The sequence below is a fragment of the Actinopolymorpha sp. B11F2 genome (assembly GCF_040195635.1).
In the GTDB taxonomy this organism is placed as follows: Bacteria; Actinomycetota; Actinomycetes; order Propionibacteriales; family Actinopolymorphaceae; genus Thermasporomyces.
Genome location: NZ_JBEFTX010000001.1, coordinates 57,017 through 114,012, shown reverse-complemented (window position 1 = coordinate 114,012; position 56,996 = coordinate 57,017). Strand labels below are relative to the sequence as shown.

General features: G+C 69.5%; 56 protein-coding genes (2 of these 56 running past the window's edge). 47 read left to right on the top strand and 9 right to left on the bottom strand.

Translation table 11 applies throughout. The features are described 5' to 3' along the window. From ABN034_RS00555 to ABN034_RS00540, 4 genes are all read left to right on the top strand, one after another. Window positions 1–454 carry the 3' portion of a GNAT family N-acetyltransferase gene (locus ABN034_RS00555; RefSeq protein ID WP_349688991.1) on the top strand. Its footprint begins 89 nt before the window's first position, so the window shows 454 of its 543 coding nt (coding positions 90–543); the start codon falls outside the window, past its left edge; it ends in the stop codon at window positions 452–454. Next, window positions 451–1,392 (top strand): carbohydrate kinase family protein, encoded by a 942-nt coding sequence (locus tag ABN034_RS00550; RefSeq protein WP_349688990.1) that lies wholly within the window; start codon window positions 451–453, stop codon window positions 1,390–1,392. Before ABN034_RS00555 ends, ABN034_RS00550 begins: the two co-directional genes overlap by 4 nt. A 138-nt stretch (window positions 1,393–1,530) precedes the next feature. After that, a complete protein-coding gene (gene sthA / locus ABN034_RS00545) occupies window positions 1,531–2,937 on the top strand; it encodes a Si-specific NAD(P)(+) transhydrogenase (RefSeq protein WP_349688989.1) in 1,407 nt (468 codons plus the stop codon). Between the two features lie 63 nt (window positions 2,938–3,000). After that, window positions 3,001–3,546, top strand: coding sequence for an HIT family protein (locus ABN034_RS00540; RefSeq protein ID WP_349688988.1), 546 nt, complete (start codon window positions 3,001–3,003; stop codon window positions 3,544–3,546). A 30-nt stretch (window positions 3,547–3,576) separates the two neighbouring features. Here the strand turns inward: ABN034_RS00540 and ABN034_RS00535 are convergent, their stop codons facing one another. Together ABN034_RS00535 and ABN034_RS00530 are read right to left on the bottom strand one after the other, a co-directional pair. Beyond that, the gene (locus ABN034_RS00535) at window positions 3,577–4,539 is read right to left on the bottom strand and encodes an acetylxylan esterase (RefSeq protein ID WP_349688987.1); all 963 of its coding nucleotides are present in this window, start codon (window positions 4,537–4,539) and stop codon (window positions 3,577–3,579) included. A gap of 297 nt (window positions 4,540–4,836) precedes the next feature. After that, on the bottom strand, window positions 4,837–7,005 hold the full coding sequence (locus ABN034_RS00530) for an elongation factor G-like protein EF-G2 (protein WP_349688986.1): 2,169 nt from the start codon (window positions 7,003–7,005) through the stop codon (window positions 4,837–4,839). A 395-nt stretch (window positions 7,006–7,400) separates the two neighbouring features. Here ABN034_RS00530 and pgsA point away from each other — a divergent pair, with 395 nt between their 5' ends. The 16 genes from pgsA to ABN034_RS00450 all read left to right on the top strand — a co-directional run bounded on the left by pgsA (window position 7,401) and on the right by ABN034_RS00450 (window position 24,348). Beyond that, a complete protein-coding gene (pgsA, locus tag ABN034_RS00525) occupies window positions 7,401–8,132 on the top strand; it encodes a phosphatidylinositol phosphate synthase (RefSeq protein WP_349688985.1) in 732 nt (243 codons plus the stop codon). Beyond that, window positions 8,129–9,103, top strand: a complete 975-nt coding sequence (locus tag ABN034_RS00520; protein ID WP_349688984.1) for a phosphatidylinositol mannoside acyltransferase — start codon at window positions 8,129–8,131, stop codon at window positions 9,101–9,103. Before pgsA ends, ABN034_RS00520 begins: the two co-directional genes overlap by 4 nt. Next, window positions 9,100–10,230: a glycosyltransferase family 4 protein gene (locus ABN034_RS00515; RefSeq protein WP_349688983.1), complete on the top strand. Its 1,131-nt coding sequence runs from the start codon at window positions 9,100–9,102 to the stop codon at window positions 10,228–10,230. The genes ABN034_RS00520 and ABN034_RS00515 overlap by 4 nt, the downstream gene beginning before the upstream one ends. After that, window positions 10,227–10,757 (top strand): hypothetical protein, encoded by a 531-nt coding sequence (locus ABN034_RS00510; protein WP_349688982.1) that lies wholly within the window; start codon window positions 10,227–10,229, stop codon window positions 10,755–10,757. The genes ABN034_RS00515 and ABN034_RS00510 overlap by 4 nt, the downstream gene beginning before the upstream one ends. Before the next feature lie 98 nt (window positions 10,758–10,855). Continuing rightward, on the top strand, window positions 10,856–11,821 hold the full coding sequence (pdxS, locus tag ABN034_RS00505) for a pyridoxal 5'-phosphate synthase lyase subunit PdxS (RefSeq protein ID WP_349688981.1): 966 nt from the start codon (window positions 10,856–10,858) through the stop codon (window positions 11,819–11,821). Between the two features lie 23 nt (window positions 11,822–11,844). After that, a complete protein-coding gene (pdxT, locus tag ABN034_RS00500; protein ID WP_349688980.1) occupies window positions 11,845–12,453 on the top strand; it encodes a pyridoxal 5'-phosphate synthase glutaminase subunit PdxT in 609 nt (202 codons plus the stop codon). Between the two features lie 16 nt (window positions 12,454–12,469). Continuing rightward, window positions 12,470–13,231 (top strand): YebC/PmpR family DNA-binding transcriptional regulator, encoded by a 762-nt coding sequence (locus tag ABN034_RS00495; RefSeq protein WP_349330646.1) that lies wholly within the window; start codon window positions 12,470–12,472, stop codon window positions 13,229–13,231. A 104-nt stretch (window positions 13,232–13,335) separates the two neighbouring features. Next, window positions 13,336–15,030: a serine/threonine-protein kinase gene (locus ABN034_RS00490; RefSeq protein ID WP_349688979.1), complete on the top strand. Its 1,695-nt coding sequence runs from the start codon at window positions 13,336–13,338 to the stop codon at window positions 15,028–15,030. Window positions 15,031–15,242: 212 nt separating this feature from the next. Further along, complete coding sequence (gene ruvC / locus ABN034_RS00485) at window positions 15,243–15,920, top strand: crossover junction endodeoxyribonuclease RuvC (RefSeq protein ID WP_502878945.1); 678 nt, start codon at window positions 15,243–15,245, stop codon at window positions 15,918–15,920. Then, the gene (ruvA, locus tag ABN034_RS00480; protein ID WP_349688977.1) at window positions 15,917–16,555 is read left to right on the top strand and encodes a Holliday junction branch migration protein RuvA; all 639 of its coding nucleotides are present in this window, start codon (window positions 15,917–15,919) and stop codon (window positions 16,553–16,555) included. Before ruvC ends, ruvA begins: the two co-directional genes overlap by 4 nt. 37 nt (window positions 16,556–16,592) lie before the next feature. Beyond that, window positions 16,593–17,699 (top strand): Holliday junction branch migration DNA helicase RuvB, encoded by a 1,107-nt coding sequence (gene ruvB / locus ABN034_RS00475; RefSeq protein WP_349688976.1) that lies wholly within the window; start codon window positions 16,593–16,595, stop codon window positions 17,697–17,699. A 105-nt stretch (window positions 17,700–17,804) separates the two neighbouring features. Beyond that, a complete protein-coding gene (yajC, locus tag ABN034_RS00470; RefSeq protein ID WP_349688975.1) occupies window positions 17,805–18,191 on the top strand; it encodes a preprotein translocase subunit YajC in 387 nt (128 codons plus the stop codon). Window positions 18,192–18,215: 24 nt separating this feature from the next. Further along, complete coding sequence (gene secD, locus ABN034_RS00465; RefSeq protein WP_349688974.1) at window positions 18,216–19,931, top strand: protein translocase subunit SecD; 1,716 nt, start codon at window positions 18,216–18,218, stop codon at window positions 19,929–19,931. Window position 19,932: 1 nt separating this feature from the next. Continuing rightward, window positions 19,933–21,114 carry a protein translocase subunit SecF gene (secF, locus tag ABN034_RS00460; RefSeq protein WP_349688973.1) on the top strand — a complete coding sequence of 394 codons (1,182 nt, stop codon included), beginning with the start codon at window positions 19,933–19,935 and terminating at the stop codon, window positions 21,112–21,114. Next, a complete protein-coding gene (locus ABN034_RS00455; protein WP_349688972.1) occupies window positions 21,111–21,653 on the top strand; it encodes an adenine phosphoribosyltransferase in 543 nt (180 codons plus the stop codon). The genes secF and ABN034_RS00455 overlap by 4 nt, the downstream gene beginning before the upstream one ends. 463 nt (window positions 21,654–22,116) lie before the next feature. Then, window positions 22,117–24,348 (top strand): RelA/SpoT family protein, encoded by a 2,232-nt coding sequence (locus ABN034_RS00450; protein ID WP_349330777.1) that lies wholly within the window; start codon window positions 22,117–22,119, stop codon window positions 24,346–24,348. Between the two features lie 111 nt (window positions 24,349–24,459). Here the strand turns inward: ABN034_RS00450 and ABN034_RS00445 are convergent, their stop codons facing one another. Both ABN034_RS00445 and ABN034_RS00440 read right to left on the bottom strand, forming a co-directional pair. Beyond that, window positions 24,460–25,698, bottom strand: coding sequence for a DUF349 domain-containing protein (locus tag ABN034_RS00445; RefSeq protein ID WP_349688971.1), 1,239 nt, complete (start codon window positions 25,696–25,698; stop codon window positions 24,460–24,462). A gap of 20 nt (window positions 25,699–25,718) precedes the next feature. Next, complete coding sequence (locus tag ABN034_RS00440; protein ID WP_349688970.1) at window positions 25,719–26,564, bottom strand: peptidylprolyl isomerase; 846 nt, start codon at window positions 26,562–26,564, stop codon at window positions 25,719–25,721. Window positions 26,565–26,880: 316 nt separating this feature from the next. On the opposite strand from ABN034_RS00440, the gene ABN034_RS00435 reads away from it, so the two are divergent. The 9 genes from ABN034_RS00435 to ABN034_RS00395 all read left to right on the top strand — a co-directional run bounded on the left by ABN034_RS00435 (window position 26,881) and on the right by ABN034_RS00395 (window position 38,549). Beyond that, window positions 26,881–27,672: an MBL fold metallo-hydrolase gene (locus ABN034_RS00435; RefSeq protein ID WP_349688969.1), complete on the top strand. Its 792-nt coding sequence runs from the start codon at window positions 26,881–26,883 to the stop codon at window positions 27,670–27,672. Beyond that, window positions 27,669–28,970, top strand: a complete 1,302-nt coding sequence (hisS, locus tag ABN034_RS00430) for a histidine--tRNA ligase (protein WP_349688968.1) — start codon at window positions 27,669–27,671, stop codon at window positions 28,968–28,970. The genes ABN034_RS00435 and hisS overlap by 4 nt, the downstream gene beginning before the upstream one ends. After that, window positions 28,967–30,739, top strand: coding sequence for an aspartate--tRNA ligase (aspS, locus tag ABN034_RS00425; protein WP_349688967.1), 1,773 nt, complete (start codon window positions 28,967–28,969; stop codon window positions 30,737–30,739). Before hisS ends, aspS begins: the two co-directional genes overlap by 4 nt. 203 nt (window positions 30,740–30,942) lie before the next feature. After that, a complete protein-coding gene (locus ABN034_RS00420) occupies window positions 30,943–31,923 on the top strand; it encodes an ABC transporter permease (protein ID WP_349330632.1) in 981 nt (326 codons plus the stop codon). 41 nt (window positions 31,924–31,964) lie between these two features. Then, complete coding sequence (locus ABN034_RS00415; RefSeq protein ID WP_349688966.1) at window positions 31,965–33,746, top strand: ABC transporter substrate-binding protein; 1,782 nt, start codon at window positions 31,965–31,967, stop codon at window positions 33,744–33,746. A gap of 91 nt (window positions 33,747–33,837) precedes the next feature. Further along, complete coding sequence (locus ABN034_RS00410) at window positions 33,838–34,830, top strand: ABC transporter permease (protein WP_349688965.1); 993 nt, start codon at window positions 33,838–33,840, stop codon at window positions 34,828–34,830. Between the two features lie 13 nt (window positions 34,831–34,843). Further along, window positions 34,844–35,911, top strand: coding sequence for an ABC transporter ATP-binding protein (locus ABN034_RS00405; protein WP_349688964.1), 1,068 nt, complete (start codon window positions 34,844–34,846; stop codon window positions 35,909–35,911). A 13-nt stretch (window positions 35,912–35,924) separates the two neighbouring features. Further along, a complete protein-coding gene (locus ABN034_RS00400) occupies window positions 35,925–37,025 on the top strand; it encodes an ABC transporter ATP-binding protein (protein ID WP_349688963.1) in 1,101 nt (366 codons plus the stop codon). A gap of 105 nt (window positions 37,026–37,130) precedes the next feature. Beyond that, entirely contained in the window at window positions 37,131–38,549 is a 1,419-nt protein-coding gene (locus ABN034_RS00395) for a replication-associated recombination protein A (RefSeq protein ID WP_349688962.1), read from the top strand. A 4-nt stretch (window positions 38,550–38,553) separates the two neighbouring features. Here the strand turns inward: ABN034_RS00395 and ABN034_RS00390 are convergent, their stop codons facing one another. Both ABN034_RS00390 and ABN034_RS00385 read right to left on the bottom strand, forming a co-directional pair. Then, a complete protein-coding gene (locus ABN034_RS00390; RefSeq protein WP_349688961.1) occupies window positions 38,554–38,961 on the bottom strand; it encodes a type II toxin-antitoxin system VapC family toxin in 408 nt (135 codons plus the stop codon). Then, window positions 38,958–39,251, bottom strand: coding sequence for a hypothetical protein (locus ABN034_RS00385; RefSeq protein ID WP_349688960.1), 294 nt, complete (start codon window positions 39,249–39,251; stop codon window positions 38,958–38,960). The genes ABN034_RS00390 and ABN034_RS00385 overlap by 4 nt, the downstream gene beginning before the upstream one ends. Before the next feature lie 105 nt (window positions 39,252–39,356). On the opposite strand from ABN034_RS00385, the gene ABN034_RS00380 reads away from it, so the two are divergent. The 14 genes from ABN034_RS00380 to aroB all read left to right on the top strand — a co-directional run bounded on the left by ABN034_RS00380 (window position 39,357) and on the right by aroB (window position 52,934). Next, complete coding sequence (locus tag ABN034_RS00380) at window positions 39,357–39,773, top strand: DUF948 domain-containing protein (RefSeq protein WP_349331536.1); 417 nt, start codon at window positions 39,357–39,359, stop codon at window positions 39,771–39,773. Continuing rightward, on the top strand, window positions 39,770–40,072 hold the full coding sequence (locus tag ABN034_RS00375; protein WP_349688959.1) for a DUF6167 family protein: 303 nt from the start codon (window positions 39,770–39,772) through the stop codon (window positions 40,070–40,072). The genes ABN034_RS00380 and ABN034_RS00375 overlap by 4 nt, the downstream gene beginning before the upstream one ends. Beyond that, complete coding sequence (alaS, locus tag ABN034_RS00370) at window positions 40,072–42,753, top strand: alanine--tRNA ligase (protein WP_349688958.1); 2,682 nt, start codon at window positions 40,072–40,074, stop codon at window positions 42,751–42,753. Before ABN034_RS00375 ends, alaS begins: the two co-directional genes overlap by 1 nt. Before the next feature lie 19 nt (window positions 42,754–42,772). Continuing rightward, entirely contained in the window at window positions 42,773–43,276 is a 504-nt protein-coding gene (gene ruvX / locus ABN034_RS00365; protein ID WP_349688957.1) for a Holliday junction resolvase RuvX, read from the top strand. Next, a complete protein-coding gene (mltG, locus tag ABN034_RS00360; RefSeq protein WP_349688956.1) occupies window positions 43,273–44,376 on the top strand; it encodes an endolytic transglycosylase MltG in 1,104 nt (367 codons plus the stop codon). The genes ruvX and mltG overlap by 4 nt, the downstream gene beginning before the upstream one ends. Continuing rightward, complete coding sequence (locus tag ABN034_RS00355) at window positions 44,360–45,232, top strand: shikimate dehydrogenase (protein WP_349688955.1); 873 nt, start codon at window positions 44,360–44,362, stop codon at window positions 45,230–45,232. The genes mltG and ABN034_RS00355 overlap by 17 nt, the downstream gene beginning before the upstream one ends. Window positions 45,233–45,269: 37 nt before the next feature. Further along, on the top strand, window positions 45,270–46,841 hold the full coding sequence (locus ABN034_RS00350; protein WP_349688954.1) for an FAD-binding oxidoreductase: 1,572 nt from the start codon (window positions 45,270–45,272) through the stop codon (window positions 46,839–46,841). A gap of 67 nt (window positions 46,842–46,908) precedes the next feature. After that, window positions 46,909–47,463 (top strand): RNA polymerase sigma factor, encoded by a 555-nt coding sequence (locus ABN034_RS00345; RefSeq protein ID WP_349688953.1) that lies wholly within the window; start codon window positions 46,909–46,911, stop codon window positions 47,461–47,463. Window positions 47,464–47,576: 113 nt separating this feature from the next. Continuing rightward, entirely contained in the window at window positions 47,577–48,065 is a 489-nt protein-coding gene (locus ABN034_RS00340) for a cation:proton antiporter regulatory subunit (protein WP_349688952.1), read from the top strand. Window positions 48,066–48,069: 4 nt separating this feature from the next. Next, the gene (locus tag ABN034_RS00335; RefSeq protein WP_349688951.1) at window positions 48,070–49,287 is read left to right on the top strand and encodes a cation:proton antiporter; all 1,218 of its coding nucleotides are present in this window, start codon (window positions 48,070–48,072) and stop codon (window positions 49,285–49,287) included. Window positions 49,288–49,323: 36 nt separating this feature from the next. After that, a complete protein-coding gene (locus ABN034_RS00330; protein WP_349688950.1) occupies window positions 49,324–50,028 on the top strand; it encodes a prepilin peptidase in 705 nt (234 codons plus the stop codon). Between the two features lie 91 nt (window positions 50,029–50,119). Next, window positions 50,120–51,301 carry a chorismate synthase gene (aroC, locus tag ABN034_RS00325; RefSeq protein ID WP_349688949.1) on the top strand — a complete coding sequence of 394 codons (1,182 nt, stop codon included), beginning with the start codon at window positions 50,120–50,122 and terminating at the stop codon, window positions 51,299–51,301. After that, a complete protein-coding gene (locus ABN034_RS00320) occupies window positions 51,301–51,801 on the top strand; it encodes a shikimate kinase (RefSeq protein ID WP_349688948.1) in 501 nt (166 codons plus the stop codon). The genes aroC and ABN034_RS00320 overlap by 1 nt, the downstream gene beginning before the upstream one ends. After that, window positions 51,798–52,934, top strand: a complete 1,137-nt coding sequence (aroB, locus tag ABN034_RS00315; protein WP_349688947.1) for a 3-dehydroquinate synthase — start codon at window positions 51,798–51,800, stop codon at window positions 52,932–52,934. Before ABN034_RS00320 ends, aroB begins: the two co-directional genes overlap by 4 nt. A gap of 109 nt (window positions 52,935–53,043) precedes the next feature. Here aroB and ABN034_RS00310 read toward each other — a convergent pair whose 3' ends face one another. Both ABN034_RS00310 and ABN034_RS00305 read right to left on the bottom strand, forming a co-directional pair. Then, window positions 53,044–53,304, bottom strand: coding sequence for a metallothionein (locus ABN034_RS00310; RefSeq protein WP_349331554.1), 261 nt, complete (start codon window positions 53,302–53,304; stop codon window positions 53,044–53,046). 141 nt (window positions 53,305–53,445) lie between these two features. Beyond that, window positions 53,446–53,934 carry a hypothetical protein gene (locus tag ABN034_RS00305; RefSeq protein ID WP_349688946.1) on the bottom strand — a complete coding sequence of 163 codons (489 nt, stop codon included), beginning with the start codon at window positions 53,932–53,934 and terminating at the stop codon, window positions 53,446–53,448. Between the two features lie 176 nt (window positions 53,935–54,110). Here ABN034_RS00305 and aroQ point away from each other — a divergent pair, with 176 nt between their 5' ends. The 4 genes from aroQ to nusB all read left to right on the top strand — a co-directional run bounded on the left by aroQ (window position 54,111) and on the right by nusB (window position 56,740). After that, a complete protein-coding gene (aroQ, locus tag ABN034_RS00300; protein ID WP_349688945.1) occupies window positions 54,111–54,551 on the top strand; it encodes a type II 3-dehydroquinate dehydratase in 441 nt (146 codons plus the stop codon). Between the two features lie 45 nt (window positions 54,552–54,596). Continuing rightward, complete coding sequence (locus tag ABN034_RS00295; protein WP_349688944.1) at window positions 54,597–55,682, top strand: M24 family metallopeptidase; 1,086 nt, start codon at window positions 54,597–54,599, stop codon at window positions 55,680–55,682. An 85-nt stretch (window positions 55,683–55,767) separates the two neighbouring features. Next, the gene (gene efp, locus ABN034_RS00290) at window positions 55,768–56,325 is read left to right on the top strand and encodes an elongation factor P (RefSeq protein WP_349331558.1); all 558 of its coding nucleotides are present in this window, start codon (window positions 55,768–55,770) and stop codon (window positions 56,323–56,325) included. Window positions 56,326–56,329: 4 nt separating this feature from the next. Further along, the gene (gene nusB, locus ABN034_RS00285; protein ID WP_349688943.1) at window positions 56,330–56,740 is read left to right on the top strand and encodes a transcription antitermination factor NusB; all 411 of its coding nucleotides are present in this window, start codon (window positions 56,330–56,332) and stop codon (window positions 56,738–56,740) included. A 127-nt stretch (window positions 56,741–56,867) separates the two neighbouring features. Here nusB and bldD read toward each other — a convergent pair whose 3' ends face one another. Beyond that, window positions 56,868–56,996, bottom strand: the final stretch of a protein-coding gene (gene bldD / locus ABN034_RS00280) for a transcriptional regulator BldD (protein WP_349331560.1). Its footprint extends 375 nt past the window's final position; only the last 129 of its 504 coding nucleotides appear in the window; the start codon falls outside the window, past its right edge; it ends in the stop codon at window positions 56,868–56,870.

Sequence of the window (56,996 nt, the reverse complement as noted above, 5' to 3'; positions counted from 1 at the left end):
CGCCTCGATTCCGGATCGCGGCGACGACTACTTCGCCCAGTTCGACGCACGACACCGCGAGCGGCTGAGTGAGCAGGCAGCCGGGCTGCTCTACTTCCACGTCCTCGTGGACAACGGCGAGGTGCTGGGTCGGGTCAACCTGGTCGACGTGGCGGAAGGCTCGGCCGAACTCGGGTACCGGATCGCCGAGAAGGCCGCCGGGCGTGGCCTGGCTACCCGCGCCGTCCATCAGGTGTGTGCCATGGCTGCCTCGGAGTACGGCCTGACCACGCTCAGGGCGAGGACCACGCTGGACAACGCCGGCTCGCGAGCCGTGCTGACCCGCACCGGGTTCGTGTCCGCGGGCGAGACCATCCTGTCCGGCCGGCCGGGGCTTCGCTACACCCGGAACCTCGACCAAGGAGCGGTGTCGTTCCGCCCTCGTGATGGCGAGCAGAAGAACGGCATGCCGTGACCACCATTGCCGTCGTGGGACACACGAACCTCGAGACGGCCGTGCACGTCGATCATCTCAAGGCGAGCGTGTCCGACAGCTTCCACGCTCATGCGCTGGCGACCACGGTGTCGGGTGTTGGTGTCAATGTCGCCGTGGCACTGCGCGGTCTCGGAAACGAGGTGCGCTTCGCGACAGTGATCGGTAGGGACACTCTCGGGTCGGCGTGTCTGGAGGAGTTCGCGACCCACGGGCTCGACCCGTCCTTCGTCGTCCGCGGAGTTCCCGCGACGGCGCAGTCGCTCAGCCGGTTCTACCGCGACGGCCTGCGCCGCAACCTCGTGGACCTCAAGGACGTCCAGGAGGCGACCTATCCGGACGACCTCGTTCCCGCGCTGTTCGACGGCGTCGACATCGCGGTGCTCACCAACATCGGCTACGCCCGACCGATGTTGGCGATGGCCCGCGAGCGCGGCATCCCGATCGCCACGGATGTCCATGCCGTCAAGGGGCTCTGGGATCCGTACAACCAGGACTGGTTGGCCGCCGCGGACGTCCTGTTCGCCTCACAGGAACGCATCGACCTCACGCCGCGCGATTTCGTCAACGCTGCCTTGACACAACACCGGGCGTCCGTGGTCGTGCTCGGCATGGGCGGCAGCGGGTCCCTGCTGGGCGTAGCGGGCCAGGACATCGTCCACGTACCGCCCGCGCACACAAGGCCCGTGGTCAACACGGTCGGCGCCGGCGACTCGTTGTTCAGCGCGTACGTCGACGGCTGGGGACGCGGCATGGAACCGCTGGCGGCCCTGCGCCGGGCGACACTCTTCGCGTCCTGGAAGATCGGTGCGTCCGGTGGCGCGGCTGGATTCCTCGACCGCGCGGGGCTGGACGCGCTGGTGGCCCAGCAGGAAGGGTCTTCCGCCGCCCATCGTCGGACCGGACGACCGGGGCCCTGAGCCGTTCGCCGCGCCGTGTATGCCGTTCTCTGGATCGACGCCAGCACACTGCGGTAGGCAGGATGGGACGGCCAGTGGCGTCGACGAGGGAGCTTGTCGACGTCTGCGCAATGCTGTAGCCCCAGTCGAAGGAGCGGCATGGACGACTACGACCTGCTCGTCATCGGTTCCGGTCCGGGTGGGCAGAAGGCCGCTATCGCCGGCGCCAAACTCGGTAAGCGCACGGCGGTCATCGAGAAGCGGCACATGGTGGGCGGGGTCTGCATCAACACCGGCACGATTCCGTCGAAGACGCTCCGCGAGGCGATCCTCTACCTCACCGGCCTCAACCAGCGGGAGATGTACGGCGCGTCGTACCGGCTCAAGAACGACATCACGGTCGGCGACCTGTCCGCGCGCACCCAGCACGTGATCGGCCGGGAGATCGACGTGATCCGGGCCCAGCTGGCCCGCAACCGCGTCGAGATGCTGCTGGGAGAGGCCCGGTTCGTCGACCGGCACACGGTCGCCGTCACGGCGGCCGACGGGAGCATGCGTACGGTCAGCGCCGGACGCATCGTCCTCGCGGTGGGCACGAGGCCGGCCCGACCGGAGTCGGTGGCGTTCGACGGGCGCACGATCGTCGACTCCGACCAGATCCTGCAGATGGACCGCATCCCGTCGTCGATGGTGGTCGTCGGTGCCGGGGTGATCGGGATCGAGTACGCATCGATGTTCGCCGCACTCGGCACCAAGGTCACCGTCGTCGAACGCCGGGAACGCATGCTGGACTTCTGCGACCTGGAGATCGTGGAAGCGCTCAAGTACCAGCTGCGCGATCTCGCGGTGACGTTCCGGTTCCGCGAGACGGTCGACAGGGTGGAGCGGCATGACTCCACCACCCTCACGGTGCTGGAGAGCGGCAAGCGGATCCCCGCCGACATGGTGATGTACTCCGCGGGCAGGCAGGGCGTCACCGATCCCCTCGACCTCGCCTGCGCCGGCCTCGAAGCCGACGATCGCGGCCGGATCAAGGTGGACGAACACTTCCGTACCCAGGTGTCGCACGTCTACGCGGTCGGTGACGTCATCGGGTTCCCGGCGCTGGCGGCGACCTCGATGGAGCAGGGCCGGCGCGCCGCCTACCATGCGTTCGACGAACCCGTGGTCGGCACTCTCGGAGAGCTGCAGCCGATCGGCATCTACGCCATCCCCGAGATCAGCTACGTCGGCAGGACCGAGGACGAACTCACCCAGGACAACGTGCCGTTCGAGGTCGGCATCTCCCGTTACCGCGAGCTTGCCCGCGGCGCGATCCTCGGTGATTCGTACGGCATGTTGAAGCTCCTCGTCCACGCCGAGGACCGCACGCTCCTCGGCGTCCACGTCTTCGGCACCGGAGCGACCGAGCTCGTCCACATCGGCCAGACCGTGATGGGCTGCGGGGGCACGATCGACTATCTCGTCGACACGGTCTTCAACTACCCGACACTCGCGGAGTCCTACAAGGTCGCCGCGCTGGACGCGATGAACAAGATGCGCGCCGTCGAACGCTTCCTCGACTGAGGCCGGCGCAGTCAGAAGCCTGCCCTGCCCGCGCGACCTCCCACCTTCCGTAGGATCGGCTGGGTGGAGGAGCCGGAACGCCAGGAGGGCGTGGGTACGCCGGACGCGTTCGAACGGCTGTGGACCCCGCACCGGATGGCCTACATCCTGGGCGAGAACAAGCCGCGCGGATCAGGAGCCGGGGACGGGTGCCCGTTCTGCGAGATCCCGGAGCACGACGACGCGGAGGGCCTCGTCGTGCGTCGAGGTGCGGTGACCTACGCCGTCCTCAACCTGTACCCGTACAACCCGGGCCACCTGATGATCTGCCCCTACCGCCACGTCGCCGACTACACCGACCTCACCCGCGAGGAGACGCTCGAGCTGGGGGAGCTGACCGGGCAGGCGATGACGGCGCTGCGTACCGCCTCCGACGCGGGAGGTTTCAACATCGGGATCAACCAGGGCCCGGTTGCCGGCGCCGGCATCGCGGCCCACCTGCACCAGCACGTGGTGCCCCGCTGGGGCGGCGACACGAACTTCATGCCGGTCGTGGGCCGGACCAAGGTCCTCCCGCAGCTCCTTCGGGACACCCGCGAGCTGGTCGCCGGTGCCTGGCCGGCCCCCTGACCGGACGTCCGTTCAGAAGCGGCCGCTGCTCTAGAGCTGGGACAGGAACGTGAAGATCGTGTCGCCGTGCCCCGGCAGCCCTTCGTGCTTGTAGTCGGGGTAGATCCGCAGTTCCTTCGTACTCGTGATCTTGTTGTACGCGGCGAACTGGGTCGACGGCGGGCACACCGTGTCGCCGAGCCCCACACCCATCAGCACCTCGGCGCGCACCCGTGAGGACAGGTGTTGGACGTCGATGTAGCCGAGGTTGGTGAAGACCTCCTTCTCCCGCTCGTGCAGCGGGTCGAAGCGCCGGAACCATTCGTAGATCTCGGCGTAGGCGTCCTTGGCCAGGTCGAGCTCCCACACTCGCTGGTAGTCGCTGAGGAACGGATAGACCGGAGCCGCCTTCGCGATCCGCGGCTCCAGTGACGCGCAGGCGAGGGTGAGGCCGCCGCCCTGGCTTCCACCCGTGGCGCCGACCCGCGCCTCGTCGACGTCCTCCATGTCCATGACCACGCGGGCGAGGAGAGCCGTGTCGAGGTAGACGTGGCGGTAGTAGAGCTTGGTCGGGTCGTCGTCGAGGCCCCGGACGATGTGGCCCCGCAGGGTCCAGCCGGTGACGCCGCCGAGGTCCTCGGAGAGCCCGCCCTGGCCCCGGCAGTCCAGTGCCGCGACGGTGAAGCCCAGACCGACCCAACTCAACAGGTCCGACCAGTCCGGAGAGCGGCCCGAGTATCCGTGGAAGTGCACGACCGCCGGGTGCAGTGGAGCGGCGTTCTTGGGTCGGAGGAGCTTGGCGTGGACGCGGGCGCCGCCGGTGCCGCGGAACCACAGGTGGAAGCACTCGGCGAACGGTGCCTGGAAGGCGGCGGGCTCGAGCTCCGCCTTGGGATCGATCGCTTCCAGCTCGGCGAGGGAGGCATCCCAGTACGCGTCGAAGTCGGCGGGACGAGGGTTGGTGCCCTGGTAGGTCGCGAGCTTCTCGCGCGGCATATCGAAGGTCAGTGGCATGCGGCGGATCCTCCCTGGTGGAGTCGTACGGTCGCAGCTGGCGGACGGACCGGCGTTCAGGAGCGTAGCCAGCGCCACGGGCCCGGGTCGCCGAGGCTTCCTCACCCGGCCACATCGCGGGGTGTACGCAGCTGCCTGCGAAGGCAGGCGTCGAAAGGACCTGGAGCCGAGAAGCCGTAGCCGGGTGCCGTTGTGGCTTCGACCCGACGACTGGGACGGGGCGGCCAGGAACGACCGCCCCGCCGCGGATCCAGGACTGTGTCCGACCGTCATGAGAGCGGCGGCCGGGCCACCGCCTCAGCCGTCGTCGCCGGCCTGAGCGTCCCTGAGTCGCTGGGCGACGTTTGCCGGCATGGGCTCGTAGTGGACGAACTTCCGGGTGAACGTCCCTGTGCCGTGGGACATCGAGCGCAGGTCGTTGGCGTACTTCGTGATCTCGACCTGGGGGACCTCGGCCTTGACCAGCGTGCGGCCCTGGCCCACCGGCTCGGTGCCGAGCACGCGCCCACGTCTGCTGGACAGGTCGCCCATCACCGTGCCCACATAGTCGTCGGAGACCAGTACCGACAGCAGGTCGACGGGTTCGAGCAGGTTCACGGTGCCGTTCTTCGCCGCCTCGCGCAGTGCCAACGAACCCGCCGTCTGGAACGCCATGTCGGAGGAGTCGACGCTGTGTGCCTTGCCGTCGTACAACGTCACGCGGATGTCGACGACCGGGTAGCCCGCCGCGACGCCGCGTTCCATCTGCGCGCGGAGCCCTTTCTCCACACTCGGGATGAACTGCCGCGGTACGGCGCCGCCGACCACCTTGTCGACGAACTCGAATCCGGACCCCTCCGGCAGCGGCTCGACCTCGACGTCGCACACGGCGTACTGGCCGTGGCCGCCGCTCTGTTTGACGTGCCGCCCCTTGCCGGTCGCCTTCCTGCCGAACGTCTCCCGCAGGGGGACCCGCAGCGGTACCTGGTCGACCTGGACGGAGTAGCGGTTGGCCAGGCGGTCGAGCGCGACGTCGGCGTGGGCTTCGCCCATGCACCACAGGACCAGCTGGTGGGTCTCGGCGTTGTGCTCGATCCGCAGCGTCGGGTCCTCCGCAGCGAGCCGGGAGAGCCCGAGGGACAGCTTGTCCTCGTCGGCCTTGGCGTGCGCGGTGACGGCGATCGGGAGCAGCGGCTCGGGCATGGTCCAGGGCTTCATCAGCAGCGGCTGGTCCTTGGACGAGAGCGTGTCGCCGGTCTCGGCCCTGGTCAGCTTCCCGATGGCGCAGATGTCTCCTGCCACGCAGCGGTTCAGGGTCCGCTGGGTCTTCCCCAGCGGGGAGGAGAGGGTGCCGACCTTCTCGTCGGCGTCGTGGTCCTCGTGCCCGCGGGCGTCGTCGACGAACGCCGAGAGGTGTCCGGACACGTGCAGCGTGTCGTCGGGCCGGATCGTTCCGGAGAAGACCCGGACCAGGCTGATCCGGCCGACGTACGGATCGGAGAAGGTCTTGACCACCTCGGCGAGCAGCGGTCCGTCGGGATCGCAGGTGAGCTTGTCGACTGCCTTGCCCTGCGGGGTGTAGACCTCGGGGAGCGGGTGTTCCATCGGCGACGGGAAGGCGCTCGTCATCACCTCGAGCAGTTCGGCGGTGCCGACACCGGTGGACGAACACACGGGAACGACCGGGAAGAACGATGCGTGGGCCACGGCCTTCTCCAGGTCGTCGACCAACAGCTTGCCGTCGATCTCCTCCCCGCCGAGGTAGCGGTCCATGAGGCTCTCGTCCTCGGACTCCTCGATGATCCCCTCGATCAGGGTGCCGCGGGCCTCCTCGGCCTCGTCGGCGTAGGTCTCACTCGGCTGGCCTTCGGCCCTGCTTCCCGAGGAGTAGTCGAAGAGCTTCTCCGACAGCAGTCCGATCAGGCCGCTGATCTCACCCTGGCCGTCGACGGGAAGGTAGAGGGGCAGGACCTTCTCCCCGAACGCGGCCTGTGCCTGGCTCAGCACGCCGGCGTAGTCGGCTCGGGGATGGTCCAGCTTGGTGAGCACGACGGCGCGAGGCATGCCGACCGCGGCACACTCGTGCCAGAGCGCCTGGGTGGCGCCGTCGATCCCCTCACTGGCGGCGATGACGAAGAGGGCGCAGTCCGCGGCGCGTAGACCGGCGCGGAGCTCTCCCACGAAATCGGCATAACCAGGTGTATCGAGCAGGTTGACCTTGATTCCCCCGTGCGTCAGAGGGGAGAGCGACAAGCCGATGGAGCGCTGCTGGCGGTGCTCGACTTCGTCGAAGTCGCTGACCGTCGCGCCGTCCTCCACGCGTCCCGCCCGGGCGATCGTGCCGGTCGTCGCGAGCAACGCCTCCACGAGCGTGGTCTTTCCGGATCCGGATGGGCCGACCAGGGCGATGTTGCGGACGACATCGGGCCGGTCGGCCGTGGGTGCCGTGACGGCCGCTCCACCGGGGGTCGGGTGCTTTTCAGCCATGGGCGTCGCCTCCTTGCGCGCGCAAGCGAAAGCCGGACGCGCCCGGACAGTCGGCCGCCGAGGGTGTTGACTTCTGACCTCGGCGGCGCTACGCCACCGAAGGCCACCTCACTGCAGGTGGTTCGAGCGGGCGGCGCCCTGACATCTGACTATCCACCATTCACCCAGGCCTGACCGCGGCACAAGTACTTCGCGCGTGTTGACGGAACTGGCCCGCCGGATGAACGTCTCGCGCCGGGCTCCCGAACGACCAGATTCGCGACCGGGTTGGCTGCCCGGCCTGTTCACCCTGGGCCCTGCGGCACGCCGGAGGGATGACCATCCGTCCGGTGCCGTCCTGGTGCTCCAGTAGCATCACGGCGACGAGCCGAGCCCCGAAGAGCGGCGATCACCTCATGTTGCGACGGTTCCACCAGTTCTGGACACGACTGCTGACGCCCGTGGCGCGCCTTTTCCTCCGAGTAGGAATCGGGCCCGACATCGTCACCCTTGTCGGCACCCTCGGCGTGTGTGTGGGCGCCCTGGGCTTCTACCCGCGGGGTGAGCTCTTCTGGGGGACGGTCGTCGTCACGGCGTTCGTGTTCTCCGACATGGTCGACGGCCTGATGGCGCGGATGTCCAACCGCTCGTCGAAGTGGGGTGCCTTCCTCGACTCCACTCTGGACCGGGTGGGCGACGCCGCGGTCTTCGGCGGGCTCGCCCTCTGGTACGCCGGCGGCGGAGAGAGCTACGTGTTCGCCTGCCTGGCGTTGTACGACCTGGTGATGGGCAGCGTGACGTCCTACGCCAAGGCCCGGGCCGAGAGTCTGGGGCTCAAGGCCGACGTCGGCATCGCCGAGCGGGCGGACCGGCTGGTCGCGGTCCTGGTGGCGACCGGGCTGTCCGGCCTGGGCGTCCCGCTGCTGCTGCCCCTGGTGCTGGGCATCCTCGCGGTGGCGAGCACGGTGACCGTGATCCAGCGGGTCGTCGCCGTACGCCGGCAGGTTCGGGAGGACGAGGCTGCCGCCGGCCCGCCCGCCGAGTCGGGTGGACCGCCAGCGGCCGAACCTCCCTCCGGACCGCCCTCTGGCCCGTCCGCGGGTCCGTCCATAGGGCCGTCCGAGCCGTCTGAGCGGGAGAGCCGGTGAGGGTGGCCGGGCGGGCAGCGGATCACACCAGGGGACGCGGCGGATTGGTCCGCCACACCGACCACGTGGTCAGCTTCGCCTACTCCGTCGGTTGGGCCGTGTTGCGCCGCCTACCCGGGCCGGCGGCCTTCGGGCTGCTGCGGCTCCTGGCCGACCTGGCCTGGCTGCGGCGTACCCGGGGCGTACGCCAGCTCCAGCGCAACCTCGCCCGCGTCCGGCCCGACGCGGGTGAGGCGGAGTTGCGGGCGCTGACCCGCGCCGGCATGCGGTCGTACTTCCGGTACTGGTGTGAGGCGTTCCGGCTGCCCGACATGCGTCCCGACGACATCCGCCAGTCGGTCGTCACGCACGGAGGCGAGGCCTTCTGGACCGCCGTCCACAGTGGCCGGGGCGTGGTGGCCGCCCTGCCGCACATGGGCAACTGGGACTTCGCCGGGGCCTGGGCGAGTACGCATGGAACGCGGATGACGACAGTCGCCGAACGGGTACGGCCCGAGCGGTTGTTCGACCGGTTCGTCGCCTACCGGGCGGCGCTCGGCATCGAGGTGCTCCCCGCGACGGGTGGTCCCGACCCCATGCAGGGGCTCACCGAACGCCTGCGGGACGGCGGCCTCGTGGTCCTGGTCGCTGACCGCGACCTGTCCACGCGAGGTGTCGAGGTGAGCTTTTTCGGGGAGCAGACCAGGATGCCCGCCGGACCTGCCGCCCTCGCCGTGCGTACCGGTGCCGTCCTCATCCCGGTGACCCTGTGGTACGACGGACCTCGGATGCACATCCACTTCCACGACGCACTGGAGAAGCCGGCCGGGTCCCGGCAGGCGATCCGTACGCTCACCCAGCAGATCGCCGACACGTTCGCGGCCGGCATCGCCGAGCATCCGGAGGACTGGCACATGCTGCAGCGGCTCTGGATCGCCGACCTCACCCGCGACCACCAAGCCGCGCTCGCGGGGGACCGGGCAGCGAGGTGAGGGTCGGGATCGTCTGCCCCTACTCCCTCGACGTCCCCGGCGGGGTCCAGAACCATGTGCGCGACCTCGCCGAGGTGCTCATCGAGATGGGACACCAGGTGTCGGTGCTCGCTCCGGCCGACGACGACACGCCTGTCCCGGCCTACGTCGTACCGGCCGGGCGGGCCGTGCCGGTGCCCTACAACGGCTCGGTGGCCCGGCTGGCGTTCGGGCCGCTCTCGGCGGCACGGGTCAGGCGCTGGATCCGCGACGGCGAGTTCGACGTTCTCCACATCCACGAGCCGGCCACGCCGTCACTGTCGCTGCTCGCCCTGTGGGCGGCGACCGGCCCGATCGTCGGGACGTTCCACACGGCGATGCCCCGGTCGCGGGTCATGAGTGCCGCCTCGTCGATCCTGCGTCCGGCACTGGAGAAGATCAGCGCGCGGATCGCGGTGAGCGAGCCGGCAAGGGCCACCCTCGTCCAGCACCTCGGCGGAGAGCCGGTGGTGATCCCGAACGGGTTGTTCGTCGAGCGGTTCGCCGCTGCCCGGCCGCGCGCGTCCTGGCGGGCAGGCGGCGACGGCACGTTGTCGTTCCTGGGCCGGCTGGACGAACCCCGTAAGGGACTTGCCGTCCTGCTCCGGGCGTTCCCGGCAATCTGGCGCGAACGACCGGGCGTGCGCTTGCTCGTCGCCGGCCGCGGTGATGTCGACGAAGCTCGGGGGACGCTCCCGCCCGAGTGCCGGGACGCGGTGACGTTCCTCGGCATGGTCGACGACCCCGAGAAGGCGGAGATGTTCGCCAGCTCCGACGTCTACGTAGCGCCGCAGACCGGCGGCGAGTCGTTCGGCATCGTCCTGGTGGAGGCCATGGCCGCGGGCGCACCCGTGCTCGCCAGCGATCTCGACGCGTTCCGCCTGGTGGTCGAGGGCGGGGACCTGGGCCGGCTCTTCGACGTGGGTGACGCCCCTGCCCTCGCGAGGGAGGCCCTTACGCTGCTGGGCGACGCGGCCGAGCGGGACCGGCTGCGGGCCGCCGCCCGGCTCGCGGTCCGCCGCTACGACTGGAGCAGTGTCGCGAAGGAGATCCTCGCCGTGTACGAAATGGTCGCGGAGGGTCCTGCCGGCGTGAGCGAGGCGCGATGAACTGGCCGTACGTCGCCGTCATCGTCGTCGCGGTCATCGGGGTCTACCTCTCCTGGACCGCTGGCCGCGTCGACCGGCTGCACACCCGACTCGACGCCGCTCGGGCGGCCCTGGACGCGCAGCTGTTCCGCCGTTCGGCCGTCGCGCTGGAGGTCGCCACCTCGGGGATGCTCGATCCGGCGACCTCGCTGCTGGTGGCCGACGCCGCGCACCGCGCCCGCGCGAGCGGGGAGGAGGACCGTGAGGCGCGGGAGTCGGACCTTTCCAAAGCGCTCGTCGCGGCGTTCCCGGAGTCCGAGGGCACCCGCGAGCTCGCCGGACAGCCCGGCGCGGGGGAGTTGCTGGCGGAGCTGGGCGCGGCGTGCCGGCGGGTGGATATGGCCCGCCGTTTTCACAACGACACCGTGGCGACCACTCGGGCGCTCCGCAGCCGCTGGCGGGTCCGATGGTTCCGGCTCGCCGGGCGGGCGGCCATGCCCGAAACCGTCGAGTTGGACACGACCGCCCCCGCTGGCCTCCCGGTCTGAGGAAGCCACTCGGCTCGAACTGGCTATGGAACATGGTGCCAGTCGGGGCTCTACGATGGGGGTGCCGTTCGTACCGCTTTCCAGCTTCGAGGTAGACCGTGACCGAATCCCAGTTCCCCCCGCCCACCCCGACGACCAGCGACGCCACAGGCCCCGGCGCACCCGCCGGCAACGGCCACGGTCCGGTCACCGGAACGGCCCGGGTCAAACGTGGCATGGCGGAGATGCTCAAGGGCGGCGTGATCATGGACGTCGTCACCCCCGAGCAGGCCAAGATCGCCGAAGACGCAGGGGCGGTGGCCGTCATGGCCCTCGAACGCGTACCGGCCGACATCCGCGCACAGGGGGGCGTGGCCCGGATGAGCGACCCCGACATGATCGACGGGATCGTGAGCGCCGTTTCCATCCCGGTCATGGCCAAGGCACGGATCGGGCATTTCGTCGAGGCCCAGTTGCTCCAGGCGATCGGCGTCGACTACATCGACGAGTCCGAGGTGCTCACCCCGGCCGACGAGACGCACCACATCGACAAGTGGGCGTTCACCGTGCCGTTCGTCTGCGGCGCCACCAACCTTGGCGAGGCGTTGCGGCGGCTGTCCGAAGGCGCGGCGATGATCCGCTCCAAGGGTGAGGCCGGCACCGGCAACGTGGTCGAGGCCACCCGGCACATGCGCCAGATCCGCGGCGAGATCCGCCGGCTCACGACCCTCGGCGAGGAGGAGCTCTTCGCCGCGGCGAAGGACCTGCGGGCACCGTACGAACTGGTCAAGGAGGTAGCTGGCCTCGGCAAGCTGCCGGTCGTCCTCTTCACCGCGGGCGGGATCGCCACGCCGGCCGACGCGGCGATGATGCGCCAGCTCGGCGCCGAGGGTGTCTTCGTCGGCTCCGGAATCTTCAAGTCCGGTGACCCGGCCAAGCGCGCCGCGGCCATCGTGCAGGCGACGACCTTCTACGACGACCCCGACGTGATCGCCAAGGTGTCCCGGGGCCTCGGCGAGGCGATGGTGGGCATCAACGTCGCGGAACTGCCCGAGAGCGCCCGCCTCGCGACCCGGGGCTGGTGACCTCCGCCCCGTAGGGTTGACGAGTGGTCAGCACACCGGTCATCGGCGTCTTCGCCCTCCAGGGCGATGTCCGCGAGCACCATCGGATCCTCTCGGCGCACGGCGCGGAGACCGTCGACGTACGCCGTCCCCAGGAGCTCCTGGCCGTGGACGGGCTCGTCATCCCGGGCGGCGAGTCGACCACGATGATCAAGCTGGCGGCGACGTTCGAGCTGCTGGAGCCGCTGCGCAAGCGGATCGCTGCGGGCATGCCGGTCTTCGGCACCTGCGCGGGCATGATCCTGCTCGCCGACCGGATCCGCGACGGCGCGCCCGGCCAGGAGACCGTCGGCGGGATCGACATGACCGTACGAAGGAACGCCTTCGGCCGGCAGGTCGACTCGTTCGAGGCGGACGTGGAGTTCGCAGATCTGGACGGTGCGTTCCATGCCGTGTTCATCCGCGCGCCCTGGGTCGAGAGCGTCGGCCCGAGCTGCCAGGTACTCGCCCGGGTCGCCTCCGGCCCCGCCCTGGGTAGGATCGTCGCGGTCCGCCAGGGTCACCTGCTCGCGACGGCCTTCCATCCGGAGCTGACCGGCGACGACCGCGTCCACCGATACTTTGTCGAGCTGACCACCGCGTCTTCGGCGTGAAGGAGGCCTACCCGCCATGTCCGGTCATTCCAAGTGGGCAACCACGAAGCACAAGAAGGCCGTGATCGACGCCAAGCGGGGCAAGCTCTTCGCGAAGCTGATCAAGAACGTCGAGGTCGCAGCGAGGGTCGGCGGCGGCGATCCGGCCGGCAACCCGACCCTCTTCGACGCCATCCAGAAGGCCAAGAAGTCCTCGGTCCCCAACGACAACATCGACCGTGCGGTCAAGCGTGGCTCGGGTCTGGAGGGCGGCGGTGCCGACTATCAGACGATCATGTACGAAGGGTACGGACCCGCCGGCGTCGCCATCCTGATCGAGTGCCTCACCGACAACCGCAACCGGGCGGCGGGCGAGGTCCGCACCGCCACCACGCGCAACGGCGGCTCGATGGCCGACGCGGGCAGTGTGTCGTACATGTTCAGCCGGCGCGGCGTCATCGTCCTCCCGCGTGAACAGGACGGCAAGGCGCTCACCGAGGACGACGTACTCCTCGCCGTGCTCGACGCCGGTGCCGAGGAGGTCAACGACCTCGGCGAGGCGTTCGAGGTGATCTCCGAGCCGTCGGACCTGGTGGCGGTCCGCACGGCCCTGCAGGACGCCGGTATCGACTACGAATCCGCCGAAGCGAGCTTTGTCCCGAGTGTGACCGTTCCGCTCGACGAGGACACCGCGCCCAAGGTGTTCCGGCTCGTCGAGGCGCTCGAGGACTGCGACGACGTGCAGAACGTCTACGCCAACTTCGACGTGTCCGACGACATCATGGAGAAGGTCGGCTAGCGACGGGTTCGCGTGGTTCGCCGGACTCGGGCATTGGCGACTCGCCATCAGCGTGGCGTGGCGTGCGCCGGACATAGCCGTCGCGGGCCGGTTACCGTGTTTGCGTGCAGCGGGACCTGACCGACGACGCGTCCACTGTCGAGTTCACGCGGCTCGACGGCTACCTGCTGCGTGAACGGATCGGCGAGGGCGGGATGGGCGTCGTCCATCGCGCCACCGACACCGACGGGCGGGTCGTCGCGATCAAGCTGCTCCGCCCGCACGTTGCCGGCGACAGCGAGTCGCGGGCGCGGTTCGCCCGCGAGGCGCAGGTGCTCGCACGCGTCCGGGGCCGCCACGTCGCCCAGGTCCTCGACGCCGACGTCGCGGCTGCCACGCCGTACCTCGTCACCGACTTCGTCGCCGGACCACCCCTGCACGAGGTGGTGGAGCGGGACGGACCGCTCGACGGAGCCGACCTCGCCGACCTCGCCGGTGACCTCGCCGACGCGCTCTGCTCGATCCACGGCGCCGATGTCGTCCACCGGGACCTCAAGCCCGGCAACGTCCTCCTCGATGACGGAATCGCGGTCGTCATCGACTTCGGCATCGCGCAGATCGCCGACGACACCCGCATGACCGTGCCTGGTCTGGTCTACGGAACCCCCGGCTATGTCGCGCCGGAGATCCTGCACGGTTCCGAGATCACGGCGGCCGCGGACATCCACTCCTGGGCCGCGACCGTGGCCTACGCCGCGACTGGACGCTCACCGTTCGGCAAGGGGCCACTGGAGGCGGTGGCCTATCGAGTCCTGCACGAAGGTCCGGACCTCGACGGCTGCCCAGACTGGCTGTTTCCGGTTCTCGAACTCTGTTTCGCCAAGGACCCTGCCGAGCGTCCCAGCGCACCGACACTCCTGCGCTGGCTCGAGACCGGCGAGCCGCCGCCGGACCGGACCGTCGCTCTGTCGCAGGCACCGGCTTCAGGCATCCCCGACACGCACCTGGGCAACGGATCGACCACACCCATGACCGGCGCCGCGTCCGAAGCCCCTCCGCTCGACGCCTACACCGACGACAGGTACGCGCCCGCGGGCGATGACCACGCCGACGGATACGACGGGTACGACGACAGGTACGACTCCGGCGCCGACTCGGCAGAGCCGTACACCGACGACGGCGAGGCCGCCGACACCGAGGAACGCACCCCCGAACCCTCCTGGCCGGTCTATCACGGGCCGGTCAGACCCCACCGGGTCGTGACCACGCTCGCGTTCGCCGTCCTCGCGACCCTGGCCGCCGTCGTGCCACTCATTGCGGCCGGGGCGTTGACCGGCTGGCTGGTGGTCAGCCGTACGGTCGACCGGTCGGCCCGCTTCCTCCGGCGGCGGCGCTCGACCAGGGGGCGTCGCGGACTCGACTCGGTGGCGGTCGGCGCCGCGCTTCCGTGGCACTTCGTGCGTTCGGTTCTGGTCACTGCGCTGACCCTGCCGATTGCCGTCACCGGTGCGGGCATCCTCGTCGGCGTCGTGGTCCTGTTCTTCTACGCGGGTGCGATCACGCCCCGCTGGGACCTGGTGGCCGGTGGCATCGGGCTCGTCGTCGCGGCGCTGGCCTGGTGGGGTGTCGAAGGTGAGGGCGTCCAGCATGGGAGCCAGCGGATCCTCTCCGCCGTACTCCGTCGCCGCTGGGTTTCCGTCGTGGCCGGGGCGGTGCTCGCGGTCTTGGCTCTGGTCCTCGCCACGGTTGCCAGTACCGAACTCATCCAGTGGTGGCCGTTGGAACAGGGGCCGCTGCCCCGGCTCGACTGGCCTGGCTGAGCCCGCCGGCGCCACCCGCCGATCCTGAGCCCGCCGGCGTCACCCGCGGATCCTGAGCCTGCCGGCGTCACCCGCGGATCCGGGGCCCGCCGGCGTCGCCCGCGGATCCGGGGCCGGCCGGCGCGTCGCCACGTCCTCGTGGCCGCGGGCCCGATAGCCTCCCGAACAGACGTTCGGCGGCAGGTGAGGCGGAGGGTCCAGGACCAGTGCGCGTGCTCGGAATCGATCCCGGCCTCACCCGCTGCGGCCTCGGACTGGTGGAGAGCGAGCACCCACGCCGGCTGGGCCTGCTGGCGGTCGATGTCGTGCGGACCCATCCCGACCTCGCCCTGGGCGGCCGGCTGCTCGAGGTCGAGCGCGTGGTCGCCAGCTGGCTCGACGAGCACACACCCGATGCCGTGGCGCTCGAACGGGTCTTCAGCCAGCACAACGTCCGCACGGTGATGGGCACTGCCCAGGTGAGTGGCGTCATCCTGACCGCGGCGGCGCGACGTGGCATCCCGGTGGCCCTCCACACGCCCAGCGAGGTGAAGGCGGCGGTCACCGGCAACGGCCGCGCCGGTAAGGAACAGGTAACCCACATGGTGACCCGGATCCTGTCCCTTCCCGCCAAGCCCCGCCCGGCCGACGCGGCCGATGCCCTGGCGCTCGCGATCTGCCACCTGTGGCGTGGCCCTGCCGCCGCCCGGATCGAGGCCGCCCGGCAGGCCGCGGCGGGGCGGAGCCAGAACCGCCGCGGCCCGGTGGGTCGTGGCCGCCCGCCGGTCGTCGCCGCGCGGGAGGCTGTCGGCGCCCGCTGGCACACTGCCGCTGCCGTGTCCACGAAGACCGTTCAGCCCACACAGTCCGCCGAAGGTGCCGGCGAGCCGCACCGGAAGGGTCCTCGATGATCGCATTCGTACGAGGCAAGGTCGCATCTGTCGGACTCGACTCCGCCGTCGTCGATGTCGGCGGCATCGGGATAGAGATCCGTGCGACACCGGGCACGCTGGCCGACCTGCGGGTGGACGCGACCGCGAGCGTCCCGACCAGTCTGGTCGTCCGGGAGGAGTCGCTCACGCTCTACGGCTTCGCCGACGACGACGAACGCATGGTCTTCGAGCTCCTGCAGACCGCCAGCGGTGTGGGGCCAAGGCTCGCGCAGGCCATGCTCGCCGTGCACCGGCCCGACGACCTGCGTCGCGCGGTCGCCCGCGAGGATCTGGTGGCGCTGACCAAGGTTCCCGGGATCGGCAAGAAGGGGGCCCAGCGCATCGTGTTGGAGCTCAAGGACCGTCTCGGCGCACCCACTGCCGGTACGGGTGTCGCGGCGAACGGAACTCCCGTGCCGACCGCCGCCGGCGGCACCGCCGCATGGCGGGTCCAGGTACGCGGTGCACTGCTCGGCCTTGGCTGGTCGACGCGGGAGGCAGAGACCGCACTCGACGCGGTGGAACCCCTGGCGCAGGAACAGGCCGAGACAGGCGCGGCGCCGGAGGTGGCGAGCCTGCTCCGCGCCGCCCTTCGTACGCTCTCCCGGGCATGACATGCCGTGGGAAAAGCCTCTGCCGGGGAGCTGATCGATGACCTCGTACGCCGACAACGGCGATCACGTGGGCGGCGAGCGTCCAGGTGGGCGCTCTCTCGTCGAAGCGGACGCCCGCGTCGACGAGACGACGGTCGAAGCCGCGCTCCGGCCGCGCACGCTCGAGGAGCTGATCGGGCAGTCCCGGGTCAAGGACCAGCTGGGGCTGGTGTTGGAAGCCGCACGCAGTCGCGGCCGGCCACCGGACCACGTGCTGCTCTCGGGCCCACCAGGGCTGGGGAAGACGACCTTGGCGATGATCATCGCGGCCGAGCTCAGCGCGCCGCTCCGGATCACCAGCGGGCCCGCGATCCAGCACGCCGGCGACCTCGCCGCCATCCTGTCCTCCCTTGCCGAGGGCGAGGTGCTGTTCCTCGACGAGATCCACCGGATGAGCCGTCCCGCCGAGGAGATGCTCTACATGGCGATGGAGGACTTCCGGGTTGACGTCGTGGTCGGCAAGGGACCTGGCGCGACCGCGATCCCGCTGGAGATCCCGCCGTTCACGCTGGTGGGTGCCACCACCCGGTCGGGTCTGCTACCCGGTCCACTGCGCGACCGGTTCGGCTTCACCGGGCACCTGGACTACTACGAAGTGGCCGAGCTGGAGGAGATCGTCACCCGGTCCGCGCAGCTGCTCGACGTCCCCGTCGCCGACGACGGCGCGCACGAGATCGCCAGCCGGTCCCGGGGCACGCCCCGGATCGCCAACCGGCTGCTCCGCCGGGTCCGTGACTACGCCCAGGTCCGTGCGGACGGTGTCGTCCGCCACGACGTCGCCCGGACCGCCCTCACGCTGTACGAAGTGGACGAGGACGGACTGGACCGGCTCGACCGGGCCGTCCTCGACGCCCTGTGCCGACGGTTCGGCGGCGGGCCGGTGGGCCTGTCGACCCTTGCGGTCGCGGTCGGTGAGGAGCGTGAGACGGTCGAGGAGGTCGCCGAGCCGTTCCTCGTCCGCAACGGCTATCTTGCCCGCACCCAACGCGGCCGGGTGGCAACTCCCGCGGCGTGGCGCCAGATCGGCCTCGCGGTGCCGGCTGACTCGGCGTTCGGACAGACGCCGAGCCTGTTCGACGACGACCCGGGCGACGACTCGACATAGAGCCGCGTTCGGTCGTCTAGACTCCGCCGATGGCCGTGGGGCCACGGCCGTGGTCACACCCACGAGAGGTGCCCTGCGTGAGGGTGCCAGGGAAGGAACGACCTCATGCTCCTCAGTTCCGCCGCCGGCGGCGCCAACGTCTGGGCACTGCTGCTTCCGGTGTTGTTGCTGGTGTTGTTCTGGGTCGTCGCGATCAGGCCACAACGCAAGCGCCAGCGCGAGACCGCCGAGATGCAGCAGAAGGTCCAGCCCGGGCAGCAGGTGATGACCGGCGCTGGGCTGCTCGCGACCGTCCACTCGGTCGAAGCCGACGCCGTGGTCCTCGAGATCGCACCCGGTGTCTACGCCCGTCACGTCCGGCAGGCGATCGTCCGGATCATGGATTCGCCCACCGACGGCGACTCCACCGCCGATGCGGAGTCGACGTCGGAGGACCCCGCCAAGGGGAGTGGAAGCTCGTCGACGCCAGAGGGGCCGATCAAGGAGTCCTGAGGTCTCGGGGGACGGGGAGCCGAGGTGGCAACCAGGAGGCCGCACCCGTGGCGAGCGGTCGGTGTCGTGACACTCGCCCTGGTCGTGGGTGTCGCGACGATGGCGCTGCTCGGGGTGTGGACGCCCCGGCTCGGACTTGACCTGCGTGGCGGCACCTCGATCACGTTGACGGCGCGGCCGACCGCGGGCCAGGGCTCGGTGACGCCGGAGAAGCTGAACGAGGCCGTCGACATCATTCGCAACCGCGTCGGTGCCATCGCCGAGGCGGAGGTCACCACCCAAGGCAGTGACCACATCATCGTCGAGGTCCCCGGCGTAGGGCAGGACGAGATCGTCGCCTTGGTGGGATCGACAGCCGAGCTGCGCTTCCGCCAGGTCCTCGCCGTCCAGGCGGCGGGCGTGGAGGCGCCGGAACCGAGGGCGTCACCCAGCCCGTCCGCCTCGCCCAGCCCGTCCGCCTCGGCCACGGTAGGTGCCACGCCGACACCCAGCCCTTCGGGGGCCAACCGCAGCCGGGCAGCGCCGCGAATCGCCCCGATCCTGAAGCCGACGCCCAGTCCGACGGTGACGCCGACCGATCCGGCTGAGCCGGATGAGCCCACGACGCCGGCACCGGCACCGCCGGGCACGAACGAGACCCAGGTGTCCACGACCGGTCCCACCTCCGAGCAGCAGTCCGCCCTCCTGGCGTTCCACTGCGAGGACTACAAACCGGCCAAGGACAACCCCGGGACTCCGCTGCTCGCCTGCGACCGGGAGGATCGGGCGAAGTTCGTCCTCGGACCGGCCCTGGTGCTTGGCACGGAGATCGCTGACGCGACGGCCCAGCTCCCGCAGTCCCAGCCCACCTGGGAGGTCGGGCTGAAGCTCAAGGGCGACGGTCCGAAGAAGTTCGCCCAGGCCAGCAGCCAGATGGTCAACCTCACCGAGCCGCTGAACCAGTTCGCGATCGTCCTCGACGGGAAAGTCGTGTCATACCCCCGGATCGTCCAGCCGATCACCGATGGCCAGGCCAGCATCACCGGTAGCTTCAGCCAGCAGGAGGCCACCGATCTCGCCAACGTCCTCAAGTACGGCGCCCTGCCACTGTCGTTCGAGACCAGCCAGGTCTCCGCGGTGTCGCCGACTCTTGGGAGCGACCAGCTCGTCGGTGGTCTGATCGCCGGGTTGATCGGGCTCGGCCTGGTGGTGTTGTACTCGTTCTTCTACTACCGCGGTCTCGGACTGGTTGTCGTCCTGTCCCTTGCCGTCGCGGGCGGGATGACCTACATCGCCGTCGTTCTGCTCGGGTCCGGCCAGGGCTTCACTCTCACCCTGGCCGGCATCGCGGGCCTGATCGTGGCGATCGGCATCACGGCGGACTCGTTCGTGGTGTTCTTCGAACGCCTCCGCGACGAGGTTCGCGACGGTAGGAGCCTGCGCACCGCGGTCGAGGCCGGATGGCTGCGCGCCCGCCGGACGATCCTGGCGGCGGACTCGGTGTCCCTGCTGGCGGCGATCGTCCTGTACACGCTGTCGATCGGCAACGTCCGGGGCTTCGCCTATGCCCTGGGCCTCACCACGTTGGTCGACCTGGTGGTGGTCTTCGCCTTCACCAAGCCGTTACTCACACTCCTGGCCCGGACCCGGTTCTTCGGAGAAGGTCATCGGTGGTCCGGGCTCGATCCGGCGCACCTCGGAGTCTCGGCGGGCAGGTACCGCGCCGGTGCCTCCAGACGCGTCGTGCCGAAGGAGGCGTGACATGTCGCGCCTAGGAACGCTCGGCCACCGCCTCTACACCGGTGAGGTCTCGATCGGCTTCATCGGGCGCCGGCGGTGGTGGTACCTCATATCGGTCGTACTCACCCTGCTCGCCATCGGCGCGGTCCTGCTCCGCGGGCTGAACTTCTCGATCGAGTTCCGGGGTGGCGTCGACTTCCAGGCGCCGGTCTCCTCCGGATCGGCAGGGGTCGCCATCGCTCCCGTGCGTGAGGCCGTCGCGGATGTGGAGGTCACCGGCGCCTCGGAACCGATCATCACCGCTGTCGGCGACAGGCAGATCCGCGTCGAGACCCCGCCGCTGACCAACGCCGACATCTCGACGGTACGCAAGGCGATCGGCGAGTCCCTCGACGTTCCGGCCGCCGACGTGGCGTACTCCAGCATCGGTCCCACATGGGGCGGGCAGATCACCGACAAGGCGCTCATCAGCCTTGCGGTCTTCCTCTGCCTCGTGATGGTGGTGATCTGGGGCTACTTCCGCGAGTGGCGGATGTCGATCTCGGGGCTCGTCGCGCTGCTGCACGACGTGGTGATCACCGTCGGCATCTACGCTCTGGTCGGTTTCGACGTGACACCAGCGACCGTGATCGGCCTCCTGACGATCCTCGGCTACTCCCTCTACGACACCGTGGTCGTGTTCGACAAGGTACGTGAGAACACCCGCGGCCTCGTCGCGTCAGCCCGGTCGACCTACAGCGAGGCGGCGAACCTCGCCGTCAACCAGACGTTGGTGCGTTCGATCAACACGTCGGTCATCGCGCTGCTCCCGGTCGCCGGCATCCTGTTCGTCGGCGCCGGGCTGCTGGGGGCAGGCACGCTGAAGGACCTTGCCCTGGCCCTCTTCATCGGCATCGCGGCCGGCACGTACTCCTCGATCTTCATCGCGACGCCTTTGCTGTGTGACCTGAAGGAGCGGGAACCCGCGATGCGCGCACTCTCGAGGCGTGCTGAGCAGCGTCGCCGGCCGGGTGGGAAGCAGCTGGGCGCGCCGGTCGTGGTCACCACGGCAGGCGACGGTGACCCGACGGGGTCTTCGCCACTCGTGGCCGCCCAACTGACCCAGCCGACGCAGGCGAGAGGTTCGGTGGCGGTCGCGGCCGGTCGAGCCCAGCCACAACGACGCAGCCGGTCGGCCCGACGATCGAAGGGACGAGGCCGATGAATGACCTCCACACCATCGGAGACCTCGTCCGCCACCACATTCGCGACATCCCCGACTATCCCCAGCCAGGCATCCTCTTCAAGGACATCACGCCACTCCTCGCCGACGCCACCGCCTTCGCCCAGGTCATCGAGGCGCTCTGCGCACCGTGGCGGAACCACCAGCCCCGGGTCGACAAGGTGGTGGGCATCGAGGCACGCGGTTTCATCCTGGCCGCGCCGGTCGCGCTGGCCCTGGACGTCGGCTTCGTCCCGGTCCGCAAACTGGGCAAACTTCCCGCTGCCACCCATACGCAGGCGTACGACCTCGAATACGGTGAAGAGACGCTCGAGGTGCACCAGGACGCATTCACGCAGGGCGAGCGGGTTCTCCTCATCGACGACGTGCTCGCGACCGGTGGCACGGTGGAGGCGGCCGGCCAGCTGATCCGCGCTGCTGGTGGCGTCGTGGTGGGCGCCTCCGTCCTCCTCGAAATCACCGCCCTCGATGCCCGCGCGCGACTCGGCGAACTCAGTGTCCATTCGCTGTTGGCGGTGTAGGAGCACCCCGTAGTTGCAGGTGCTCCCCGCGACGTGCCTGGCCCCTGGCCGCGACCAGCCGAATCCGGGGTGCGGTCTGTCCGATCTGCCCGGCCCGGAGGTGCCACCACCCAGGCCGACCGTGTGGCCGGCGGCACTTGCGAGACACGCCGGAGCGGTCATCTTGTGGACGGTGACGCTCGGATCCTGAGCCGGTGCCCGTAAACTGGTGTCTTGCCGCCCCGGAGGGAGCGCTGTGGCTGAGGAGACGATCCCGCCCGCGTCGGCGCGCGGTGATACTGACCGCCCGCCGCGACGCTCTGCAGGCGCGTCCAGCAACGGCGCCCCGGCTACCGCGACGGTCTCCCTCCCCGACTCCAGCGAGCCGGCCAGCACCACCGAGCAGGACCAGCAGCGTGGCGGCGGCGGTCGACGAGGGTCGGTCCAGGGCCTGGGCGGCCCATTTTCCGGTTCGTCCCGTCGCATGCGAGAACGACTGGCCCGACTCGGACGTTCCCCCCAGGGCAACCCGGTCCTGGAGCCGTTGTTTCGAATCGTTCGTACGACCCACCCCAAGGCCGACCTGGCGCTGATCGAGAAGGCGTTCCGCACCGCGGAGAAGTGGCACCGGGGGCAGTCCCGCAAGAGCGGTGACCCGTACATCACCCATCCGGTCGCCGTGGCGACAATCCTTGCCGAGCTCGGCATGACGCCACCCACCCTGTGTGCGGCGCTTCTGCACGACACGGTGGAGGACACGCCTTACAGTCTCGAGGATCTTCGAAAGGACTTCGGCGACGAGATCGCGATGCTCGTCGACGGTGTCACCAAGCTCGACAAGGTGAAGTACGGCGAATACGCGCAGGCCGAGACCATCCGGAAGATGGTCATCGCGATGGCAAAGGACATTCGCGTCCTCGTCATCAAGCTCGCCGACCGCCTGCACAACATGCGGACTCTGCGCTATCTCTCGCAGGCGAAGCAGGAACGGACCGCGCGGGAGACGCTGGAAATCTACGCATCCCTCGCGCACCGCCTCGGTATGAACACGCTCAAGTGGGAGATCGAGGACCTGTCGTTCGCCACCTTGCACCCGAAGCTCTACGACGAGATCGTCCGGTTGGTGGCCGAGCGGGCGCCGTCGCGCGACGAGTACCTCGCGAAGGTGATCGACCAGGTGCAGGGCGACCTTCGCGGCGCCAAGATCAAGGCCACCGTCACCGGCCGACCAAAGCACTACTACTCGATCTACCAGAAGATGATCGTGCGCGGCCGCGAGTTCGGCGACATCTACGACCTCGTGGGCATCCGGGTCCTGACCGACTCGGTGCGCGACTGCTACGCGGCACTCGGCGTCATCCACGCCCGCTGGAACCCCGTGCCCGGGCGGTTCAAGGACTACATCGCGATGCCGAAGTTCAACATGTACCAGTCGTTGCACACCTCGGTGATGGGTCCCGACGGCAAGCCGGTCGAGATGCAGATCCGCACGTTCTCCATGCACCGTCGTGCTGAGTACGGTGTCGCGGCGCACTGGAAGTACAAGGAGGACACCAGCGCCGCCCGTGAGACCGACAAGCCCGCCGGCCCCAACGACATGGCGTGGCTGCGGCAGCTGCTCGACTGGCAGCGCGAGACCGAGGACCCGGGCGAGTTCCTCGAGTCGCTGCGCTTCGAGATGAAGTCGACCCAGGTCTACGTCTTCACCCCGCGCGGCGACGTGATTGCCCTACCCGCCGGCTCCACACCGGTCGACTTCGCCTACGCCATCCACACCGAGGTCGGACACCGGTGCATCGGTGCCCGGGTCAACGGACGTCTCGTGCCGCTCGAGAGCCAGCTCGAGAACGGCGACCTGGTGGAGGTCTTCACCTCCAAGGCACAGGGCGCCGCTCCGAGCCACGACTGGCTGACGTTCGTCAAGAGTCCGCGGGCGCGCAACAAGATCCGGCACTGGTTCACCAAGGAACGTCGCGAGGAGGCGATCGACCAGGGCAAGGACCTCCTGGCCCGGATGGTCCGCAAGGAAGGCCTGCCCCTGCAGCGGATGCTGACGCACGAGGCCCTCGCCGCCGTCGCTCAGGATCTGCTGCGCCACTCCGATGTCTCGTCGCTGTACGCGGCCGTCGGTGAGGGCAACGTCACCGCCCAGGCCGTCGTACGCCGGCTCGTCCAGATCATCGGGGGAGCGGAGGAGGAAGCAGAGGACGTCTCCGAAGGCGTCACGCTCGCGATCGAGACGGCCCGGCGCGAACGCATGCCACGCGGCGACTCCGGCGTCGTGGTGCGCGGCGTGACCGACGTCTGGATCAAGCTCGCCAAGTGCTGCACTCCGGTGCCGGGCGACGCGATCGTCGGTTTCGTCACCCGCGGCGCAGGCGTGTCGGTCCACCGCAAGGACTGCGTCAACATCGACCACCTCACGGCGCAGCCTGACCGGATGCTCGACGTCGACTGGGCGCCGACCGCGCAGAGCCTGTTCCTCGTGCAGATTCAGGTCGAGGCGCTCGACCGGGCGAGGTTGCTCAGTGACATCACCCGGGTGCTCTCCGACCAGCACGTCAACATCCTGTCGGCGTCGGTGACCACCACCCGGGACCGGGTAGCGAAGAGCCGCTTCACCTTCGAGATGGGCGACCCGAAGCACATGGGCCACGTCCTGCGCGCGGTCCGCGGCGTCGACGGCGTCTTCGACGCCTACCGCGTGACGAACTAGTCAGCTAGCTGAGCGGCATCTCGCGCCCGGCTGGCAATGCGGACGACGAAGCCGATACTGGGTTCGTATCGGCGAGGAGGAGAACGCAGCCAGGCGGGCGCGAGTCGCCGCTCAGGGGGAGAACTCGTCGAGCGTCTTCTCTACTTCGGCCAGCCAGGCGCGGCGGGCGTCGAGGGCTTCCTCGGCTTGACGCTGCCCCTGGGAGTCCCCTTTGGCGCGGTGTTCTTCCACGGTGCGTTCGAGGTCGGCGATGGAGGAACGGAGCTGGCTCAGGGTGTCGTTGGCCCGGGCCCGGGTCTCGGGGTTGGTCCGCCGCCACTCCTTGACCTCGGCGGCCTGGATCGCCTCCTCGACCTTGCGCAACCGACCTTCGACCGTCCGCACGGACGCGCGAGGCACGCGGCCGATCCGGTCCCAGCGGGCCAGGATGTCGCGGTAGGCCTCACGCGCGTTGCGCTGGTCCCGCACCGGAAGGAGCGCCTCGGCCTCGGTGAGGAGGGCTTCCTTCTGCGTCAGGTTGGTTTCGAACTCCGCTTCCTGCTCGGCGAAGGTGGTGTTGCGGGCGGTGAAGAACCGGTCCTGCGCGGCCCGGAACCGCTTCCACAGCTGGTCCTCGACGTCGCGGGGTGCTGGTCCGGCGGCCTTCCAGCGCCGCATGAGCTCCCGGTAGCGGGCGCTGACGCGCCCCCAGTCGGTCGAGTCGGCGAGCGACTCGGCTTCAGCGGCGAGTTCCTCCTTGACCTGGCGGGAGTCCTCGCGGCGGGCGTTGAGTTCGGTGAAGTGCTGCTTGCGGTGCCGGGTGTAGGCGGTGCGGGCGCTGGAGAAGCGGCGCCACAGCTCGTCGTCGGTGGGCTTGTCGAGCCGCGGCAGGGCCTTCCACTGGTCGAGCAGCTCACGGAACCGGCCGACGCCGTGCCGCCAGTCAGAGCCCGCCGCGAGCTTCTCGGCCTCCTCGGCGATATCCGACTTGACCCGCTTGGCCTCCTCGACGTGCCGCTTGCGCTCGGCCTTGCGTTGGGTACGGCGTTCGGCGATGACCGCCTCGAGCGCGTCGAGGCGGGTGGCGAGCGCGCCGAGGTCGCCGACGACCGCGGCATCGGCCAGGTTGCGGCGTTCACGCCGGAGAGCACTCTGGGCTTCGTCAGGTGCCAGGATGCCGCTTTCGACCCGAGATGCGAGGAGTCCGACCTCAAGGGCGAGAGCGTCGTACTTGCGCCGGAAGAACGCGAGCGCACCCTCAGGGTCGCCCACGTGCCAGGACCCGACGGCGCGCTCGCCGGATTCGGTGCGGACGTAGACGGTGCCGTCGTCTGCCACCCTGCCCCAGGGGTCCTCTGCCGTTCCGCTCACTGCTCGCTCCTGGTCGGAGATCACGTCGTCGTGACCTTGACATCTAAAATGATGACCGATGTTGCCGGCCTGCCGACCCCCTGTGTCCCCGAGTTGGGGGCCAGACCACCTCGCGCAGCCTTGCTCACGAGGTCGAGCCCGGTACTCACCTTCCCGAACACCGTCACCGGTTGCTCGAACCTCGAGGTGTCACCATAGGTGATCCCGAACCGACTGCCATTGCGGTTTTCGCCGCCGGTCATGACGAGCCAGCCGGGTTCGATGCTCCGCTTGTCGTCGTTCTCGTTGCCGAAGATGTAGCCCGGCCCGCCGGCACCAGATCCCGTGACGTCGCCGCACTCGAGGAAGCGCGCCGGTGCGGGCGCCACGGCGAGGCCGGTGCAGGTGGTGTCGTCGAAGGCGTTCTTGGTGGCGAGATGGCGGAAGGAGTTGACCGCGCAGGCGGCGGCCTCGCCGAACAGGTCCGCCTCGATCGTCCCGAGATTGGTGGTGATGGTGGCGACGGCGTCCTTCACCGGGGCCTTCGCGGCGGGGAGCCCGACGGCCTGCTGGCCGGTGCCCTCCTGAGCGACGTAGCTGCACTCGCCCGGCTTCGTCGGACGTGGGGCCTCGGTCGGTGAGGGGGAGGGCGACGCGGAGTCCGGCGAAGGTGTGGTGGTCGGAGTGGGTGCGGCGCTGGCGGGGCGGTCCTCTTTGACCAGGAGGGTGAGGCCGTAACCGCCGGCGCCGACGATGAGGACTCCGACCACGGCGCCAGCGATGATGGCGCGCCGCCGGGCACGGCTACGCCGCTCGGCACGGCGGGACTGCTGACGTTCCCACTTCTGCCGGGCGAGCTGGCGCGCCCGCTGCTTCTTCGTAACCACCGGGGGACGTCTCCCGACTCTCGGTATCCGACTGGTCTGGTATCCAACTGGTATCCGACGGCTCGTGGTGTCCGGCTTCGTACGGATGTCCGACAGCGCTCCGCCCTGCGGCCGGGCAGCCAGTCTAGATGCCACCGTCTAGATGGCACCGTCGCCGGACCGCTCCTGCGTCGATCGGCTCGCCGGCGGTCCTCAGGTGGTTCGCGGCCGCCGGGGCGCCGCCGGTACCCTTCGAAGCCGAAGGGATCGTAGGTCACAAGGTCATTCCCGACCGTCGTACGTCGCAATTGAGCCCCCACACGCAAAGGACTGAGCAGTGTTGGTCGCCGGTTTTCCGACCGGACTGTTCGCCGCGAACTGCTACATCGTGGCAACGGCGAGCGGCGCGGAGTGCGTCGTCGTGGACCCCGGTCAGGACGCTGCGCCCGCGGTCGCGGAGGTCGTCCGCGAACACCGCCTGAAGCCCGTCGCCGTCCTCCTCACCCACGGCCACCTCGATCACATGTGGGCGATCGCCCCGGTGTGCGGGACCTACGAGGCCGTCTGCTGGGTGCATCCCGCCGACCGGCCGATGCTCGCCGACCCGCTCGCCGGGCTGCCGCAGGAGTGGGCCGGCGCGCTGCTCGGAGCCGGCGAGACCTTCGCAGAGCCGGACGACGTCCGCGAGCTCTCCGACGGGATGGCCGTCGACGTCGCGGGACTCGTGTTCACCGTTGACCACACGCCCGGCCATACCCCCGGGTCGGTGACGTTCCGTACGCCCTACAGCGGGGCGCGTACACCCGAGCGACATCCGGGCGTACGCATGGACGCCGGCGACGAGCCGCCCGAGCTGATGTTCGCGGGCGACCTGCTCTTCGCCGGGTCCATCGGACGTACCGACCTGCCGGGTGGTGACCATCCGACGATGCTGGCCAGCCTTGCCGACAAGGTGCTGCCGCTCGACGACCGGATCGTGGTCCTACCCGGCCACGGAGACCAGACGACCATTGGCCGGGAACGCCGCACCAACCCTTATCTGCAAGGGCTCCAGCCCGAGGTGTCCCGGCCGCCATCCTCGTTGGGCGCGAACCCCACCAGGTACGGAGCGGGTGAAGACCACTCATGAGTTTCCAGGCGCCGAAGGGCACCTATGACATCGTTCCCCCCGCATCGGCGACATGGCTCGCGGTGCGCGAGACGTTGGCGCTGCCACCACGGCTGTCCGGCTATGCCTACGTCGAGACGCCGATGTTCGAAGACACCGCACTGTTCGTCCGCGGCGTCGGCGAGTCGACCGACGTCGTGTCGAAGGAGATGTACACGTTCGACGACCGCGGCGGCCGGTCGCTGACGTTGCGCCCCGAGGGCACGGCGGGCGTGCTGCGGGCCGTCGTGGAGCGCGGCCTGCACCGCGGGCAGCTGCCGGTCAAGGTGTGGTACACCGGGCCGAACTTCCGCTACGAGCAGCCGCAGTCCGGGCGGTACCGCCAACACACCCAGGTCGGCGTCGAGGCCGTCGGCAGCGATGATCCCGCGCTCGATGCCGAGGTGATCTGGCTGGCGGCGGAGGCACACCGCCGGCTGGGTCTGTCGAGGGCCCGGCTGCAGCTCAACAGTCTCGGCTGCCGCGAGTGCCGGCCGGTCTACCGCGAGCTCCTGCAGGAGTTCCTACGCGGCCTGGACCTCGACGACGACACCCGTCGGCGAGCTGAGATCAACCCCATGCGGGTGCTGGACGACAAGCGCTCCGCGGTCCAGGCACAGCTCACGAACGCGCCGCTGATCATCGACCACCTGTGCGGTGCGTGCAAGGAGTTCCACGACGAGGTGCGCGCGGCGCTGGCCGACCTCGGCGTGACGTGGGAGGACAACCCGCGCCTCGTCCGCGGGCTGGACTACTACGTGCGCACGACGTTCGAGTTCGTCCACGACGATCTCGGCGCCCAGTCCTCGATCGGCGGGGGTGGCCGCTACGACGGGCTGCTCGCCACCATCGGCGGACCCGACCTCGGCGGGGTCGGCTTCGGTCTCGGCGTCGACCGAACCGTTCTCGCGGTCCAGGCCGAAGGCCTCACCGTCGGCGACCAGGGCCGCTGCGACGTCTATGTCGTCGCCCTCGGCGCGGCTGCCCGCAGGCACACCGTCACCCTGCTCCGTGACCTCCGGCAGTCGGGCGTACGCAGCGACACGGCCTACGGCGGCCAGGGTCTCAAGGGCGCCATGAAGGCGGCCGGGCGCTCGGGAGCGTCTCACGCCGTCGTCCTCGGCGACCGGGATCTCGAGCAGGGCACGGCCCAGCTGAAAGACCTTGGCACCGGTGACCAGACGTCCGTACCGCTTGGCGAACTCGTCCCGATCCTTGTCCAGCACGTGGTGTCCGACCAGAACGTGACCACACCGACAGTGAAGGAGACCCAGGAGTGATCCGTACGCACGAGGCCGGAACACTCCGCGCCGACCACGCCGGCCAGACGGTGACGCTCGCGGGTTGGGTGGCCAGGCGGCGCGACCACGGTGGGGTGGCGTTCATCGACCTCCGCGACGTGTCGGGGGTCGCCCAGGTCGTCATCCGCGACGAGGAGGCCGCGCACGGCCTGCGGCAGGAGTACTGCCTGCGCGTCGTCGGTGAGGTCCGCATGCGCCCTGCCGGCAACGAGAACCCGCAGTTGCCGACGGGACAGGTCGAGGTCGTCGCGAGCGAGGTCGAGGTCCTGAGCGAGGCGGCGGCGTTGCCGTTCCCGGTGGAGGACCACCACCAGAGCGCGGTCAACGAAGAGACCCGGCTGCGCTATCGGTACCTCGACCTGCGCCGGCCGGAGATGGCCGAGGTGCTGCGGATGCGGTCCCGGGTCGCCCACCTGATCCGCGACGTGATGGACCGCAACGGTTTCGTCGACGTGGAGACGCCGTACCTCACGCGGTCCACGCCAGAAGGTGCACGAGACTTCCTGGTGCCCGTACGCCTGCAGCCGGGCCACTGGTACGCGCTTCCGCAGTCGCCGCAGTTGTTCAAGCAGCTGCTCATGGTGGCCGGCCTCGAGCGCTATTACCAGATCGTGCGCTGTTTCCGTGACGAGGACTTCCGCGCCGACCGGCAGCCGGAGTTCACCCAGCTCGATGTGGAGATGTCGTTCGGCTCGGCCGACGACGTGATCGCTCTGACCGAGCAGGTGATCAGCCAGGTATGGAAGGACATTCGCGGCCACGAGGTCGAGTTGCCGATCAGGCGGATGACCTACGCAGAGGCGATGCGCCGGTTCGGAACCGACCGGCCCGACCTACGCTTCGGACTCGAGCTCGTCGACTTCACCGACTACTTCGCCAAGACGCCCTTCCGGGTGTTCCAGTCCAAGGGCGAAGACTTCCACGTCGGCGCTGTCGTCATGCCCGGAGGTGCCGGACAGGCGCGCAAGGAGCTGGACGCCTGGCAGGAGTGGGCCCGTTCCCGTGGTGCCAAGGGTCTTGCGTACGTCCTGGTCGGCGACGACGGTGAGCTCGGCGGTCCGGTCGCGAAGAACCTCTCCGACGACGAGCGCTCTCACCTGGCGGCGCATGCCGGGGCCAAGCCCGGCGACTGCGTGTTCTTCGCCGCCGGCTCTCGCGCCGAGGCGCTCGGCCTGTTGGCCGCCACCCGCCTGGAAGTGGGGGAGCGCTGCGACCTGATCGACCACTCCCGTTGGGAGTTCTGCTGGGTTGTCGACGCACCGATGTTCGAGCGGGTCGGCGACCGAGCAAGTGGAGTGGAGGCCGGGTGGACGGCGATCCACCATCCGTTCACCGCACCGACCGCGGACTGGGTGGACCGGTTCGAAGAGGCACCGGGAGAGGCGTTGTCGCAGGCGTACGACATCGTCCTCAACGGCATGGAGATCGGCGGCGGGTCGATCCGTATCCACCGCGCGGATGTGCAGCAGCGCGTCTTCGACGTGATCGGGATGACTCAGGCAGAGGCCGAGAGCCAGTTCGGCTTCCTGCTCGAGGCCCTGCGCTACGGTCCACCACCGCACGGCGGGATCGCTCTCGGGCTGGACCGGCTCTGTGCTCTCTTGGCCGGTGTCGAGTCGATCAGGGACGTGATCGCGTTCCCCAAGACGGCCTCGGGCTCCGACCCGCTGACGGGTGCGCCAGCACCGATCACACCGGCCCAACGCCGGGAAGCTGGCATCGACGCGAAACCGGGCAGGACTGACTGAGCCACCCGTCATCCGTCACGGCCCGTCCATCTCGCGTCACCTCCCGTGTACGCAATGTAGTCGCAAGAGTTTACAAATCGTGATCTCGCACCGTCTGCCGTGACTCCAGCGCGTCGTTTATCGTCAAGCGTCGCAGTCGATGGGGTTGCCCTGTTGCGACCGGTGATGAGCGAATACACGTCAGGAAGGCAAGCAGGCACTCAATGGCGGACCCGACACTGCTCGAGGCGGGTGCACAAGGATCGGCGGCGACCCCGGCCAGTCCGGCACTCCACGGCAAGTCGCCGACCCGGATCGCCTTGGAACGGCTGCGTAAGGACAAGATCGCCATCGTCTGCGCGATCGTGGTGCTGTTCTTCGCCCTGGTGGCGATCTTCGCCGATGCCATCACGGCAGTCACCCACACCGATCCGTTCACGCTGAACCAGGACCTGATCGACGAGTACGGGTTCCCGACGGTCAACCCGAGCGCCGAGCACCCGTTCGGGATCGAACCGCGACTGGGGCGTGATCTGTTCGCCCGCTGGGTTCACGGTGCGCGACCGTCGCTCCTCGTGGCCGTCAGTGCCTCGGTGATCGCCACGGCCGTCGGCACCGCTCTGGGCATGCTGGCAGGGTTCCTGGGAGGTCACGTCGACCGCGCGATCTCGTGGCTCATCAACCTCCTGCTCTCGATGCCGCTGCTGCTGGTCGTCATCGCCTTCGCCCCGGTGGTGCAGTCATGGTTCCCTGGCGACGGCGCCACGGTCTCGAAGGTGCGGCTGTGGACCCTGGTCGCCATCTTCGCCTTCTTCGGCTGGACCGGTCTGGGCCGGCTGGTCCGTGCCGAGGTCTTGTCGCTGCGGGAGCGTGAGTTCATCCAGGCCGCGCGGGCGATCGGGGTTCCCACCCGATGGATCCTGTTCCGCGAACTGTTGCCCAACCTCACCGGCCAGATCATCGTCTTCCTGTCCTTGGCGGTGCCCACCTTCATCGCCAACGAGGCCGGCCTGTCCTACCTGGGCATCGGACTCACCGAACCCACGCCGTCGTGGGGGCGGACAGTCAACGGCGCGATCAGCTACTACGAGACCTATCCGATCTTCTTCTGGCAACCCGCGTTGGCGATTCTCGTTCTCGTCCTGGCCCTCAACCTGCTGGGCGATGCGATCCGCGACGCGTTCGACCCCAAGACTCGTCGGTAGCACGGCCGACGCGACGAAAGAAAGGCAAGGGAGCGATTCCTATGCGATGGAGAAAGCTTGTGGCGGCGGCCGGCGTCCTTGCGCTGGGCGTTGCCGCATGTGGTGGCGGCGGTGAGACGCCGTCGGAGCGGGCCCAGGATCAGGAACAGGAGTCCTCCAAGCCGCCCGGCACCGGTTTCGAGGTCGTCCAGGACCCGGGCGCCAAGGGCCCGGCCCCGGAGATCGACGGTGCCCAGAAGGGCGGCACACTCACGACATTGACGGTGCAGGCTCCCGAGACGTTCGACCCCACGCGGGCGTATTACATCGACGCACTGGCGGTGCTCAGGCTGACCACTCGGACCCTGACGGCGCTGAGCCTCGGTGACGACGGTAAGTACCACCTCGTCCCCGACATGGCGACCGACCTGGGCACACCGAACGAGGACTTCACCGAGTGGAAGTTCACGCTGAAGGACGGGATCAAGCTCGAAGACGGCACAGATGTCACATCGGCCGACATCGCCTACGCGGTGAAGCGGTCCTTCGCTACCGAGGAACTGCCGAGCGGTCCCACCTACCAGCAGACCTACTTCCTCGACGGCGACACCTACAAGGGGCCGTACAAGAGCAAGGCTGACGGCGGCGGCCCGGACTACGCCGGCGTCGAGACGCCCGACGACAAGACGGTCATCCTGAAGATGGCGAAGCCGTTCGCCGACCTGCCGTTCTACCTCACGTTCCCTCTCTACACAGCTATTCCTGAGGCCAAGGACACCAAGGAGAACTACGGCAACCATCCCCTGGCGACCGGGCCCTACAAGTTCGAGAGCTACCAGAAGGGCAAGCGGCTCGTCCTCACCAAGAACGAGCACTGGGACCCGGCCACCGACCCGGCGCGGCACCAGTACGCCGACCGGTTCGACTTCAAGTTCAACCAGGACCCGATCAAGCTGCAGGAGCAGTTGATCGCGGACAACGGTCAGGACCAGACGGCGCTCACCTACGACGACGTCGACGCCTCGCTGCTGCCGAAGATCCAGAACAAGGAGCCCGAGGAGCGGCTGGTCAAGGGGCCCAGCACGTGCACGTTCTTCGCCTATCTCGACGGGCGGACGATGCCCCTGGAGGTTCGCCGGGCTCTCGCGACGGCGTGGCCGCACGACGCCCTGCACAAGGCGGCGGGTGACAGTCCACTCACCTACGAGCCGGCAACGACGATTCTGCCGAAGGTGACGCCGGGTTGGGAGAACTTCGACGCCATCGGCAGCGGCGCCAAGGGTGACGGCGACCCGGTCAAGGCCAAGAAGATGCTCGAGGAGTCGGGCAACCTCGGCTTCGAGGTCATCTGGACGTTCTCCAACGACAACGAGATCGCGGCCCAGGTGTCAGCCGTCCGTGAGGAGAAGCTGAAGGCGGCCGGGTTCAAGGTGAAGGCGATCCCGATGCCGACCGATCAGCGGCGCGCCGACTCCGACAACCCCAAGTCGGAGGTAAACCTCCGCTACTCCGGTTGGTGCCTCGACTGGCCGTCCGGGTCGACGGTGTTCCCGGCGATCTTCGACGGTCGGCTGATCGAGCTCAACCCCGGTTCCGCGCCGAACAAGTCGTTCCTCAACGAAAAAGAGGTCAACGACGAGATCGACCGGATCGGTGCGCTGCCCCTCGACGAGCAGCCGTCTGAATGGGCCGCCCTCGACAAGCTCCTGATGGAGAAGTACGTCCCGGTGATCCCGGACTACTACGACAAGGATGCGATCCTGCACGGCTCCAAGGTCGGCGGCGTCGTCCACGACCCGTACGGCGGCGGAGCGGACTACACGAAGTTGTTCGTGAAGCAGTAAGTCATGGCCGCTGGTGGGGGGACGGGCACCTGCTCGTCCCCCCACCAGAACTGGTCACACTCCTAGGCTGCGACGCGAGGTTGGTAGACCGATGTTCGGATACGTGGTACGGCGGATCTTCGAGGGCCTGTCGGTGGTCCTCGTCGTGATGGTGGCGGCGTTCATCCTGTTCTTCATCGGGCCATCGAAGCCGGAGTACCAGATGTGCGGCGACCGGAACTGCACGCCGTCACGGCTGGCGGACATCCGCGCGAGCCTGTCGCTGGACAAGCCGATCCCGCAGCAGTTCGTCGAATACTTCGGGGGCATCTTCACCGGTCGCGAGATCCAGTCCGGTGGGTTCGTCAAGGAGTGCGGGGTTCCCTGCCTCGGCTACTCGTTCAGTGCCGACCAGCCGGTCACGACCATGATCGTCGAGCGCATCCCCGTGACACTTGCCGTGGCGCTCGGGGCCATGGTGATCTTCCTGATCGTCGGAGTGTCGTTGGGCGCGCTGGCGGCGATCAACCGAGGCACCATGTGGGACAAGACGCTCGTCGGCGGGTCGCTCGTGCTGACGTCATTTCCCTACTACCTCGTCGCCCTGCTCGCAGCGATCTACCTGTCCATCCAGTTCGAGATCTTTCCGCGGTCGGGCTACACGCCACTGACCGAGAATCCGCTGCAGTGGTTCAGCGGGCTGTTGTTACCGTGGGTCGTCCTCGGGGGCGTGTTCGCCACCGCCTATGCGCGTTACACCCGCGCGGCAATGGTGGAGGCGCTCGGCGAGGACTTCGTACGTACGGCCCGGGCCAAAGGGCTGAGCGTCACCCGCGTCAACTTCAAACACGCTCTCCGCGCAGGGCTCACGTCCGTGGTCACGATCCTCGGCCTCGACCTGGCCGCGCTGCTGTCCGGCACGATCTTCACCGAACGGATCTTCGACGTGCAGGGACTCGGCCTCATGGCGCTCGACGCCTTCGAGAGCGGAGACCTACCGGTCATCATGGGATCGGTGATGTACGCGGCGTTCCTGCTCGTCGCTCTCAACATCGTGATCGATGTCGTCTACAGCTTCCTTGACCCGCGAGTCCGACTCGGATGACTGGGACACAGAGATGACTGGGACACAGATGAGCATGAACGCCACCGCAGGTTCCAGCGAGCCGTTCCTCGCTGTCGAAGATCTCACGGTCAGATTCCCGACGCCGGACGGTGTGGTCAACGCCGTCACGGACCTGAGCTACCGCGTGGAACTCGGCCGGACGCTCGGCATCGTCGGCGAGTCCGGCTCGGGCAAGAGCGTGTCGAGCATGGCGATCATGGGCCTGCACGACCGACGCCGTACGAAGATCACCGGAAGCATCCGGCTGCAGGGCACCGACCTGGTGGGCGTCGACGACGACCGGATGCGGCGGATCCGCGGCAATGTCGCCGCGATGATCTTCCAGGACCCGTTGTCGAGCCTGCACCCGTTCTTCACGATCGGCGACCAGATCGCGGAGGCCTACCTCGCCCACCACAGGGCGTCGAAGGCGGTGGCGCGCAAGCGCGCGATCGAGATGCTCGACCGCGTGGGCATCCCGCAGGCGGCCCTCCGCGCCGACGACTATCCGCACCAGTTCTCCGGCGGCATGCGCCAGCGCGCCATGATCGCGATGGCGCTCGTCAACGACCCCCAGTTGTTGATCGCCGACGAGCCGACGACGGCGCTCGACGTCACCGTGCAGGCACAGATCCTCGACCTCCTGCAGGATCTGCAGCGGGAGTTCGGATCAGCGATCATCATCATCACCCACGACCTCGGTGTCGTGGCCGAGATGGCCGACGACGTGCTGGTGATGTACGCCGGTCGGTGCGTGGAGTACGGCGCGGGCAAGGAGATCCTGACCCACCCGGAGCACCCGTACACCTGGGGTCTGCTGACCAGCGCGCCGCACCTCACGGGCGAACTCGACCAGCCACTCACGCCGATCAAGGGCACCCCACCGAGCCTGGTCAACCTTCCGACCGGCTGTCCCTTCCATCCGCGCTGCCCCTACCCGTCGCGGCTGCCGGACGACCGGTGCGTCGACACCTTGCCCGACCTCCGGCCGGGTGGACGCGGTACGGGGCACGTGGTGCGATGCCATCTGCCGAACCCGGAGGAGATCTTCGTCAATGAGATCCAGCCCCGGATCGGATGAGGGAGCCCACACCATGACTGAGACGGCGACGGGCGCGGCATCGGAACAGAGCATCAGCCACCCGGGCACGACACTGCTCGAGGTCAAGGACCTGGTCAAGCACTTCCCCGTCCGGTCGACGGGCGTCGTCCGCCGGGTGGTCGGTCAGGTCCAGGCCGTCGACGGGATCTCGTTCAGCCTCGGCCAGGGCGAGTCGCTCGGTCTCGTGGGCGAGTCCGGCTGCGGCAAGTCGACGACCGGGCGGCTGGTCACCCGGCTGCTCGACCCCACGAGCGGGGAGATCAGGTTCGAGGGCACCGACATCGGCGGCCTGTCGCAGAAGCGGGTGTTGCCGTTCCGCAGGGAGATCCAGATCATCTTCCAGGATCCGTTCTCGTCGCTGAATCCGCGGCACACCGTAGGGTCGATCATCGGTGTGCCGCTGCGGGTGCACAGCATCGTGCCCAAGGCTCAGGTGCTGTCCCGGGTGCAGGAACTTCTCGAGGTCGTCGGCCTCAACCCCGAGCACTACAACCGCTATCCGACAGAGTTCTCCGGTGGTCAGCGGCAGCGGATCGGGATCGCGCGGGCCCTCGCGGTCCGCCCCAAGCTGATCGTCGCGGACGAGCCGGTGAGCGCTCTCGACGTGTCGATCCAGGCGCAGGTGATGAACCTCCTCGGTAACCTGCAGAAGGAGTTCGGCATCTCCTTCCTGTTCATCGCCCACGACCTTGCGGTGGTCCGCCACTTCTGCCGTCAGGTGGCGGTGATGTATCTCGGCAAGATCGTCGAGCTCGCGGACCGGGAGCGTCTCTACGGCGAGCCGCATCATCCGTACACCCAGGCGCTCTTGTCGGCGGTTCCTGACGTACGCCAGGCGCAGATCGGTGGCCGCCGGGAACGGATCCGGCTCTTCGGTGACGTCCCCAGCCCGATCGACCCGCCGTCAGGCTGCCGATTCCGTACGCGGTGCTGGAAGGCACAGGACATCTGCGCCCGCGACGAGCCGCCGTTGCGCAGTGTCGGTGGTCGCCTCGTCGCCTGCCACTTCGCCGCGCCGCCAACGCTGCAGGACGCGAAAGCCAGCCAACAGGCCGCCGAAGCGGTGTCGGCCGGCAAGGACGTCGCTGTCTGATCCGGTGGGGACCCGTTCTGCGCCGGTCCTGCGTGTGCCGGCTTCGTCGTCCCGGCGGAGTGCCACCCCGGCTGGATGGGGATGCGGTCATCTAGTCTCGTGGCCGTGACGGACGACGCCCTGTTCGACGTATCCGGAGGTTCGGCCGGACCTGCGGCTCCTCGCGCCTCTGGAAGTCTGGCCGACGCCGACCACCTGTCGGCACCGCTGGCGGTCCGGATGCGTCCGCAGAGCCTCGACGATCTGGTAGGTCAGCGGCAGTTGCTGGCGCCCGGTGCGCCGCTTCGCCGGCTGATCGAGGGTGATCGTCCGGAAGATCGTGATCAGGGCCGGACGCCACCGACGACCGACGGCGGCGTGCCGTCGCTGCTGCTGTGGGGGCCGCCCGGGTCGGGCAAGACGACGATCGCCGCCATCCTCAGCCGCCAGACCAACCGGATCTTCGTCGAGCTTTCCGCCGTGACCTCGGGGGTCAAGGAGGTACGCGCGGTGATCGACACGGCCCGCCGAGAGCTGGGTCGCACCCGCGAGACGGTGCTGTTCGTCGACGAGGTGCACAGGTTCAGCAAGTCCCAGCAGGATGCCCTGCTTCCCGGCGTCGAGAACCGCTGGGTGACGCTGGTGGCCGCGACGACCGAGAACCCGTACTTCTCGGTGATCTCACCACTCCTGTCGAGGTCGCTGCTGCTGCGCCTCGAGCCCCTCTCCGACGACGACATCCGTGGATTGATCCACCGCGCGCTGGTTCATGAGCGTGGCCTCGGCGGCACGGTCACGCTGGCGGAGGACGCCGAGGAGCACCTGCTCCGGATGTCCGGGGGAGACGCCCGCCGTGCGCTCACCTATCTCGAGGCGGGCGCGGGAGCCGCGATCGCCCTCGGCGCGGCCGAGGTCGACCTCGGGACCCTGGAGACCGCGGTCGACCGGGCGGCGGTCCGCTATGACCGCGACGGCGACCAGCACTACGACGTCGCCAGTGCGCTCATCAAGTCGATCCGGGGGAGTGACGTCGATGCGTCACTGCACTACCTGGCAAGGATGGTCGAGGCCGGTGAGGATCCGCGCTTCGTCGCCCGGCGGCTGGTCATCCTCGCGAGTGAGGACGTCGGCATGGCGGATCCGACGGCGCTTGGCGTGGCGGTGGCGGCACACCAGGCGGCGCAGTTCGTCGGCCTGCCGGAGGCCGCGATCAACCTGGCGCACGCCGTGATCCATCTCGCACTGGCCCCGAAGTCGAACGCCGTGGTGAAGGCCATCGGCGCAGCACTCGATGACGTCCGGTCCGGCCGGATCGGGTCGGTGCCGGCGCACCTTCGCGATGCGCACTACAGCAGTGCGAAGAAGCTGGGCCACGGAGCGAGCTACTCCTACGCCCACGACGACCGCCGCGGGATCGTCGCCCAGCAGTATGCACCTGATGTCGTGGCAGGGCGGACCTACTACGAACCGACCGGCCGTGGGGCGGAGAAGGCGTACGGCGAACGGCTCGAACGGATCCGCCGCATCCTCGCCGGCGACGAGTGACGCCTCAGGTGGGCGGCCAGGCAAGCCGCACACGGCATGTCAGCCTTCTGGCCGCTTGGGCGAGCCGGGTGTCCGCGGTGACCAACGCGCAGTCGTTGACTTCGGCGGCCGCCACATAGGCGGCGTCGTATCCGGTGGCGTGATCCCGTGCGGCCCACATCCTGGCGAGCAGCGGCTGGACCGCGAGCAGGTCGACAGGGATCTGCATGAGCGCCCGGACGGCGTCGTGAGCCCGCGCGGGGCCGATCATGCCGCCGATGAGTCGGCCCCGGATGGCAGAGAAGGTCTCGGCCACAAGCTGTTCGGGTGCGGCCCAGTGATGGTCGCGACCCAGCTCGGCCCGTGCCCGGTCGCCCAGGATGCCGTCGTCGGTGAACGCGTTGGTCAGAACCGAAGCATCGACGATGATCACGGCGCACCGGTGTCGTGATCATCGTCGTCATGATCATCGTGGCCTGCCCGACGGTCGCGTCCGGCGCGTGCTTCGTCGACGAGGCGACCGGCTGCGCCTCGAGTCAGCCGCGAGCCGTCCGTCCGCCCCTCGAACTGCTGGAGAATCCGGCCGACAGTGCTTGCTCGCCGTGCCTCCATGGTCACCATCTCGAGGAGATAGGCCTGCAGAGACTGGCCGCGGATCTTGGCCTGGTTGGCCAGGACGTCGCGGACCTCTTCGGGAACGTCGCGAATCTGCAGGGCCACCATGCATGCATTCTACATGCACGGGGGGGTGACGCAGAGATCGTCGTCCGACACGGCATCGATGGGGCGGCGTACGAACGCTCCTCGGGGGTTATAGGTTTGGACGCCATGACTGCCGGTGAGATTGCGGGACTTATGGCAGCTGGCGCGTTGCTGCTGCTGGTGGGCGTTCTCGCCTACCCCATCCTCAAGCTGGGCAGGGTCTTCGAGGAGACCCGCCTGCTCGTACGCGGTGTCACCGACCAGAGCCTGCCCCTGCTCGGTGAGGTCACGACCACGGTGAGCACCACCAACGCCCAGCTGGCCCGCGTCGACACGATCACCGCGCGGGCGGAGACCGTGTCCGACAACGTCGCCGGGCTGTCGTCGCTGTTCGCGGCGACCCTGGGCGGGCCACTGGTGAAGTTCGCGGCCTTCTCCTACGGCGTCCGCCGGGCGATCAACGCCCACGACCGCAGAGATGTCGAACGCCGGGTCAGGTCGGAGATGAAGGGCCAGCGCCGGAAGGGAGCACGGGCCCGATGAAGCGAGTTTTCTGGGTGGCGGTCGGCGCCACCGTCGGGATCCTGGTCGTCCGCAAGCTTTCGCAGAAGGCCGACCAGTTCACCCCCCAGGGCGTGGCCAAGCAGCTCGCCGGCCTCGGCGATGCCGTCCGGGCGTTCGGTGCGGAGGTCCGGGCCGGCATGGAGGCACGCGAGCAGGAGCTGCGCGAAGCTCTCGCACTCGACGACCACCACCCCAACGGCCACGGCGGCGGGCTCGACGCCGACGCAGCCGCGCGGTTCGCGAACGACCCCGACACGACCTGGAGGGACACCCGCTGATGGAGACGGCGGAAATTCGCCGGCGCTTCCTGCGCTTCTTCGGCGAGCGCGGACACACGATCGTCCCATCGGCGTCCCTGCTGCTCGACGACCCGAACCTGTTGTTCGTCAATGCCGGCATGGTGCCCTTCAAGCCGTACCTCCTCGGTCAGGAGACGCCGCCCTACCCACGGGCGACGAGCGTGCAGAAGTGTGTGCGTACCGGCGACATCGAAGAGGTCGGCAAGACCACCCGGCACGGCACGTTCTTCCAGATGAACGGCAACTTCTCCTTCGGCGACTACTTCAAGGAACGCGCCATCGAGCTCGCCTGGGAGCTGATCACGACCCCGGTCGCCGACGGTGGGTTCGGCCTGGACGAGTCGAAGATCTGGGCGACGGTCTATTTCGAAGACGACGAGGCCGCCCGGATCTGGGAGCGTCGGATCGGGTTGCCGCCGCACCGGATCGTCCGCCGTGGCATGGCCGACAACATGTGGTCGATGACCGTGCCGGGGCCCTGCGGACCGTGCAGCGAGCTCTACCTCGACCGCGGTCCGGAGTTCGGCCCCGACGGTGGGCCCGAGGTCGACGAGGACCGGTACCTCGAGTTCTGGAACCTCGTCTTCATGCAGTACGAACGCGGCGAGGGCCCCGCCAAGGAGGGCTACCCGATCCTGGGTGAGCTGCCGGCGAAGAACATCGACACCGGTATGGGCCTCGAACGCATGGCCTACCTCATCCAGGGCGTCGACAACATCTACGAGAACGACGAGATCCGACCGGTGCTCGACCGGGCGACGGAGCTGTCGGGGCGCAAGTACGGCGCCGACCACGACAGTGACGTACGCCTGCGGGTCGTCGCCGACCACGTGCGTTCGGCAATGATGATCGTCGGCGACGGCGTGACCCCGAGCAACGAGGCGCGCGGCTACGTGCTCCGAAGGATCATCCGCCGGGCGGTCCGGCAGATGCGGCTCCTCGGCGTCGACGTGCCCACCATGCCCGAGCTGCTGCCCGTCAGCCTGTCGCGGATGAAGCTGTCCTACCCCGAGCTCGAGCAGGACTGGGCCCGGATCAGCTCGGTCGTCTACGCCGAGGAGGAGACGTTTCTCGGCACCCTCAAGACCGGTACGCAGATCTTCGACCTCGCCGTGGAACAGACCAGGCAGGCCGGCAGCGAGGTTCTCACCGGTGACAAGGCGTTCCAGCTGCACGACACCTACGGTTTCCCGATCGACCTGACCCTGGAGATGGCGGCCGAGCGTGGGCTCGCGGTCGACGAGGACGGGTTCCGCCGGTTGATGGCCGAGCAGCGGTCTCGCGCGAAGGAGGACGCGGCCGGACGCAAGAGCGGGCACGCCGATTTGTCCGCCTACCGCGGCGTCGCCGACGCGCTGGGGCGGGCGGTGGAGTTCACCGGCTATGACGAGGTGGTGTCCGAGGCGCAGGTCGCCGGGCTCCTGCTGCATGGCGAGCCGGTACAAGCGGCCCGTGAGGGCGAGACGGTCGAGCTGGTCCTCGACCGCACGCCGTTCTACGCCGAAGCCGGCGGGCAGCTCGCCGACGAAGGCGTGATCGAACTCGCCAACGGTGCCAGGCTCGCCGTCCACGACGTCCAGTCCCCGCTCGGTGGGCTCATCGTCCACCAGGCGAAGGTCCTCCGCGGCGAAGCGGTCACCGGCCAGACGGCGAGCGCGCAGGTCGACATCGAACGCCGCCGGGCGATCTCCCGCGCGCACACCGCGACCCACATGGTGCACAAGGCGTTCCGGGAGGCCATCGGCGAGACCGCGGCACAGGCTGGCTCGGAGAACGCGCCGGGCAGGTTCCGGTTCGACTTCAACGCCACCGGTCCGGTCCCACCGAGCGTCCTCGCCGAGGCCGAGGAGCGCGTCAACGAACTGCTCCTCGCCGACCTCCCGGTCACCGCACAGGTCATGCCGATCGACGAGGCGCGCGCCTCCGGGGCGATGGCCCTGTTCGGGGAGAAGTACGGCACCGACGTCCGGGTGATCTCGGTCGGTGAGTGGGCGCGCGAGCTCTGCGGCGGTACCCACGCCGGCCGGTCCGGCCAGCTCGGCGTGGTCAAGCTGCTGTCCGAGTCGTCCATCGGTGCGGGAATCCGCCGGGTGGAGGCCCTCGTGGGCGCGGACGCCTACCGCTTCCTCGCCCGCGAGCACGTCCTGCTCGGCCAGCTGTCCGAGGCGTTGAAGGCCCGACCCGAGGAACTCCCGGAGCGGGTCGCCGGCATCGTCGACCGGCTGCGCGCCGCAGAGAAGGAGCTCGAACGCATCCGGGTCCAGCAGGTGCTTGCCGCCGCGGGCGACCTGGCGGCCAATCCGGAGGACATCGCGGGCGTGGCCTTCGTCGGACACGAGGTGCCCGAAGGCGCGTCCGCTGGTGATCTGCGCAAGCTCGTCCTCGACGTCCGGGGCCGGATCCCGCGAGACCGGCCCGGAGTCGTCGCGGTCGTCGGTGCCTCAGGTGGCCGCCCCTCGGTGGTGGTCGCCGTCAACGACGAAGCTCGCAACCGCGGCCTTCGCGCCGGTGAGCTGGTCAAGATCGCGGCCGGCATCCTCGGCGGCGGGGGTGGCGGCAAGGACGACGTGGCCCAGGGCGGTGGCACCGATCCGGCGAAGGCGTCCGGGGCGCTGCAAGGCGTCCAGCAGGCCATCAGGGACCGGGTCACGAGCGGCTGATCGACGAAGGACCTAGGCGATGCGCGCGGGTGTTCGGCTGGGGATCGATGTGGGCACCGTCAGGATCGGCATCGCGCGGTCGGACCCGGCCGGCAGTGTGGCAGTTCCGGTCGAGACCGTCGCCCGTGGCCGCGGTGACCTCGACCGCATCGCCGCGCTCGTCGCCGAGGTGGACGCGGTCGAGGTGATCGTCGGTCTGCCGATCTCGCTCTCCGGCCGCGAAGGCCCGGCCGCCTCGAAAGCCCGTGAGTTCGCCCGCGCCCTCGCCACCCGGCTGAGCCCGGTGCCGATCCGGTTGGTCGACGAGAGGTTGTCGACCGTGGGCGCGCAGCGAAACTTTCGGGACCAGGGATTGTCCATTCGCGGAACGCGGGAACGCATTGACCAGGCCGCTGCTGCCATCATCCTCCAGAGCGCCCTCGACGCCGAGCGTTCCAGCGGTGCGCCACCAGGAACGTCCTTGACCGAGGGCCGGAGGAAACCCCGTCAGAAGCGCGATGGGAAGGGGAAGGACCACCAGTGAGTGAGCTCGGGTTCCGCACCACCGCTCGGGTGCGGCCACGTCGGGGCCGCGGTTGCCTGGCTGTCTTCGTGGCGTTCGTCATTCTCGGTGGCGCGGTCGCGTTCGTCGCGGTCAAGGGCCAGTCCTATCTGGCCAATGCGTTCACCGTTCCCGACTACTCCGGGCCAGGTCAGGGCGAGGTCGTCGTGCAGGTGTCGCCGGGCGACACGAGCCGCGACATTGCGTACACGCTCGAGGGCAAGGACGTGGTGAAGAGTGCCGAGGCCTTCACGCGGGCGGCCAGGAAGGACAGTCGTGCGCTCGGGATCCAGCCCGGGTTCTACCGCCTCCGAGAGCAGATGGGCGCCAAGGAGGCACTCGCCTTGATCCTCGACCCGACGGCGCGGATCCTCGAACGGGTCACGGTGCCGGAGGGGAGGCGGGTGTCGAGGACGGTCGCGATCCTGTCGGAGGAGACCGGCATCCCGAAGAAGGAGTTCGCAGCGGCGTTGAAGGATCCGGAGAGCCTCGAACTTCCGCCGTACGCCAAGGGCGGCGCGGAAGGCATGCTCTTCCCGGCGACGTACGACATCGACCCCGGTACCACGGCAAACTCGCTGCTCCGCGAGATGGTGGCGCGGCACGTCGAGGTGGCCGAAGGGCTCGGCCTCGCGGCAGGCGCGCGCGATCTCGGCTTCAGCCCACGGCAGGTGGTCACGGTGGCGAGCCTCGTGGAGGCCGAGGCGCGCCGGCCGGAGGACTTTCCGCGGGTCGCCCGGGTGATCTACAACCGGCTGGCGGAGGAGCAGAGACTGGAGCTGGACTCGACCGTGCACTACGCGGTCAACCGGTACGACACCGTCTCCACGACCAGGAAGGAGCGTGCCGTCTCCTCGCGGTACAACACCTATCGACATGTCGGCCTGCCGCCTGGCCCGATCAACGCGCCAGGGGAGCGGGCGTTGCAAGCAGCGCTCAAACCCGCGCCGGGCGGGTGGTTGTTCTTCGTAACCGTCAATCCCGACTCGGGTGAGACGAAGTTCGCGCAGACCTACAGCGAGCACGACCAGTACGTCGCCGAGTTCCAGCAGTGGTGCCGGGCGAATGCCGACCGCTGCTGATCGGGGCGAGCAGAGCGCGTCAGTCCGGCGTTGCGCCGTTCTCGGTTCGCCGATCTCCCATTCCCTGTCGCCGGTCCTCCACCGGGCCGCCTACTCCGAACTCGGGCTCGACTGGCGCTACGACGCGTTCGAGGTCGACGAGGAGGGCCTCGCGGGATTCCTCGACGGGCTCGGCCCGCAGTGGCGGGGGCTGTCGCTCACGATGCCGTTGAAGCGGGCCGCGATCCCCTTGTGTGACGAGGTTTCCTCCCAGGCACGGCAGGTCGGCGCGGTCAACACGGTGATCCTCGACGAGGGCCGGCGCATCGGCGCGAACACCGACGTCCCCGGAATCGTGGCCGCCCTGCGGGAGCGAGGTGTGACGTCCGCCCGTCGTGCCCTGCTGCTGGGGGTGGGGGCGACTGCATGCTCCGCCCTTGCCGGGCTCGCCGAAATCGGGATAGTCGACGTCCTCGCGGTTGCTCGCGATCCCGCCCGGGCAGGTGAGCTGCAGGCATTGGCCGCGACGTTGGGGGTCAGGACGAGCGTGATGTCGTGGGAGGTCGCATCCGAGTGCCGCGCCGTCGACGTAGCGGTGTCCACGGTGCCCGACCGGGCGGCGGGCCCGTTGGCCGAAGCGGTCGTCGAGCGGACCGAGGTCGTCTTCGACGTTCTCTACCACCCGTGGCCGACCCGGCTGGCGGCGGTGGCGGCGGACGCCGGACGGGTGGTTGTCGGGGGTCTCGACCTGCTGGTGCACCAGGCGGCGGTCCAGGTGGAGTTGATGACGCGACGTTCACCGGCGCCGGTGGCCGTGATGCGTACGGCGGGCGAGAGGGCGCTCGAGGCGAGGGGGTTGGCCGCGGACAGCACGTAGGTGCCGCCGCGGTGCGTCACACAACACGGGGGGAACCATGGCGGGGGTCCAGCACGACGCACAGGTACTCGACAGCCACGTACACGGCGCCCGGCTAGCAGGAACGCAGGGACTCCGGCGGCGGGTGCTGTTGGGCGCAGCGCTGCTCACCGGAGCCACCGGTCTGGTCGGCTGCGGCAAGGGGGCCGGGAAGAACGGCATCACCCCCGTCGACGGCACCGGCGGTGGTACGGCGACCGCCAGGCCACCGAAGCCGCCGACCCCACCCACGCCTCTGAGCACGCCCACGCCGGCGGACTGGAAGGCACTCGCCGAGAGCCTGTCGGGCAAGCTGCTCCGCCCCGGCGATGTGGGGTATCCCGTCGCCCATCAGCTGTACGACCCCGCGTACGACAGTGTGCTTCCGGCGGCGGTCGCCGAGTGCAGCGACCCGGCTGACGTCGCGACGACGCTGAAGTTCGCCGAGCGGTTCAAGCTCCCGCTCACAGGCAAGTCCGGAGGTCACTCCTACGTCGGCGCGTCGACCAACCATGGCGGCATCGTCATCTCCGTACGACCGCTGGCCGGCGTCACGGTCGACGGCTCCACGGCGAGGATCGGCAGCGGCACGCCGCTCAAGCAGGTGTACGAAGACCTCGAAGCGAAGGGCCGGATCATCCCGGCGGGATCCTGCCCCAGCGTGGGAGTGGCAGGGCTCACCCTGGGCGGCGGACTCGGCGTGCTCAACCGGGCGCACGGTCTCGCCTGCGACGTCGTCACGCAGGTGCAGGTCGTCACCGCCGACGGCAAGGTCAGACTCGCCAACGCCTCGGCGGAGCCAGAACTGTTCTGGGCCTGCCGCGGTGGTGGCGGTGGGACGCTCGGTGTGGTGACAGCATTCTGGTTCAAGACCGTTCCCTCGCCACTGGTCGGGACGTTCAGCGTGCGGTGGGCGTGGTCGGACGCGGCCGCGGTTGTCCGTGGCTGGCAGCGCTACCTCGGGTCGGCGCCCGATTCGGTGTGGCCATCGCTCCGGCTGACCGCGAGTCCGGGAGGGTCGCAGGCGGCGAGCGTCTTCGGCCTCGACTCCGCGAATGACCCCGGCCCGCAGCTGGACAGACTGATCAGCGCCGTCGGAGTCCAGCCCGATCAGCATTCGTTCACCCGTAACCGCAGGGTCGGTCCCGATCCGGACGGACCACGAACGGTCTTCTACGCCGGCACCGACATTCTCGGTACGCCGCTCACCGACTCCGGCACCTCCTCCCTGCTGGCCGTGATGAACAGCAGGGCACACGGCACCGGACTCGCGGCCACGGCGATCTTCGACCCTCTGGGTGGTGCGATCTCCCGGCTCGCCGTGGATGCCACCGCGTTCCCGTGGCGCAAGGCGTTCACGTCGATCCAGTGGTACGCCGAGCAGGGCCGGGCCACCGGGCAGGTCGCCCGGGAATGGATCGCAGCCGGGCACCAGGCGGTGGCCGGCTCGGCCGTCGGCGGCTACGTCAACTACCTCGAGGCGAGCCGCCCCAGCGGCAAGCTGTACTTCGGTCCCAACCTCGACCGGCTGCGGGCGGCCAAGGCGAAGTACGACCCGACGGACGTGTTCAAGCTGCCGTACTCCCTCTGAGGGAGGGGCATCCCTCCGACGCCCTGGGCAACCTCACGAACCGACGGCCGCCACGCGTTGACAGGGTATGACCGTGCAGCCCTCCGAGCAGGTGGTCCCGTTCGAGCAGGTGGTGGAGGAGCACGGTCTCGTGGTCCTGCGGGTCTGCCGGGCCATTCTCGATCCTGTCGATGCCGACGACGCGTGGTCGGAGACGTTCCTGGCCGCCCTGGAGGCCTATCCGAGGCTCGGTCCGGGCAGCAACGTCCGGGCGTGGCTGGTGACGATCGCCCACCGCAAGGCGATCGATCGGCACCGGTCCGCCGCGAGGAACCCGGTGCCGACAGCGACAGTGCCCGAGCCCGGCGTCGGGCACGAGGAGCCCGCGCTCGCGGGGGACGACGCTCTGTGGGAGGCGGTACGCACACTGCCGCCGAAGCAGCGGGCCGCGGTGGCCTACCGCTATGTCGCCGACCTCCCTTACCGCGAGATCGGCGCACTGATGGGCATCAGTGAGACCGCGGCCCGCCGCAACGCCGCTGACGGCGTAGCCGCCCTTCGGACGACCTGGCGGCCATCAGACGAAGGGCAGGAGGCAAGCGACCAGCCGGGGCCCGCTCGGTCCGGGTCCTGGCGCAGGTGAGCCGGGGCCGCGCCCGCCCGCACCCCGGCCGAGGACGCGTCGCACGCCGGGCGAGCGGGCTGGGAGACTGGCGGCGGCCATCCTTTCCCCGGCGAGTGCGTGCGGAGATCCTCATGGAGCCGACAGCCCACCCCAGCAAGACGGTCCTGCCCGGCGTGGGCGCCCGCTACGATCTCGCCACCGACCACGGCGACCACCTGTCAGTCGTCGTCAAGCACGACGGGCTGCGGGTCCTGGGCTTCCACGATCCCGAGGACGACGACGTCTGTCGCGATGCCGTCCGGCTCGCCCCGCACGAGGCGCGGGCCATCGCCAAGCTCCTCACCCCGGACGATCCGGTGGCCCATCTGCAGGACACCATCGAGATCGACCTGGTCACCGAGCACATTCCCCTCACGGCAGGGACCCCCTACAGCGGGCGTACTCTCGGCGACACCCAGGCGCGCACCCGAACCGGCGCCTCCATCGTCGCCGTCATCCGGCGAACCGCGGCCGTCCCGTCACCCACCCCGGACTTCCGGTTCGCCACCGGCGACATTCTCGTCGTCGTCGGTACCCGCGAAGGAGTGGACGCGGTAGCCGATCTGATCGCCGGAGGGTAACCGCGTGCATGCCACCACCGCGCTGCTCATCGAACTCGGCGCCATCATCCTCGCCCTCGGCATCATCGGCCGATTCGCCGAACGCATCGGGTTCTCTCCCATCCCGCTCTACCTGCTCGCCGGACTCGCCTTCGGCCACGGCGGGCTCCTCCCGTTGGCCGCCAGCGAGGAGTTCGTCGCGACCGGCGCCGAGATCGGCGTGATCCTGCTGCTCCTTCTCCTCGGGCTGGAGTACACCGCGTCCGAGTTGGTCACCAACCTCAAGACCCAGTACCCGTCCGGGATCGTCGACTTCGTCCTCAACGCCCTGCCCGGAGCCGTCGCCGGCCTGCTTCTCGGCTGGGGACCAGTCGCTGCCGTCGTCCTCGCCGGTGTCACCTGGATCTCGTCGTCCGGCGTGATCGCGAAGGTCCTCGGCGACCTCGGCCGGCTCGGTAACCGCGAGACACCGGTCATCCTCGGGGTGCTGGTCATCGAGGACCTCGCGATGGCCGTCTACCTGCCGATTCTCAGCGCCATCCTGGCCGGACTGACGCTGTCCGGCGCCAGTCTCACGCTCCTCATCTCCCTCGGCACGGTCGGCATCGTGCTCTACCTCGCGCTGCGGCACGGCCGGATCATCAGCCGGGCGGTGTCGTCGGAGAACCCCGAGATGCTGCTCCTGGTGGTCCTCGGCCTGACCCTGCTCGTCGCCGGCGTCGCCCAGGAACTCCAGGTCTCCGCCGCCGTCGGAGCGTTCCTCGTCGGCATCGCCCTCTCTGGCGAGGTCGCAGAAGGGGCCCGGAACCTCCTCACCCCGTTGCGCGACCTGTTCGCGGCGGTGTTCTTCGTGTTCTTCGGTCTCAACACCGACCCGGCCGCCATCCCGGCGGTGCTGATTCCCGCCCTGATCCTCGCCGTGGTGACCACCGCGACCAAGATCGCCACCGGATGGTACGCGGCACGGCGGGCGGACATTCGACCGGCTGGGCGGTGGCGGGTGGGTGGGACGCTGGTGGCACGCGGGGAGTTCTCGATCGTCATCGCCGGACTCGCCGTCGCGGTCGAGCCCCGCATCGGTCCGCTGGCGACGGCGTACGTCCTGATCCTCGTCATCCTCGGGCCGCTGACCGCCCGGTTCACCGACCCGATCGCGGCACGTGTCACCCGTCGCAGGACCCGTGTCACCCGGCCCTCGGAGCCGGCACCCGAACCCGCCGAAGCGGCACCCACCCAGGGCTGAGATCAGCGGGCCCATCGTCATCTAAGCTCGCGACCCGTGACGTTCTCCGTGGCCCTGGTCGTGGCCTGCGCCGTGCTCGGGGGAGTGGCCGGCATGGTCGTCCCACGGTGGCTGGCCAGGCTGCCGGAGCCGCTCCTCGCCGACGGCGAGACCAAGACGCCGTACGCCGACCTGGCGCGCTGGCCCCCACTCCCCGTCGTGTGCGGGCTGGCACTGACCGTGGGCTGGGGTTTCATGGCCTGGAAGGTGGGAGCCGACCCGGTGCTGCCCGCCGTGCTCTACGTCGTCGTCACCGGGGTCCTCCTCGGGTACGTCGACCTGCGGGTGCGGCTGCTGCCCAACGCGGTCGTCCTGCCGTCGTACGCCGTCGTCGGTGCCCTGCTCGTCCTGGCCGCTGTCTTCTCGGGCCGCTGGGGGAGCCTTGCGTGGGCGGCGGTCGGTGGAGCCGCCTTGTGGGGGTTCCTGGCGCTCTTCGTGGTCCTCATGCCGTCGGGCATCGGGCTGGGCGACGCCAAGCTGGGTGGCGTTCTCGGCCTGTGCCTGGGCTGGTTCGGCCCTGCGTACGTCCTGCTGGGCACGTTCGCCGCCTTCGTGTTCGGCGGGCTCGTCAGCCTCGGGCTGATCGCTTCCCGGCGGGGCACGCTCAAGTCCGCGATCCCGTTCGGACCGTTCCTGATCCTCGGTTTCGTCGCGGCGGTCGCGTACGGGGACGATCTGATCCATTGGTACGGAATCCGATAGCGGGCGCGCAGCCGCCGGGGATCTCGGCCACGAACGGCGGGGCGGGCCGACCCGAGCGGGCCGCGCTCACCCCCCGTGACAGACTTCTGTCATGCTTCGCTGGCTCACCGCGGGCGAGTCCCACGGCCCCGCCCTGGTTGCGATCCTCGAAGGACTGCCCGCTGGCGTCCGCGTGACCTCCGACGACGTTGCCAACGCCCTCGCCCGGCGCAGGCTCGGCTACGGTCGCGGCGCGCGGATGTCGTTCGAACGCGACGACCTGGAGTTCGTCGGCGGCCTCCGCCACGGCAGCACCCTCGGCAGCCCGGTCGCGATCCGCGTCGGCAACACCGAGTGGCCCAAGTGGGAGCAGGTGATGGCGGCCGATCCGGTCGACCCGGAGATCCTCGAGGGTCTCGCCCGGAACGCACCGCTCACCCGCCCACGACCTGGGCACGCCGACCTGGTGGGGATGCAGAAGTACGGATTCGACGAGGCCCGCCCGGTGCTCGAACGCGCGAGTGCCCGCGAGACCGCGGCCCGCGTCGCGTTGGGCTCGGTCGCGACCGCCTTCCTCGACCAGGCCTACGACATCACCCTCGTGAGCCATGTCGTCGAGCTGGGCACCGTCCGCGCGAAGCCCGGCAGCGTACCTACCACCGCCGCGGACCGGGAGCGGATCGACGCCGACCCGGTGCGCTGCCTCGACCCCGAGACCAGTGCCGCGATGGTGGCCGAGGTCGACAACGCCCACAAGGAGGGCGACACGCTCGGCGGCGTCGTCGAGGTCGTCGCCTGGGGGCTCCCGCCCGGGCTCGGCAGCCACGTCCACTGGGACCGCCGCCTCGACGCGCGGCTCGCGGCCGCCCTCATGGGCATCCAGGCGATCAAGGGCGTCGAGGTCGGCGACGGGTTCGAACTCGCCCGGAGCCGCGGATCGGCGGCACAGGACGAGATCACCGCCACGCCGGACGGGATCAGGCGGACCTCCGGCCGTTCAGGCGGAACAGAAGGCGGTATGAGCACCGGAGAGACCCTGCGCGTCCGCGCGGCGATGAAGCCGATCTCGACCGTGCCGCGGGCGCTGCGGACGGTCGACGTCGCGACCGGCGAGGAGGCCCGCGCGAACCACCAGCGATCGGACGTCTGTGCCGTCCCCGCCGCCGGGATCGTGGCCGAGGCGATGGTGGCGCTCGTGCTCGCCGACGCGGCGCTGGAGAAGTTCGGCGGCGACTCGGTGACCGAGACCCGCCGCAACGCCCGGGCGTACCTCGACCAGCTGAAGATCCGGTGATGGCGCCGAAGGTCGTCCTGATCGGCCCGCCAGGATCAGGCAAGACCACCATCGGAGAGCTCGTCGCCGCGCGCCTTGAGGTGGGGTTCCGCGACACCGACGCCGACGTGGAGGCGAAGGCCGGCACCGCGATCTCCGACATCTTCGTCGAGCAGGGCGAGCCGGCGTTCCGGGCGCTCGAGCGGACCGCGGTCAAGACGGCTCTCGCCGAGCACGGGGGCGTCCTCGCGCTCGGCGGCGGCGCCGTCCTCGACGACCGCACCCGCAAGGACCTGTGCTCCCAGCGGGTCGTCTTCCTCGACGTGTCGCTGACCCACGCGGTTCGCCGGGTCGGGTTGGCCACCTCCCGACCGCTGCTGCTGGGCAACGTCCGGGGACAGCTGAAGCAGCTTCTCGACGCGAGGCGCCCGCTGTACGCCGAGGTGGCCACCGTGGCCGTCAGCACCGACGGGCGCGAGCCCGACGACATCGCCGACGAGATCGTGAGGTTCCTGTCATGACCGACGCGGGGGCGGAAAAGTCGGGCCGGAACGCACCCGAGCCGACGCGGGTGCGGGTCGAGACGGCGAAGCCCTACGACGTGGTCGTCGGCACGGGAGTCCTCGAGGAACTGTCCGGCCTGCTCGGGCCGGAGACCCGCCGGGTCGCCCTCGTCCACCAGGCCGCGCTCATCGACGTCGCCGAAGCGATCTGGCACGACCTCGCCGGACACGGGTACGTCGTGCACCTGCTCGACGTACCCGACGCCGAGCAGGCCAAGACGGCGCAGGTCGCCGCCACCTGCTGGTCCTCACTCGGGCGCTGGGGCTTCACCCGCTCAGACGTGGTGGTGGGGGTGGGTGGTGGTGCGACGACCGATCTCGCGGGTTTTGTCGCGGCTACCTGGCTGCGCGGTGTCCGCGTCGTCCAGGTCCCGACCACACTGGCGGGGATGGTCGACGCCGCACTGGGCGGCAAGACCGGGATCAACACCCCTGAGGGCAAGAACCTGGTCGGCGCCTTCCACGAACCCGCCGGGGTGCTCTGCGATCTGGCCACCCTGCGTACCCTCCCTGCCGACGACTATGCCAGCGGCCTCGCCGAGGTCGTCAAGTGCGGCTTCATCGCCGACCCGGTGATCCTCGACCTCATCGAACGCGATCCGGCTGCCGCCCTACGTCCGGACGGCCCGGTCACCCAGGACCTCGTCGAGCGTTCGGTCCGGGTGAAGGCCGCGGTCGTGGCAGACGACCTCACCGAGACGGCCGCCACCAGCGGCGGAGGGCTCGGCCGCGAGGTGCTCAACTACGGTCACACGTTCGGCCACGCCCTGGAACGTGCCGAGGGCTACCAGTGGCGGCACGGGCAGGCGGTCTCGGTCGGGCTGGTGTACGTCGCGGAACTGGCCAGGTTGGCCGGCCGGTTGGATGCCGGGACAGCGCAGCGGCACCGGGAGATCCTGGACAGCCTCGACCTCCCCACGTCCTACCGTCCCCACCAGTGGCCGACGCTTCTCGCCGGCATGCGGGTCGACAAGAAGGCCAGGGGAGACACGCTGCGGTTCGTCGTCCTGGACGGACTGGCCAAGCCGGGCATCCTCGAAGGCCCCGATGTCACCATGCTCCGAGAGGCCTACGACGCACTGACCGGATGACCTGGCTCTCGGGCGACCACTCCGAAGTCACGTGACTCCCAAGTCACGTGACTCCGGGTGGACCGGCCCCAGAGCCAGGCCGCGCCGGATCCGCGCAGCGCCCACAGTGCTAGGACGGGCGTGCTCCCGCGGTGTCCCTGACCTCGTCGCCGTGCTCGATGCCCGACACGCGGGCACAGTGGGCGCCGCAGAAGAACTGTCCGGCGACCTCGACGCCGTGCCCGACGATGCGGCACCCGCACTGCTCACAGACCGGTGCCAGTCGATGGATGGCGCACTCGAACGAGTCGAAGGTGTGCGCCTTGCCGGCGGTGGTGCGTACCTCGAAGGCCATCCAGTAGTCGTTCCCGCATACCTCGCAGATCGCCATCGAACCTCCTCCTTCCCGGCCGGCGTTCGCGCAGCGTCGCGTGGAGGGGTCGGAATGGGTGGCCGGTCCGGATGGTTCCCCTGGGCTACCTGCCCGGCATCGGGCCGAGGCAACCGGGAGTCAGGTCGGGCAAAGAGCCACTCAGAGGGAGCGGACGAACTTCTGGGCGTCCGGGATGTCCATGCCGGTCTCGTCGCAGACCAGCCGGATCGCCTCGACCTCCCGCCCGGCGGCGCGCAGGCTGCGGGCGCGTTCGGCGAGTCCACGCTCTCCGGGGGCCGCCGGCATCCCGTCGTCGGCGCGAGGGCTGATGTCCACTGCCTCACCCGTGATCACGGTCGCCGGCGGGCGGTGGCCGGTCTGGATGGCATCGACAAGGGCCCGCGCGTCGGCGAGGCCCAGGCCGGTGGCCCGCATGAGCTCCTTCACCGCCTGGACCTTCCTGCTCCGACCGAGCAGGCCGACCACGACGGAGAGCACCATGGGGTCGATCGGCTGCGACAAAAGCTTGGTCGGCCCTGGTTTCTGCTGCTCCTCGACGCTCGGCTGCTTCGCGTCTCTCGAGCGGAGGACGAACAAGACGACGACGATCACCGCCCCGACGAGAAGGATGAGCAGCAGATCGTTCACGAGAGGATGCTAGCCGCCGTGACGCCGGGAGTCGCCACGGCGACCGGTAGGCGCCATGTCCGGCTGGTGCCAATGGAGCATTTCCGGCGAGCACTCCGGCGAAAACCGGGTCAGGCCGGCCGCGCCTGCCTCTGCGAGCCGATCATGATCACCGGGGCGGACACTAGGCTGAGCACGTGCGCGTACTCGTCCTGAACGGCCCCAACCTCGCCCGCCTCGGTTCCAGGGAACCGGACGTCTACGGCTCGCTGTCCTACTCCGACCTGGCCGCCGAGTGCGGCAAGACCGGAGCGGAACTCGGCCTCGACGTCGACGTACGCCAGACCGACAGCGAGGCCGAGCTGATCCGCTGGCTGCACGAGGCGGCCGACGCCTCCACACCGGTCGTCCTCAACCCCGCGGCCTTCACGCACTACTCCTACGCCGTCCGCGACGCGTGTGCACAGCTCACGGCGCCGCTCATCGAGGTGCACCTCACGAACCCCGGGCGCCGCGAGGAGTTCCGGCACACGAGCGTCGTCTCAGGGGTCGCGACCGGCACCATCGCGGGGTTCGGGTTCGACTCCTACCGGCTCGCGCTCCGCGCCCTGGCGAACCTGCCCGGAACACCTCGCTGACGTTTCGACTTGCGGGGACCTCACTCCCGCGCTTGGCTGGATGTCGTGCCCGACATCCATGCCGCCCGGCGAGAGCGGCTTCGCAGCGTCCTGGCCGGCACGGACGTTCCGGCCGCGTTGGTGAGCGCCCTGGTCAACGTCCGTTACCTGTCCGGTTTCACCGGCTCCAACGCTGCCCTTCTGGTGGCGGTGGACGGCACGTGCGTCCTCGCGACGGACGGCCGTTACGGCGACCAGGCGGCGGCGGAGTGCCCTGACGTCGACATCGTGGTCGACCGGCGCCTGCTGCCTGTCCTGGTCCAGCACGCTGTGGAGATACCCGTCACCCGGCTGGGCGTGGAGACACATGCGTTGACCGTCGACGCTCTGGCCGCGATCCACAGCGACCACGCCGGGCTCGAGACGCCGACGCTGGCGCGGGCCGTCGAGGGCTTGCGGATCGAGAAGGACGATACCGAGCTGGACCACATTCGTACCGCCTGTGCGATGTCGTGCCGGGCCTTGGAGGGACTGCTCGGCACCACGTTGCTGGGACGGACCGAGCGTGCCATCGCGCGGGACCTCGAATACCGGATGTACGCCGAAGGCGCCGAAGGCCTCGCATTCGCCACGATCGTCGCATCCGGCCCGCACGCAGCCATCCCGCACCATCAGCCCACGGATCGCGAGCTGGAGCGCGGCGACTTCCTCACCATCGACTTCGGCGCCAGACACGCCGGATACCACGCCGACTGCACGCGCACGTTCGTGGTGGGCGGCGAGCCCGTCGAATGGCAGCGGGAGATCTACGACGTCGTACGCACCGCACAACGCGCCGCCCGGCACGCGGTCGCGCCGGGGGCCAAGCTCGCCGACGTCGACGCCGCCGCCCGAGACGTGGTGGCCGAGGCAGGCTATGGCGAGCGGTTCACCCATGGTCTGGGCCACGGAGTGGGGCTTCAGATCCACGAGGACCCGTTCTTCGCCAGGACTGCGGAGGGTAAACTCGGCGGTCGCGCTCCCGTCACCGTCGAACCCGGGATCTATCTTCCGGACCGCGGCGGCGTCCGCATCGAGGACACCGTGATCGTGCGCGGTGGCCGACCGGAGCTGCTCACCCCGACCACCAGAGACCTGCTCGTCCTCGACTGAGCCGGACGCGGGAGTCGATGAGCGCGTGCCCGGCAGACCCGCCGGACCGACACGCACCAACCAGGAGCTGAGAGGCGAGACTGCAGTGGCCACCACGAACGACCTCAAGAACGGCATGGTTCTCAACCTCGACGGGCAGCTCTGGAGCGTCCTGTGGTTCCAGCACCACAAGCCGGGCAAAGGCGGCGCTGTGGTCCGGACGAAGCTCAAGAGCGTGCTCTCCGGCAAGGTCGTCGACAAGACGTTCAACGCAGACGTGAAGGTCGAGGTCGCCACCGTCGACCGGCGCGAGATGACCTACCTCTACAACGACGGGGAGTCCTACGTCTTCATGGACTCGACGACCTATGACCAGCTGCCGCTCTCGCCCGACGTCGTGGGCGAGGCGTCGCACTTCCTGCTCGAGAACCAGTCGGCGACCGTGGCGGTGCACGAGGGGACGCCGCTCTACATCGACCTTCCCGCCTCGGTGGAGCTGGCGATCGAGTACACCGAGCCGGGGCTGCAGGGCGATCGGTCCAGCGGCGGTACCAAGCCGGCCCGACTGGAGACGGGGTACGAGATCCAGGTGCCGCTGTTCATCACCACTGGCGAGAAGGTCAAGGTCGACACCCGCTCAGGCGACTACCTCGGGAGGGTGTAGTCCGGTGCCGGCGCGGACGAAGGCGCGGCAGCGGGCGCTCGAGGTCCTCTACGAGGCCGAGCTGCGCGACCGGTCACGGCTCAGCACCCTTGCGGATCGGCGTGAGGCCGCCGATCCGCCCATTTCGGACTACACCGTCCGGCTCGTCGAAGGGGTGGAGACACACGCCGAACGCCTGGACGAGCTCCTGGGCGAGCACGCCAAGGGGTGGAGCCTCGCGCGGATGGCGCCCGTCGACCGCAACATCCTCCGGCTCGGGGCCTACGAGCTTCTCTACGCCGACGACGTGCCTGACCCGGTGGCGATCAGCGAGGCCGTACGCATGGCGCGGGAGCTGTCCGGCGAGGAGGCTCCAGCGTTCGTCAACGGGCTCCTGGCGCGGCTGCTCGAGCTCAAGCCGACCCTGCTGACCTGACGATGGGACAGCCGCCCCGCCACGAACCCGTGGCAGGGCGGCTGTGTTGATCGCTCCGCCGACGCACTTTCCTGGACGGGCCAAGGGGCGCCGCAAGAGGGAGCAGAGTGCGCGGCGCGGCCCTCGCTCAGCTCTCGTCGTCGGAGACGGCCTCGGCCGCTTCGGCGTTCAACACACCCCACGCGACCAGCCGGTCTGCGAGGATGCTGGGCCGCTCGTCGTAGATCACGGCCAGGGTGCGCATGTCCTCCTGGCG

Coding starts and splice junctions, on each gene's coding strand:
- hisS (WP_349688968.1), top strand. CDS start 27,669: ATGAGTTTCCAGGCGCCGAAGGGCACCTATGACATCGTTCCCCCCGCA.
- ABN034_RS00420 (WP_349330632.1), top strand. CDS start 30,943: ATGGCGGACCCGACACTGCTCGAGGCGGGTGCACAAGGATCGGCGGCG.
- sthA (WP_349688989.1), top strand. CDS start 1,531: ATGGACGACTACGACCTGCTCGTCATCGGTTCCGGTCCGGGTGGGCAG.
- ABN034_RS00530 (WP_349688986.1), bottom strand. CDS start 7,005: ATGGCTGAAAAGCACCCGACCCCCGGTGGAGCGGCCGTCACGGCACCC.
- pgsA (WP_349688985.1), top strand. CDS start 7,401: ATGTTGCGACGGTTCCACCAGTTCTGGACACGACTGCTGACGCCCGTG.
- aroC (WP_349688949.1), top strand. CDS start 50,120: ATGCTTCGCTGGCTCACCGCGGGCGAGTCCCACGGCCCCGCCCTGGTT.
- ABN034_RS00385 (WP_349688960.1), bottom strand. CDS start 39,251: ATGGTGGCCCTGCAGATTCGCGACGTTCCCGAAGAGGTCCGCGACGTC.
- aroB (WP_349688947.1), top strand. CDS start 51,798: ATGACCGACGCGGGGGCGGAAAAGTCGGGCCGGAACGCACCCGAGCCG.
- ABN034_RS00345 (WP_349688953.1), top strand. CDS start 46,909: ATGACCGTGCAGCCCTCCGAGCAGGTGGTCCCGTTCGAGCAGGTGGTG.
- ABN034_RS00375 (WP_349688959.1), top strand. CDS start 39,770: ATGAAGCGAGTTTTCTGGGTGGCGGTCGGCGCCACCGTCGGGATCCTG.
- alaS (WP_349688958.1), top strand. CDS start 40,072: ATGGAGACGGCGGAAATTCGCCGGCGCTTCCTGCGCTTCTTCGGCGAG.
- ABN034_RS00355 (WP_349688955.1), top strand. CDS start 44,360: ATGCCGACCGCTGCTGATCGGGGCGAGCAGAGCGCGTCAGTCCGGCGT.
- ABN034_RS00405 (WP_349688964.1), top strand. CDS start 34,844: ATGACTGGGACACAGATGAGCATGAACGCCACCGCAGGTTCCAGCGAG.
- ABN034_RS00350 (WP_349688954.1), top strand. CDS start 45,270: ATGGCGGGGGTCCAGCACGACGCACAGGTACTCGACAGCCACGTACAC.
- ruvB (WP_349688976.1), top strand. CDS start 16,593: ATGACCTCGTACGCCGACAACGGCGATCACGTGGGCGGCGAGCGTCCA.
- ABN034_RS00510 (WP_349688982.1), top strand. CDS start 10,227: ATGAACTGGCCGTACGTCGCCGTCATCGTCGTCGCGGTCATCGGGGTC.
- ruvX (WP_349688957.1), top strand. CDS start 42,773: ATGCGCGCGGGTGTTCGGCTGGGGATCGATGTGGGCACCGTCAGGATC.
- ABN034_RS00410 (WP_349688965.1), top strand. CDS start 33,838: ATGTTCGGATACGTGGTACGGCGGATCTTCGAGGGCCTGTCGGTGGTC.
- ruvA (WP_349688977.1), top strand. CDS start 15,917: ATGATCGCATTCGTACGAGGCAAGGTCGCATCTGTCGGACTCGACTCC.
- ABN034_RS00455 (WP_349688972.1), top strand. CDS start 21,111: ATGAATGACCTCCACACCATCGGAGACCTCGTCCGCCACCACATTCGC.
- ABN034_RS00340 (WP_349688952.1), top strand. CDS start 47,577: ATGGAGCCGACAGCCCACCCCAGCAAGACGGTCCTGCCCGGCGTGGGC.
- ABN034_RS00400 (WP_349688963.1), top strand. CDS start 35,925: ATGACTGAGACGGCGACGGGCGCGGCATCGGAACAGAGCATCAGCCAC.
- ABN034_RS00495 (WP_349330646.1), top strand. CDS start 12,470: ATGTCCGGTCATTCCAAGTGGGCAACCACGAAGCACAAGAAGGCCGTG.
- yajC (WP_349688975.1), top strand. CDS start 17,805: ATGCTCCTCAGTTCCGCCGCCGGCGGCGCCAACGTCTGGGCACTGCTG.
- ABN034_RS00320 (WP_349688948.1), top strand. CDS start 51,301: ATGGCGCCGAAGGTCGTCCTGATCGGCCCGCCAGGATCAGGCAAGACC.
- ABN034_RS00310 (WP_349331554.1), bottom strand. CDS start 53,304: ATGGCGATCTGCGAGGTATGCGGGAACGACTACTGGATGGCCTTCGAG.
- ABN034_RS00380 (WP_349331536.1), top strand. CDS start 39,357: ATGACTGCCGGTGAGATTGCGGGACTTATGGCAGCTGGCGCGTTGCTG.
- secF (WP_349688973.1), top strand. CDS start 19,933: ATGTCGCGCCTAGGAACGCTCGGCCACCGCCTCTACACCGGTGAGGTC.
- ABN034_RS00535 (WP_349688987.1), bottom strand. CDS start 4,539: ATGCCACTGACCTTCGATATGCCGCGCGAGAAGCTCGCGACCTACCAG.
- ABN034_RS00450 (WP_349330777.1), top strand. CDS start 22,117: ATGCGAGAACGACTGGCCCGACTCGGACGTTCCCCCCAGGGCAACCCG.
- ABN034_RS00415 (WP_349688966.1), top strand. CDS start 31,965: ATGCGATGGAGAAAGCTTGTGGCGGCGGCCGGCGTCCTTGCGCTGGGC.